Here is a 55628-nt window from a genome sequence, read left to right as displayed (position 1 = left end):
TCAAGCAGCCGGGCGACCAGGTCAACCTTGAGGTGGACGTACTCGCCAAGTACGTCGAGCGGCTGCTCGGCGCCGATGGCGCCCCGGCCGCGCCCGGAACCGGAGGGCCGCTGCGATGACCGCACTGACCTGGCTGAACACCGAGGCTTTCACCGTGCTCGGCCAGCACATCCTCTGGTCCGACATGATCGGCAACACCATCGGACTGATCGCGCTCGCCCTCGGCTGGCGCCGCTCGGTGCTGACCTGGCCCGCGCAGTTCCTGTCCGGAGTGATCCTCGTCGGCGCGTACTCCACCGCCCATCTCAGCGGCGGAGTCGGCAAACAGCTGCTGGTCATCGGGGTGGCCCTGTGGGGCTGGCGGGCCTGGACCCGGGGCAGGCAGCAGGCCCAGGACGGCAGTATCGCCGTGCGGTTCGCCAGCTGGCGCGAGCGCGGACTGCTCCTCGCGGGCGCCGCGGTCGGCACCGTCGCCGTCGCCGGACTCTTCCTGGCCGTCCCCTCCCTCTCCTGGAGCCCGTGGGCCGACGCGTACATATTCGTCGGCACCCTGGTCGCGATGGTCGCCCAGGCGCGCGGGCTCGTCGAATTCTGGTTCGCGTGGCTGCTCGTCGACCTCGTCGGCGTCCCCCTCGCCTTCCACAGCGGCCTGGCCTTCTCCGGCCTGGTCTACGTGGTCTACTTCGCGCTCGTCCTCTGGGGCCTGCGCGACTGGTGGCTCCGCTCACGTACGAGCGTCAAGCCCGCCCTGGAAGGAGCAGCAGCATGAGCGCCGAACCCCTCTGGTACTCGACCGACAGCGCCGAGGACCTCTCGCTCGACCCGGTGGAACAGGCCGTACGCGACATCGCCGCGGGCCGGCCCGTCGTGGTCGTCGACGACGAGGACCGCGAGAACGAGGGCGACCTGGTCATCGCGGCCGAGAAGGCCACCCCCGAGCTGGTCGCGTTCATGATGAGCGAGTGCCGGGGGCTGATCTGCGCCCCCATGGAGGGCGAGGAACTGGCCCGGCTCGACCTCCCCCAGATGGTCGAGAACAACACCGAGTCGATGCAGACGGCCTTCACGGTCTCCGTCGACGCGAGCACCGCGCACGGGGTCACCACCGGTATCTCCGCCGCCGACCGCGCGACCACCCTGCGGCTGCTCGCCGAGGGCCGGGCCGGCGCCGGGGACTTCGTACGCCCCGGGCATGTCTTCCCGCTGCGGGCCAGGCCCGGCGGGGTGCTCGTGCGCAACGGGCACACCGAGGCCGCCGTCGACCTGGCCCGGCTCGCCGGTCTGCGCCCGGCCGGCGCGATCGTCGAGATCGCGGGGGAGGACGGGGTGATGCTGCGGCTGCCCGAGCTGGTCCCGTTCGCACGCAAGCACGGCCTGACGATCATCTCCATCGAGGACCTGGCCGCCTACCGCCGCAGCTCCGAGCCCCGGGTCCGCCGCGAGGCGACCGTCCGCCTCCCCACCGCCCACGGCGAGTTCACAGCGTACGGCTACCGCTCCATCGCCGACGGAATCGAGCATGTCGCCCTGGTCCACGGGGAGATCGGGGACGGCGAAGACGTCCTGGTGCGGGTCCACTCCGAGTGCCTCACCGGTGACATCTTCCACTCGCTGCGCTGCGACTGCGGCCCCCAGCTGGACGCCTCCATGGAGCGCATCACCGCCGAGGGCCGCGGTGTCGTCGTCTATCTGCGCGGCCACGAGGGGCGCGGCATCGGACTGCTGTCCAAGCTGCGCGCCTACGAGCTCCAGGAGCGCGGCCGCGACACCCTGGACGCCAACCTGGAACTGGGGCTGCCCGCCGATGCCCGCGACTACGGCGCAGGGGCCCAGATCCTCACCGACCTCGGGGTGCGCAGCCTGCGGCTGATGACCAACAACCCCGAGAAGACCGCCGCCCTCGTCCGGTACGGCCTGGACGTCACCGGCCGGGAGGCCATGCCCGTCCAGGCTGACGAGCACAACATCCGGTATCTGCGCACCAAGCGGGACCGGATGGGACACGACCTGCCCTGGCTGGACACCACGTCCGCCTGCGGCAACCAGTAAGAAGCAAAGGGAGAGACAGACATGAGCGGCAAGGGCGCACCCGAACTCACCGTGAAGAACTGCGGCGACCTGCGCGTGGCCGTCATCGCGGCCCAGTGGCACGAGAAGGTCATGGACGGACTCGTCGACGGCGCGCTGCGCGCACTGGGCGAGCTGGGGATCGACGAACCGACTCTGCTGCGGGTCCCGGGCAGCTTCGAACTCCCGGTGGTCGCCAAGGTCCTGGCGGGCCGCGGTTACGATGCGATCGTCGCCCTCGGCGTGGTCATCAGGGGCGGCACTCCGCACTTCGACTATGTGTGCCAGGGCGTCACGGTCGGCCTCACCCAGGTCTCCGTCGAGACCGGCGTCCCGATCGGTTTCGGGGTGCTGACCTGCGACACCGAGGACCAGGCGCTGGACCGGGCGGGCCTCGAAGGCTCCCACGAGGACAAGGGGCACGAAGCGGTCACCGCGGCCGTCGCCACCGCGACCACACTGCGGACGGTCAGCGAACCCTGGCGCTGAGTGGAGACGGCGACCCCGTACTCTTAGCAGCATCATGGCGAACAAAACCTTCGAAGAGCTCTTCTCCGAGCTCCAGCTCAAGGCCGCCAACGGCGACCCCTCCACTTCCCGTACCGCCGAACTGGTGGGCAAGGGCGTGCATGCCATCGGCAAGAAGGTCGTCGAGGAGGCAGCCGAGGTCTGGATGGCAGCCGAGCACGAGGGCAAGGAGGCCGCCGCCGAGGAGATCTCGCAGCTGCTGTACCACGTCCAGGTGATGATGGTCGCCCGTGGGATCTCACTCGACGACGTCTACGCCCATCTCTGAGCCGCATTCCGGAGCCGGGGCGCCGAGCCGCGTCTCCGGGCCCCGTCCCTGACCCCTGCCGCACGCCCGCACTCTCTCCGTACACCCAGCACCCCGCCCCAGCCCCGCCACTCCGCACGAAGGAAGCCGACCTCATGCTGCGCATCGCCGTCCCCAACAAGGGTTCTCTCTCCGGGCCTGCGATGGCGATGCTCCATGAGGCCGGCTACCAGCAGCGCAAGGAGTCCAAGGAACTGGTCCTGGTCGACCCGGAGAACCAGGTCGAGTTCTTCTACCTCCGCCCCCGCGACATCGCGATCTACGTCAGTTCCGGCAAGCTCGACATCGGCATCACCGGCCGTGACCTGCTGCTCGACTCCGGCGCCGAGGCCGAGGAGATCCTCCGGCTCGGCTTCGCCCGCTCGACCTTCCGGTACGCCACCCGGCCGGGCACCGCGAAGGGCCCGGAGGACTTCGGCGGCATGACGATCGCCACCTCGTACGAGGGAATCGTCGCCAAGGCCCTCGCCGACCAGGGCGTCGACGCCTCCGTCGTCCACCTCGACGGCGCCGTCGAGACGGCCATCGAGCTGGGCGTCGCCCAGGTCATCGCGGACGTCGTCGAGACCGGCACCTCGCTGCGCAACGCCGGACTCGAAGTGATCGGCGAGCCGATCATGCAGTCCGAGGCCGTCGTCATCCGCCGGACCGGCGCCGCGACCGACGAGCCCAAGGTGCAGCAGTTCCTCCGCCGTCTCCAGGGCGTCCTGGTGGCCCGGAGCTACGTGATGATGGACTACGACTGCCGGGTCGAGCACCTGGAGCAGGCCGTGGCCCTCACCCCCGGCCTGGAGTCGCCGACCGTCTCCCCGCTGCACCATGAGGGATGGGTCGCCGTCCGCTCGATGGTCGCGGCGAAGGAGGCCCAGCGGATCATGGACGACCTCTACGCACTCGGCGCCCGCGCCATCCTCACCACGGCCATCCACGCCTGCCGTCTCTGACCGGCCTGCCGTCTCTGACCAGCACGAAGGACGCACGGAACATGACCGCCCCCGAACTCCCCGCCCTCCCGGTCACCTTCAGGCCGACCCGCACCCGGGTGGTGCTGCTGTCCGTGGGGACGGTCATGTTCGTCGTCCTCACCGTCGTCGCCCTGATGCTGGAGACCCTGACGCCCGGTGAACGCGTCTCCTTCATTCTCACCGCGGGGATCTTCTTCGGTGTGCTGGCGCTGCTCAGCCGCCCCAAGGTCGTCGCGGACCAGGACGGCGTCACCGTCGTCAATCTCACATCCAGGCGCCGGCTGGCCTGGCCGGAGATCCTGCACGTCAATCTGCGGCCCGGCGACGCCTGGGTCTTCCTCGACCTCAGCGACGGCACCAGCCTCCCCGCACTCGGCATCCAGCCCGGTATCGGCAAGGCCCAGGCCATCCGGGACGCCCGCGCCCTGCGCGCCCTGGCGGACTCACGGGGCCCGGCGGCCACCGAACGGAGTACACCCGGGGAGTAGCGGAGCCCGCCCATGCGGCGGGTGCGGCGACCGGGCCACTGACGCATCGGGCCGCTGTTTGATTATTCTGGGGCGGGGCGCCGGGTGCGCCCCGCCCCGCATTCTGTGACCTGGTGGTCCGCGGGGCACCCCCTGCGACATGAGGAGTGATTCCTTCCAGCAATGGACGGATCATCCGGTAGTACGTGCGCCGCCCCCCTCCTGGAGGCGGCGGCATGACCATTCCCCTTCTGCTCCTCGGAGCGGCCTTCCTTCTGATTCTCGCCAACGGATTCTTCGTCGCGGCCGAATTCGGCCTCGTCACCGTGGAGCGGCCGGACGCCGAACGCGCCGCCGCCGAAGGCGACCGCCGGGCCCGCACCGTCGTGCGCGCCCTGCGGGAACTCTCCTTCCAGCTCTCCGGCACCCAGCTCGGCATCACCATCACCTCGCTGGTGGTCGGCATGCTCGCCGAGCCCGCACTCGCGCAGCTGCTCGACGGGCCGCTGGGCGCCACCGGACTGCCCGAAGGGGCCGTGTCCGGCATCAGCGTGGTGCTCGGCATGATGCTCGCCGCCGCCGTGCAGATGGTCCTCGGCGAACTGGTCCCCAAGAACTGGGCGGTCTCCAGGCCGCTCCACGTGGCCCGGTTCGTCGCCGGCCCCCAGCATCTCTTCTCGACCGCGTTCCGGCCGGTGATCACGCTGCTGAACACCGTCGCCAACCGGCTGGTACGGGCGCTCGGCGTCGAGCCCGCCGACGAACTGGCCTCGGCCCGCACCCCCGGTGAACTCGTCTCGCTGGCCCGCCACTCGGCGCAGGCCGGCACGCTGGAGCAGGACACGGCGGACCTCTTCGTACGGACCCTCTCGCTGGCCGGACTCACCGCCCAGCACGTCATGACCCCCCGGGTGAAGGTCAGCGCGCTCCAGTCGTCGGCGACGGCGGCCGACGTACTGAACCTCACCCGCGCCACCGGCCTCTCCCGCTTCCCCGTCTACCGGGAGCGCATCGACGAGGTCGTCGGCATGGTCCATCTGAAGGACGCGCTGGCCGTGGCGGTCCAGGACCGGCACCGGACCTCGGTGGGACGGGTCGCGGTCGCCCCGCTCCTGGTCCCCGAGACCCTGCCCGTACAGCAGCTCCTGGAGCGGCTGCGCACCGAGCAGCCCATCGCCGTGGTGGTGGACGAGTACGGCGGCACCGCCGGTGTCGTCACCCTGGAGGACATCGTCGAGGAGCTGGTCGGGGAGGTCAGGGACGAGCACGACGGCGCCGACGCCGACCGCCCCGAGCTGTCCGCGGCCCCCGCCGAGGACGGCAACCCCGCCTGGGAGGCCGACGGCAGCTGCCGGGTCCTCACCTTGCGGCGGATAGGTCTTGAGGTCCCCGAAGGCCCGTACGAGACCGTCGCCGGACTCGTCGCCGATCTGCTGGGACGCATTCCCGCCCCGGGCGACCGGGCCGAACTGCCCGGCTGGCGGCTCTCGGTCCGCAGGGTCGAGCGCTACCGCGCCGAGCGGGTGCGTCTCGTGCGCACCGCCGATGTGCAGGCGCCGGTCATGGAGGGCGCGCGATGAGCCTCCTCCAACTGCTCTTCGCCGCCGCCCTGGTGCTCGCCAACGGCTTCTTCGTCGGCGCCGAGTTCGCGCTCGTCTCCGTACGCCGCAGCCAGGTCGAGCCGCTGGCCGCCGAGGGCTCCGCACGGGCCCGCAAGGTGCTGTACGGCCTGGAGAACCTGCCCCGGATGATGGCGGCCGCCCAGTTCGGCATCACCGTCTGTTCGCTGACCCTGGGCGCCGTCGCCGAGCCGACCGTGGCCCGGCTGCTCGAACCGGTCTTCCAGGCGGTCCGGCTGCCCGACGGGCTCGTCCACCCCCTGGGGTACGCGATCGCCCTGGCGCTCGTGGTCTCGCTGCACCTGGTCATCGGCGAGATGGTCCCGAAGAACCTCGCGATGGCCGCACCCGAGAGGACCGCGCTCTGGCTCAGCCCCGGACTCGTGGGCTTCGCCCGGCTCTGCCGCCCGGTGACCGTCGCACTCGGGGCCTGCGCCCGGCTGGTGCTGAAGCTCTTCGGTGTCGAGCCCAAGGACGAGGTCGAGGCGGTCTTCACCAGCGAGCAGCTCAACCGGCTCGTCGAGGACTCGGGCCAGGCCGGACTGCTCGACTCGGAGGCGCAGGAGCGCCTGGAGGACGCCCTGGAGCTCGGCAGCACACCGATCGCGGAGGTGCTGATCGCCCGCGCCGACCTGATCACGGTCGCCCCCTCGGTCACCCCCCTGGCCATCGAGGAGCTGACCGTGCGTACCGGCTACTCGCGCTTCCCGGTGTGCGCGGACAGCGGCGCCTTCATGGGCTATCTGCACGTCAAGGACGTGCTCGACCTGGAGGACCGGGAACGGGCCGTCCCCCAGCAGGTCTGGCGCCCGATGGCGACACTCCGCGCGGAGCTGCCGCTGGACGACGCGCTGACCGTGATGCGGCGCGCGGCCACCCACCTGGCCCAGGTGGCCGACGGATCGGGACGGATACTCGGACTGGTGGCGCTGGAGGACGTGCTGGAGAAGCTGGTCGGTGAGGTACGGGACCCGGCGCACCGGGAAGTCCCGGCGCCGCAGGTGACCCGGGTGTCGGAGCCGCGCACCGACCGCACCGAGCAGGCACTGGCGGGGTAGGTCCTGTCCGGCCGGTCGTCATGGGCCCGTGACGACCGGCCGGACACGGTCCGGCCGCATTGATGACGAGCGTTTCCGACGCGTGCGGAACGGCCGACGACCAGACCAGACGCCAGTCGAGAGGGCCGGACAACAGATGTTGGCCCCCCTCTGCGTGCTCGGACTTCCGCTCGGCCCGGGGGTGTTCACCGCGCGATGAGGGGAAGGCGAGGGACAGATCCTCATCGGCCCCGGACGGGACGGTGTGAGCGCGGGAGGCTCGTCATGAGTGGTGAAATCCTTCGGTCGTTCCCGGCGGGAGCCCCGCGTGGCGTATGGCCCGCGGAAGCCTATGCGGCCGAGCGGCGCGGTGAGGGGATTCCCGCCGAAGTGGTGATGGACCTGGAATCCGACTCGTTCCTCGTCATCGTGCCCGAGCAACCGCCGGTTGCCGCGGCCGCCTGAGGATGCCACAACCCGGCGGCCCCGGGGTCGCCACCGGCTCCGCCGCTTCACCCAGCCTTCACCGGGGAGCGAGAGGGAGTGAGCGGCGGCCTCCAGTCCCCCCGCCGGGTCCTCAGCTACGCCGCATAGCCTGTGCGACATGCTGATCTACCTACCGGCGGCGCTGCTCCTCCTGCTGTTCTGTGTCCGGGTGCTGGGGGACCGCCGCCGGATCGGCAACGCCGTTCTGCTCGGGCTCTCGCTCGTCCTCGCCTCCGCGGCGCTGCTGGTCGAGTTCTCCCGGGACCGCCCGGTCCTCGCGAAGGACGTCGCAGCAGCGCTGGTGGTCCTGCTCGCACTCGGCATCGTCACGCTCGCCTGCTGTCTGCTCGCCAACGGAGTGGTCATGGTGCGCAAGGAGGGGGCGAGCCCGGGGAATCTGCTGTCCCTGCTCTCCGGGACAGCGCTGCTGTGCGTGCTGGCCCTTCTGGCCACAGCGGCGGTCACGCAGCAGCGCACCCTGCTGGTCGTGGCGGCGACCGTTGCGGCCCTGGCCGGCTACACCGGCTTTCTGTTCCTCTGCTACCTCGGATACGCGTTTGTCTACGGGCGGCTGTACATCCCCCGCAAGGCCGACTACGTGGTGGTGCTCGGCTCGGGGCTGGCCGGTGGAGTGACGCCGCCGCCCTTGCTGACCAACCGGCTCGACCGGGGACGCAAGGTCTACGAACGGCTGGTGGCACGGGGACGAAGGCCCGTGCTGCTCGTCTCCGGCGGGCAGGGCCCCGACGAGAAGGTGCCCGAGTCGCACGCGATGGCCGACTACCTCGTCGGGTGCGGGATCCCAGCCGCCGCGATCGAGCGTGAGGACCGGTCGGCGAGCACCGACGAGAACCTCCGGTTCAGCGCGGAGATCATGGAGAAGGCACGCCCGGACTACCGGTGCACCATCGTCACCAGCAACTACCACGCCTTCCGCGCCGCTGTGTCGGCCCGCAGGGCAGGGGTGAGAGGGCATGTCGTGGGAGCGCCGACAGCCGCGTACTTCTGGCCCAGCGCGACGATCCGTGAGTTCGTCGCGCTGTTCGTCCTCTACCGGCGGACCAACCTCGCTGTGTGCCTGACCCTCCTGCTCGGCGGTTTCCTCTTGTGGTGGCTCAGGCCGCTCGCGTGACGCCCGAGCCGAATCCCTTTCCGAGCCGGCCGGCCGGAGACCGGTCGCGGGACGGTGTGGGGCCGACAGCTGAGGCGGTGCGCGTCGGCACCACGGCTGGGGCGGCAGTCGGCGGCAGTCCGTTTCCCGGAATCGCCTGGCGTCCCCGCTCCGGGACGGGGCCCGGTCAGAGCGGCGGCTCCTGCTGCCCGCGGCCGACCGGTCCCCGCCCCGAGAGCACCTCCCCGTACGCCTGCATCAGATCCGGCAGCCGCAGCGTCGACAGATCGTCCCGGCCCGGCGTGCTCGCGTAACCGGTCAGGCGCAGGTCCCGGTACGCGCAGCTCTTCTCGTACAGCGTGCGCAGGAACCGGCCGTTGCCCAGCTCGTCGATCCACCCCTGGTCCACCACATGACCGGCGATCGAGCGCAGCTCGTCCAGCGACTCCTCGTCCCACACGTCGCCGTTCTCGGTGGCCAGCACCTCGCCGATGGCGGTCAGCTCCAGCGGCCGGTAGCTCGGGAAGTCGACCCGGGAGGTGAAGCGTGAGGAGAGCCCCGGGTTGGTGGCGAGGAGGCGGTCCATGCCCTCGGGGTAGCCGGCCAGGATGACCACCAGGTGGTCGCGGTTGTCCTCGGCCCTCTTCAGCAGGACCTGGAGGGCCTCGTCGCCGTAGGCGTCGCCCTTGCTGTAGCCGGAGTTGGAGAGGCTGTACGCCTCGTCCACGAAGAGCACCCCGCCGAGCGCGGAGTCGATCAGCTCATTGGCCTTCACGGCCGTCTGGCCCAGGAACTCGCCCACCAGATCGGCGCGCTGAGCCTCGATCAGATGCTCACCGCCGAGCAGCCCGAGGGCGTAGAACACCCGGCCGAGGATGCGGGCCACCGTCGTCTTGCCGGTGCCCGAGGGGCCCGAGAAGACGAAGTGGCGCTTCGGCGGCTGCACCGGCAGCCCCTGAGCGGCCCGCAGCCGGGCCATGTTGAGCTGCGCCGACAGCGCTTTGACCTGACGCTTCACCGGTTCGAGGCCGACCATGCGCTCCAGCTCGTCCAGTGCGCACGCCAGCAGCTCGGGGTCGGCGGGCCCGGCCGGCAGATCCGGCGGGAACTGCTCTGCCGGGGCCCGGTCCCGGTCCCGTACGGCGCCGGACAGCGGGTCCGGGCCGCCGAGCGGATCGCCCGCGGGGCTCCCCGGGCCCCCGGGCCGCGGGTCCCGCCCCTCAACCGGGTCGCCCTCCACCAGGACGCCGTCGGCCTGACCGTCCACAGCGTCCTGCCCGGCCCCGGCCAGCGAGACCGCGGCGTAGTCCACCGCGTCGTCGAACCCGTCGCCCTCGGCGATCGCGGCGAGCCGGGCTGCGGTGTCCATGAACGCGGGATCCACCCGGTGCACCGCCCGGTACAGCGGCAGGGCCGCCGCGCTGCGCCCGGTCCCCTCGTGGGCGCGGGCGAGCCAGTAGCGCAGCTCCTTGCGCTGCGGCTGCTCGCTGCGGCAGCGCATCAGCGCGGCGGAGAGCAGCGGTTCGGCCTGCCCGTACATCTCCAGACGCACCCGTGCCATCCCGCCGAACAGGCCCGCCTCGATTCCCAGGACCGGATCGTCGACCAGCGAGGCGGTGTGACGCACCAGCCGCTCCCAGTCCTTGGCGAGGTAGGCGCGGCAGGCGTGCAGGAACCGCACCTGCGGATCGGTGTCGACCGGCGGCAGCCCGGCCAGCGCCCGGTCCAGCTCCGGCACATGCCGTCCGTCCAGCCAGTGCGAGGCGTGCGCCAGCAGCAGATCGCGCGGGCTCTCCAGGACCGGCTGCACCCACCAGCCCAGCCAGTACCAGGAGTTGAGGGTGCGGCGCAGCCGGGAGCGCTGTTCGCCGAACCGCTCCCGGTGCCGGAACATCCGCAGGAGGGCGGTGGTGGTGTCCACCCGCAGCGCATGCAGTCCGAGCCAGCCGTCCGCCATCCCCGGATCGAGCCGGACCGCGGCCCGGAACTCCTCCTCCGCCTGCGGATACGCCCCCATCGTGTAGGCGTCCACGCCCCGCAGCCAGGCGAGATCGGCCGGGGCGTGCGAGCCCTGCGTGCCGAAGTCCATCACGTCCCCCACAGACCGTGCCCCCGTACCGTGCCGCCGGGCCCGGCGCCCGGCGACCTGTGAACCGCTGTGCAGCGGACGGGAATTGACCGGCGCCGCCCGAAGGGCATCGTACCTGCGCAGAGGCCCCGTACCGAAGGGTGCCGGAGCACCTGCTGCCTGGGGGAGGGGATCGCTCACGGTGACCGAGGGTGAGCGATCAGAGAGGCTGGACGTCCGGTTGGGGAGGGTATGGGCAGAACGAAGCCCCCGATCACGGGGGAACAACCGGGGGCTTCGCGTCTGCGGCGACTTCGAAAAGCCGCACATTGAGAACGTAAGACCTGTACGGGCCCTGGGTCAAGCGGAGTTGAAGCACGGGAAGGGCGGTTTTCCGCCGGGTGCAGGTCCTGCGGAGAGGTCATGACTGTGTGTGACCGCATGGATCGCTCACGCGGTCACTGAAGGACCCGGGGACCACGCGTAACCCCCGTCGCACTCACGTACCAGCAGATCCGCGAATGGCCGGGAAGGGTCCCCGGCGAAGTGCCGGGTCTCCGCCGCTGTCCACCCGTCCCAGAAGTCCCGCAGCGCCGGCCCGTCGCGGTGGCGGCCCCGTTCCCAGGACGCGTCGGCGCCCCGGTCCATCCAGAGCAGCTGCGCCAGATACGGGCGCAGGGCGCGCCGGCCCGCGCCCACCCCTTCGACAATGACGACGTCAGTGGGTTCCAGGATCCGCTCGGGGCCGAAGCGGCGCAGCGTCCAGTCGTACGGCGTGTACCGGGCGGCCTCGCCGCGGGTGAACGGCGCGAGCACCTGCGCGCGCAGCCGCCCGGTCCAGGCGAACAGCTCCTGGTGGGTGGCGAGATCATCCAGATGGAGTACGGGGGCCGAGCCCAGGGCCGCGGCGAGCCTGGCCGAGAACGTGCTCTTCCCCGAGCCCGCGTGGCCGTCGACCGCGATCAGCCGAACGGGCCCGCAGGAGACGGGCCGTGCGTGGACGGCGGCGGCCATCCGGTCGAGGTCTTCCATGAGGACAGCCTAGGAGCAGTGGGCGGTGCCGCAGGTCACGCCAGTGGTAGAGACCAATATTGGTCGCAGGAGGGGGAGGTGAATCACTGGCAGAAACTCGCCGGGAGCCGGATAGTTGCCCCACTGCCGTGCAGCCGCCGCCCCATCCGCATCCGACCGGGGGTCCACCCACGTGACCAGTACCACTCCGCGCAGAACCGTCCTCGCTGCGGCGGTCGCCGCCGCCGCTGCCGCCGCGGGCGCCGCCGCACCGGCGGTCGCCGCCCCTTCCGCACCGAACGCCGCGCGGGCCGCCTCGCGCACCCCGCAGGCCCCAGGGGGGAGCCGTGTGACCCCGCTCGTGGACAACAGCGTCTGGGCCTCGTACTCCGACTGGCGCTCCGGCGCCGCCGACGGCACCACCGCTCTGCACGGCCGCCACTCCGGACTGGTCATCGGTGTTCCGGCGGGCCGCACCGACTACACCGATCCGCACACCGGGAAGAGCGCCACCTGGGAGTACGCGACGTGGACCTCCCGGGTGCACCGCTCACGCGTCCCGGCCACCGAGGCCGTCGCCTCCTGGAACGCGCACACCCCGGCGGGCACCTGGATCCAGGTCGAGCTGCGCGGCAGCTACAGCGACGGAACCGAGACGCCCTGGTACGTGATGGGCCGCTGGGCCTCCGGTGACACGGACATCCGGCGCACCTCCCTCGACGGCCAGGGCGACGGCAAGAGCTCCATCTCGACCGACACCTTCGCCATCGGCGACGCGGCGAGCGGACTGCGGCTGGTCTCCTACCGCCTCCGGCTGACGCTGTACCGCACCCCGGGCACCCGGCTGACGCCCACGGTCCGGCGGGTCGGGGCGATGGCATCGGACATCCCCGACCGGTTCACCGTCCCGCCGTCGGTGCCGGGGCTCTCCAGGGAGCTGACCGTCCCGCGCTTCTCGCAGGACATCCACGCGGGCCAGTACCCGCAGTACGACAACGGCGGCGAGGCGTGGTGCAGCCCCACCTCGTCCTCGATGATCATCAAGTACTGGGGCCGCGGACCCACCGCCGCCGAAATGGCCTGGATCGATCCGTCGTACGCGGACCCCGAGGTCTGCCAGGCGGCCCGCTACACCTACGACTTCCAGTACGAGGGATGCGGCAACTGGCCCTTCAACGCCGCCTACGCGGCGACGTACGAGTCCATGAGCGCCGTGGTCACCCGGCTGGGTTCGCTCACCGACCTGGAGACCCTGATCAGGGTGGGCATCCCGGTCATCACCTCGCAGTCCTTCCTCAAGGACGAGCTGACCGGCGCCGGTTACGGCACATCGGGCCATCTGATGACGGTCATCGGCTTCACGGCCGACGGCGACGTGATCGCCAACGACCCGGCGTCGCCGGACGACAAGGCGGTCCGCCATGTGTACCGGCGCGCCGAGTGGGAGAACATCTGGCTCCGCACCAAGCGGTACAACGCGTCCGGCGCCGTCGTCTCCGGCACGGGCGGGGTCTGTTACGTCTACTGGCCGACCGACCCGGCACCGGACCAGCGCCGGGCGCTGGAGTCACTCGGGCTGCTGTGAGCAGGCGCGGCGCGACGGCTGCCTCGACCGCCTGACGGCACGGTCTCACTGCCCCGGGGGAGGAGAGGGACCAACAGGGCTCACCCATCAGGGCGTTGCCGGTCAGTCGGTTCCGCCGCGCGGGTGCAGCCTGACGGTGAGGGAGTCGAGCCCGAAGTTGATGATGGAGCGGTTGGGTACCGGCGGTCGCAGCACCTCGACCCGTTCGACGGCCTCCGTGAGCGCTCCGAAGAGCGAGGCCAGCTCCACCCGGGCCAAGGGTGCCCCGATGCAGTAGTGCGGCCCCCAGCCGAAGGCCACATGCCGGTTGGGGGTGCGGTCGAGCCGCAGCCGGTCGGGGTCCTCGAACTCCGTCTCGTCCCTGTTGGCCGCCGGCGTCCAGACCACCACGCGGTCTCCTGCCCGGATGCGCTGTCCGGCGAGTTCGGTGTCCACCCTGGCCGTGCGCAGCACGTGCAGGCCCACCGAGGTCCAGCGCAGCAGTTCCTCGACGCCGGGCTCCGGGTCGTATCCGTCCTCCCGCATCGCCTGCCAGGCGTGCGGATGCCGGGTCAGCGCGAGCATGGCCATGGTGGCGGTGTGACGTACGGTCTGTACGCCTCCGACCAGGATGTTGTCGCAGTTGAGCAGTGCCTCGTCCAGGGGCATCCGACGGCCGTTCACCGTGTGGGTGACCAGTGTGCTGATGATGTCGTCCCTGGGGTCGCTCTGGCGGCGCAGGCCCAGTGAGAAAAGGTAGGGCAGCAACTGCTGGTGTGCCTCGGCCCGTTCCTCCGGAGTTCTGCCGAGGAAGGCCCTGTCGCACATGTGCACCACGTGGTCCCGGTCCTCGTCCGGGACCCCGAGCAGATCACACATGACGGTCAGCGGAACCGCCGTGCTGATGTCCCTGACGAAGTCGGTCTCCTCCGCCTCCAACGCGGTGCGCACCACCTGGCGGGTCAGGCCGGCCACGCGTTCGGTGAGTTCGGCCGCCTTCCGCTTGGAGAAGAAGGGCAGCACCAGTCCCCGCAGTTCGCGGTGGCGCGGGGGATCGGTGAGGGCCATCATCTTCCCCGCACCGGCGGGCGCCCGGTCGGTGCCGGTGCCCAGCAGCGACCCGCGCTCCGAGCTGAACCGGTTCGCGTCGCCCAGTACCTCACCGGCCAACGCGTAGGACAGCGCGCACCACAGCGGACCCTCCGACTCCGTCTCCAGTCGCCACAGCGGCGCCCGGAGGCGCAGCTCGCGGAGGACGGAGTGGCTGTCCTCGCGGGACCAGAAGGCAGGATCGGTGAGGTCGGGCAGCGCGGTCGTCGTGGTTGCCGTGTTCATGCTGCTCCTAGGGCTGCTGGCATCGGTTGAGGGGAAGGACGTCGGCCCGTGGCCGGCGAGCCGCTCACTGGTAAAGGGGCATCAGCAGGAGGTCCTGGACGATCGCTGCCACCTGCTGCACGGCCGTCTCGCCGGACTGGAGCACGAGGTGACCGGCCGGCAGCACGTCGAGCCCGCGGCCGTCGCCGGTGGAGCAGCGTTTCCACTCCTCCATCTCGGCTGCGGAGACCGCCTCGTCGTCGGCCCCGAGGATGGCCTTGACGGGGCAGGCCAGCGGCCCGAGACCCGGGTCCCGGTAGGTGCGGGCGAGGCCCATGTCCGCCCGCAGCACCCCCTGCACCATCTCCCGCAGCGCCGGATGGGTGACCACCGCGCCGGCGCGCTCGTCGTTGCGGAGCATGAAGTCGGCCAGTTCCCGGACGTCGGCCTCGCCCCCGGCTCCGGGGGGTTCCCGCCAGGTGTGCGGGGGTGCGAATCCGATGACGAAGCAGGCGGCAGGGGACAGGTGAGCGGCCAGCTTCCTGGCCACCTCGTAGCCGACCAGCGCGCCGATGCTCTGGCCGAGTACGGCGTACGGCCGGTCGAGGTGGGGCAGCGCCGCCTCGCTGATCGCGCCGACCAGTGCGTCGAAGCTCTCCGGGTGGCGGTCCCGGGCACGCCCGCCGCGCGCGGGCATGCGCACCCCCCACAGCTCGATCTCCTCGGGCAGGAGCCGTCCGAGCGAGGTGAAGGCGGTGGCATCACCACCGGCGTGCGGGAAACAGAACAGCCGGACGGCGGCGTGCGGGCGGGGAGACGGCAGCCAGAACCAGTCCCCCTCGATTCGGGGGGCCGTTCGGGAAGCGGACATGACGCCTCGCTCTCGTGTGGTGAGGTCCGTCGCGTGGTGAGGGGGGAACGGTCAGCCGACCGGGGAGGCGGTGAGCCAGGAGGTGTCCTCGGTGACCCACTCCTTGCGGCGCAGCCCGGCCGCGTTGAGATAGGTGTCCAGCGTGTTGTCGTCGAGGAACTGGACGATCTGCAGGTGCGTCCAGCGCCGGCCCTGCCAGCGGTACTCCATCAGCGCGCGCAGCAGATCGGGAGTGAGCTGCTCCACCCGGAGGAGGGTGGCGGTGATGTCGTCCCATACCCGGGGCTCGCCGACACCGGTGAACCACTCGGGCAGGGCCCGTTCGATCAGTACGCTTCCGCCGGGGCGCACATGGCGCCTGGCCGTCGCCATCATCTCGTAGCGCACCTCCGCGTCCGTGAGGTTGACCAGGCAGGAGCCGAGCACCACGGAGTCAAAGGTCCGTCCGAGGTCCAGTCCCGGTATCTCGGCGTGGACGGTTTCCGCTCCCTCGACCTTGGCCAGCATCTCGGCGCTGTGGTCGACCGCTACGACCTGGTGTCCCAGGGCGACGAGCGGGTGGGTGAGCCGTCCGGTGCCTGCCCCGAGTTCCAGTACAGAGGCCCGGCGGGGCAGCGCGCCGTCCACCACCTGTGGCGTTCGGCCGGCGCGCAGGATCGAGTAGAGCTCGACCGGGTCTCCCTCGGGGCTGAAAGCTCCGGGTCCTGTGCCCTTCTGACGCGACATGTTCACTCCTTGGTCGGGGGTTTCGGAGGTCGTCAAGTGGTGTGTTCCGTCTGCCTGTTGCGGGGTGCGCGGTCGTCCGGCCCACTGTCGGCCGGAGACGACGGTGTCCCTGCGTCCGGGGCCCGGTCCGACGGCCGGTCATGGGTGACCAGCAGAGCGATGCCGGCTCCCAGCAGGACGACGCAGCAGAACAGCAGCAGAACGCGGTACGGAACGGACCCGATCAGTACGGCACCGAGCAGGACCGAGGCTGCCTGGGGCCCGAGCATGGACAGGTCGGCCGCGGTGGAGACGCGGCCGATCAGCGGTCCCGGAGTGTGCCGTTGCCAGGCGGTGCTGTAGCCGACGGCGAGCCAGGGGACTCCGACGCCGAACAGGACGAAAGCGCCGAGGACGACCGCCAGGCCGGTCCGGGTCATGCCGAGCGCCCCGAAGGCCATGACCGCCAGCCCGATTCCGGCCGTCCGGTGCTCACCGAGCCGTCGGATCAGCAGGGCCGCGGTGAGCCCGCCCACGATGCTGCCGCCCCCCTGGACGCTGGTCAGCACGGAGAAGAAGGACGGGGCGCGGTGCAGGCTGTCCTGCACCACCGCGAAGTCGGTGCTGTCGAAGAAGCCGAGCACGCAGAAGGCTGCGGAGATGGCCGCCGTCATGACCGCGAGCGGCGTGTGGGACCAGAGGTGCCGGAGCCCTGCACCGAGGCGGCGCAGGGACAGCTCCTCCCTGCGCGTCCCCTCGGCGGTCTCCCGCGTCCTCGGCAGGAGACGGAAGACCACCAGGGCCAGGACGTACAGGCCGGCGACCAGGCCGGCGAGAACCGGGCCGCCGGTGACCGCGTAGACGCCGACTCCGACCAGCGGGCTCACCACCCGCAGCGCGTCGCCGGCGGACCTGAGGTACGCGTTGGCGGCGGCCAGGTCCTGCGGAGGGATCAGGGTCTTGATGAGACCCGCCTGGGCCGCGCGGACGAAGATGGCGGCGACTCCGTAACCGGCGGCGACGACATACACCAGCCACATCCGGTGCGCCGAGTGCACCAGCAGGAGAAGCGTGACCAGGGCCGTTGTCGAGCCGCACGCCACCATCAGCACCGACCGCCGGTGGAAGCGGTCGACGACATGGCCGATGAACGGGCCGCAGACCACGGGCAGCGTCACGAAGAAGAACACCAGCCCGGCGGCGGTGTTGCTCCCGGTCAGATCCTTGGCCCACACACCGAGAGAGAGGAAGAGCGCGTTCCCGGCAAAGCTGGTCAGCACCTGGCCGAGAAAGAGCAGCCGGAAGGCCGTGTTGCGGAACATCAGCTACTCCTCCCCTCCTGTGGCGCGGTGGACGGATCAGACGGGTCGGGGCGTGGCGGGACGAGGCCCTTCCCATACGTTCTCGACGTGGTCGAGGCAGCGGTCCCGGTCGCCCCGGAAGCCGATCTCGCGCCAGCCTCCGGGCACCGCTCTGTGGGCGGACCACACCGAGTACTGGCCGGCGTCGTTGACCACCACGGTGCACTGCTCCGGTGGTTGTGGATCGTTCATGGGTGCCTCTCTCCGCCCCGCCACGTGGTGACGGAGCCATCCGGTAGTTCGGCCATCTGCTGGATCGCCGCGAAGAAGTCGGTGACGTAGCCGTGCAGCTGCCGGTCGGCGAGCGTGCTGTCCGCGCTGTCCACGATCAGCATCGACCGGTCGGAGGACGGGTCCTGTACGAAGGTCACGTTCAGCGCGAAGTGGTTGGGCTCCCGGCGCACCGTCGGCTCCACGCCGAGCCGTTGGTCCACGATGCTGGTCTGCGCGGACGAGAGGGTCCCCAGGGCGTGGAAGCGGTTGAAGGTGAAGCTGCAGTCCAGGGTGGGATCGGTCAGGTACCGGGCGATGTCGCCGTACGGAACCCTGCGGTGCGGCGTGATCTCGCTCTCCTGCCGGTGCGCCTCCCGCACCAGGGAGCTCCAGGTCGCCCCGCCGAGCAGGAAGCGCAGCGGGACGGTGTTCAGGAAGACGCCGAGGGCTTCCGTACCGGCCCCGTCCTCCAGCCTGCCGTTGACGGTCAGCCCGGTCACCACCTCATGGCCCCGGGCCAGCCGGGAGATCGCCGCCACATGTGCGGCCAGCGCGACGCTCTTCGGACCGACCCCGTGGGCCGCGGCGAACGCCGGAACCTGGGCGGCCAGCGCGGCCGGGAGGGTGCACTCCAATACGCCCGCGTCGGCCCCGCGTCCCTCGTCGTGCCGCATGGTGCCCAGCCGGGTGGGCCGCACCCCGGACACGCGCCGTTCCCAGAACTCCCGGGACGCCTGGGATTCTTTGGCCGCTGCCTCCAGGGCGACGTACTCCCGGAAGAGGGAGGAGGGCGCCGGCGCGGGAGGGCTCGTCGGCTCGTCGCGCAGCGCCGCGTGCCGCTGAAGCAGTTCGGCGAAGAGCGAGGTGAAGCTCCAGCCGTCCAGGATCGCATGGTGCTCGACCAGGGTGAGCTGGTACAGGTCCTCGGCCAGGCGCTGCACGAAGACCCGCAGCAGGGGCGCGACGGCGAGGTCGAAGGGGACCGCCCACTCCCGCAGCGCCAAGTCCGTGACCCGGTCCAGTTGCTCGGACTCCTCCAGGGCACGCAGGTCTTCCACGACGAGGTCCACCGGTACGTCATGGTGGACCAGCTGCATCGGCCGGCTGAAGGAGACCACATCGAAGCCGGTGCGCAGGACGGGGTGCCGTTGCACTGCCTCGCGGAGGGCGGAGGCGAAGGCCTTCTCGTCGAAGTCGCCGGACATCCGGTAGCTGTTGACGTTCTGGTACGGCCGTCGCCCCGGGTCGGCCTCCATGTGGTAGACCATGGCGAGCTGCATGGAGGTCATGGGGTAGGCGTCGTCCAGGCCGTCGGGAAGGTAGGCGCGGTCGCCCGGGGCGACCAGCGCGAACGGAGTGCGGTCGCCGATGTCGGCGCTCTCCTCCGCGCGTCGCAGCCGGGACGCCAGTTCGGCCAGTACGGGAGTGGTGAAGAACGCCTCCAGATCCAGCTCGTACCCGCGGTTGCGGAGTGCCCCGGCCACCTGGACGCTGCGGATGGAATCGCCGCCGAGCGCGAAGAAGTTGTCGTCCCTGCCGACGTCCTCCAGACCGAGTACTTCCTGCCAGGCCCCGGCGAGCATCCGCTCCGCATCGGTTTCTGGCGCGGAACGCTCGGTTTCACGCTCGGCCCGGGGGCCGGGCAGCGCCCGCACGTCCACTTTGCCGTTGGAGGTGAGAGGCAGTTCGTCCAGCGACATGATGATGGACGGGATCAGATGCCCGGAGAGCCGGCCGCCCAGGAAGGCGCGGACCTCCGCCGAGCCGGCCTCTCCCACCACATAGGCGACCAGATGCGGCGGAGTGTCCGGGTCCTGGTGTGCGACCACCACGCAGTCCTGGACCCCCGGGTGGGCGAGGAGTGCGTGGCGGATCTCCCCGGGCTCGATCCGGAACCCGCGGATCTTCACCTGGTCGTCGACGCGGCCGTGGTATTCCAGGGTGCCGTCCTCCCGCCACCGCGCCAGGTCGCCGGAGCGATACCACAACGACGCGTCGTGGGGTACGGGCCCGGGAATGAACCGCCGGGCAGTCAGCGTGGGATTGCCGAGGTACCCCTTGGCCACACCGGCCCCGCCGACCACCATCTCCCCGACCACACCGATGGGTACCGGCACGCCGTCCGGACCGAGCACCGCGACCGAGAGGTGCGGCAGCGGGCGGCCGATGATGCTGCGGTCGAAGGAGTCCGGCGAGTCGATCTCGTGTGCGGTCACGTGCACGGTGGTCTCGGTGATTCCGTACATGTTGCACAGCCGGGCGCCCGGCGCCTTGGCCCGCTCGAACCACTGGTCGACGTGGTGGGGCTGCAACGCTTCGCCGCCCAGCACGACCCACCGCAGGTCCGCCGCCGGGGCGGGGAGTGCGGCCAGGGCGGAGGTGAGCTGCGCCAGCGCCGACGGGGTCTGGCTGAGGACGGTGACCCCCTCCCGTACCAGCAGTTCCGCGAACCGGCCGGGCGCTCTGGCGACCGCCTGCTCCACCACGACCAGCCGGCCTCCGTACAGCAGGGCTCCCCACGTCTCCCACACGGAGAAGTCGAAGGCATAGGAGTGGAACGCCGTCCACACGTCGTGCGGGCCGAGGCCGAACCTCTCGGCCACCGCGTCGAAGAGGGCGGTCACATTGCTGTGTGCCACCTCCACCCCCTTCGGACGCCCGGTGGAGCCGGACGTGAAGATCACGTACGCGGAGTCCTCGCCGGATCCGGCGAGAGCCAGGTTCCCTTCCGGCCACGTCCCGGACGCCACTGCGCCCGCCACCTCCTCGTCACGCAGCACCAGCCGGACCCGCGCGTCCCCCAGGACCAGCTCCTGCCGCGGGGCCGGGTCGGCGGGGTTGACGGGGACGTAGGCCGCTCCGGCCTTGAGCACGGCGAGGATCGCCACCACCTGCGCCGGGCCGCGCTCCAGCGACAGCCCGACCCGGTCTCCGCGTTCGACGCCGCGCGACGCGAGGTAGTGGGCCAGCCGGTTGGCGCGCCCGTTCAACTCCGCGTAGGTGAGCTGCTCCCGGCCGTGGCTGACCGCGGTGCTCCCGGGGTGTTCCGCGGTCACGCGCTCGAACACCTCGTGCAGCCGGGCGCCGTGCGGAACCCGGGGCGCGGGCAACGGCCGCACCACCGCGCGGTCCTCTTCCGTGAGCAGGTCGACGACGCCGACACCGGCGTCGGGGTCGGCCATGACCGACTCCAGCAGCCGGACGTAGCGCCGCGCCATGCGCACCACGGTCGACTCGTCGAAGAGGTCGGTGCTGTACTCGACCTCGATCCGGGCCCCGGCGTCCTCGTCGCAGACCGACCAGATCAGATCGAACTTGGCGGTCCCGGTGTCGGCGGACAGCGGGCTGCCGACCGCCCCGGCGAGACGCGGACGGTCCGCGCCCCTGTTGGTGTGACAGCCGAAGACCACCTGCACCAGAGGGGAGTGGCCGGCCGGCCGGTCGGTGAGAACCCGCTCCACCACGGCTTCGAACGGCACGTCCTGGTGCTCGAAGTCCTCCAGTGCGCCGTCGCAGACGCGATCGAGGAGTTGCCGGAAGGACGGCTGCGCCCCGACGTCGATCCGCAGTGCCAGCATGTTCACGAAATAGCCCAGCAGGCCTTCCAGCTCCAGCCGGTCGCGGCCGGCCACCGGGGTACCCAGCACCAGGTCGTCCTGGCCGGTGTGCCGGTGCAGGAGGGCGGCGAAGGCGGCCAGAAGCACCATGAAGCCGGTGGCGCCCTCCTGCCGGCCCAGCTCGCCCGCCCGGTCCAGCAGACCGCTGGGCAGGGGCACGGTGGCCGTGGCGCCGCGGAAGGACTGGGTCGCGGGACGGCGGCGGTCGGCGGGCAGCGCCAGGGACGTCGGGGCGCCGGCCAACCGCCCTTCCCAGTACTTCAGTTCGCGTTCGCAGCCCGCTCCGGTCATCCACTCCCGCTGCCAGCGGGCGTAGTCGGCGAAGTTCACCGGCAGCGGTTCCAGGACCGGCGGCCGGCCCTGTCGCGCCGAGTCGTACAGCTCGGCCAGCTCCTGCTCGAAGACGGCGGTGGACAACTCGTCCCAGACGATGTGGTGGAAGACCACCGCCAGGTCCCACTGGTCCTGGCCCGTCTTGAGCAGGCAGCCCCGCAGCAGCGGCCCCTTCTCCAGGTCGAAGGGGCGGCGTACCAGTTCACGCAGGAGCCGCGCCGACCGCGACTCGGGGTCCGGCCCGTCGGTGAGGTCCCGCACGGTGAAGGGCACGTCGCCGTCCGGCCGGATCACCTGGCGCGGCTCTCCGAGGGCTGCCGAGAACACTGTGCGCAGGGACTCGTGCCGCTGGACCACACCGCGCAGGGCGCGTTCCACGAGAACCGGGTCGAGCGCGCCGCGCAGCCGCTGGATCCAGGGCAGGTTGTAGGTGGCCGTCCCCGGTGCCAGCCGGTCGAGGAACCACAGGGACCGCTGACCGGCCGACAGCGGCGCCGTCGTCCCGCCGGCACGGATGATGGGCTGCCAGGACTCGCTCATCTCACCTCGCCTCGCTGTCGAGTTCGGTCACCGCGCGTACCCATTCGGCGTCGCCCAGCGGGGGCAGCGCCGCCACCGCGGAGGCCCGTCGCTCCATCTGGTCGGTGGAGTCGGCGTTCGCTCGCACGGACCGGGCCAGCTGGGCCACGGTCCGGGACTTGAACATGGTGCGCAGGGGGACGTCGGTGTGCAGCGCCACGGCGATCCTGGCCCGTACGCGCAGGGTGTTGAGCGAGTGCGCCCCCGAGGTGAACAGGTCCTGGTCCCGGTGGAGTCCGGGCAGGGCGAGCACCATGCACCAGATGCGGTTCAGTACGAGTTCCACCGGTTCACTCCCGTCCGGGCCGTCGGTCCCGGGCAGGGGTGTGCCGGAGGACAGCGGGTCCCCGGCGTCCCCTGCCCGCAGGGCGGACCGGTCCACTTTGCCGTTGCCGGTGAGCGGGACTTCGGACAGCCGGCGGAAGTGCGTGGGCACCATGTGGTCCGGCAGCACCGATGTGGCCAGGTCCCGCAGCTCCGCTCCATCGACCTCGCTTCCGGGCGCCGTCACCACGTACGCCTGCAGCCGGTGGTCCTGGCCGTCGGGTACGAGGACGGCCACTGCCGCGGTCACCGCCGGGTGGGCTTCCAGCACGGTCTCGATCTCACCCGGCTCGACGCGCTGGCCGCGGACCTTGATCTGGTCGTCCAGCCGGCCCAGGTACTCCAGCTCCCCGTCCTCGCGCCACAGTGCGGCATCGCCGGTGCGGTAGAGACGGCTTCCGTCGTCGCTGAACGGGTCGGGCACGAACCGGTCCGCTGTGAGCCGTGGCTGGTTGAGGTAGCCGATCGCCACGGCGACGCCGCCGATGTGCAGTTCTCCCCGGGTGCCGGCCGGCACCGGTGCACCGGCGGGGTCGAGCACGTACAGCCGTACGCCGCTGATCGGGCGCCCGATCGGAGTGGTCCGGGCCGTCGGCGGCAGTGTCCGGCACTGCCAGGAACTGACGTCGACCGCGGCCTCGGTGGGTCCGTAGAGGTTGTGCAGTTCCCCGGGCATCCGGGTGAGGAAGTCGTTGACCAGACGCGGGGGCAGTTCCTCCCCGCTGCAGATGGTCCGGCGCAGCGAGAGGCACTTCTCGACGCCTTCCTGGGCGAGGAACACGCGAAGCATCGAGGGCACGAAGTGCACGGTCGTCACTTGCTCGGCGACGATCAGCTCCCGCAGATGCTCGGGGTCCCGGTGACCGCCGGGTCGGACGAGGACCAGTCGAGCACCGGTCATCAGCGGCCAGAAGAACTCCCACACCGACACGTCGAAACCGAAGGGCGTCTTCTGCAGCACCACGTCGTCCCCGTCGAGGGGGTACTGCCGCTGCATCCAGGTCAGCCGGTTGTGGATGGCGCGGTGAGAGGTGGAGACGGCCTTGGGACGCCCGGTGGAGCCGGAGGTGAAGATCACGTATGCGGGATCCGCGGGGCCGGCGAGCGGAGCCGGCGGCCGGTCGGACTCCTCGGCCCACTGACCGGGGTCGTCGAGATCCAGCACGGTGACTTTCCCCACGGGCAGCAGGGGGACGAATCGGCGCTGGGCGAGGACCACCGGGGCGGCCGTGTCACCGACCATGTGTTCCAGCCGCTCGCTCGGGTGCTCCGGGTCGAGCGGGAGGTAGGCCCCGCCCGACGCGATCACCGCGAGCAGCGCAACGACCAGGTCGAGGCCGCGCTCCGCCAGGACGCCCACCACGACCCCCGGCCCGACTCCCAGCGCGCGCAGCCGGTGGGCGAGGCGGTTGGCCGAGGCGACCAGCTCGGCGTGGCCCAGGTGGGCCCCGTCGATGGTCACGGCGGGCCGCTCCGGGTCGCCGTCGGGGCGGGAGCGGGTCAGGTCGTACAGGGTCTCCGCGATGTCCGGCGGGGCGTCCCCGATATGGCGGGCGGTGGATTCCCGCGCGGCGCCGACGGTGAGGGCGGGGGCGTTCGGTCCGTGCTCGGACGATGGGGCATCCATGGCCGTTCCCTTCGGTACCGTCTCGGACGCGGTGCGCGCTGTCCCCGGTCGATAGGTGCAGGTCACGCTGTCCGGTTCGTTCACCGCGTCGTGCAGCAGGGCCTTCCACCCCTCGACCAGCCCACTCACGGTCTCCTCGTCGAAGAGCCCGGTGTTGTACTCGACCACCCCGTGGAGGCGCTGCCCGTCGTCGGTGACCTGCCAGCCGACGTCGAACTTCGCGGTCCCCGTGGGGAGCAGCGCACGACGGGCGGTGAGCGGTCCGGCCCGCCAGCCGTCACCGGTGTGCCGGTGCATCTCGAAGGCGGCTTGGACCAGGGGGGCGTACGAGGTGGGGCGCCGGCCCAGTACCCGGTCCACCACGGCCTCGAACGGCACGTCCTGGTGGCCGAAGTCGGCCAGCACGGCGGTGCGAACCCTGCGCAGCAGCTCCCGGAAGGTGGGCTCACCGGAGAGGTCGACGCGCAGGGGGAGCAGGTTGACGAAATTCCCGATCAGCCCGTCGAACTCGGGCTTGCTCCGGCCGGACACCGGCGTTCCGAGCACCATGTCCTCCTGGCCGGTGTACCTCAGCAGCGTGGCCGCGCAGGACGTGAGCAGTACGAGGAAGGGGGTGGCGTTCTCCTGCCGGGCCAGGGCGCGGACCCGGGAACCGACGGTCGCCGGCAGCGAGAACCCGACAGTGGCGCCGTCGTAGGCGGGCTGCTCCGGGCGGGGGCGGTCGGTGGGCAGACGGAGCAGAGTCGGTGCGCCGGCCAGACGGCGGGCCCAGTGGTCGAGTCCGTCGCGGTGGCTCGCGCCGGCTGCCCTTCGTGCCTGCCAGGCGACGAAGTCGTCGTATGTGGCGGTCAGCGGCGTAAGCGCGGGATCTCGCCGTTCCAGGGCCGCGCTGTACGCCTCGGTGAGTTCGCGTTCGAAGACGGCGAGGGAGAGCTCGTCCCAGACCAGGTGGTGGAAGACCACGAGCAGTACGGCCCGTTCCTCACCGGTCCGTACCAGTACCGCTCGCAGCAGCGGGCCGTGCTCCAGGTCGAACGGGGCGCGGGCGGCGGCGTGCAAGCAGGCGCGGACGGCTTCGTCCTGGTCGGCCGGGGTGTCCCGGGAGCCGGTCCCGGCCGGTGCGGGGAGCGCGGCCGTGGACGCTTCCACGAGGCGCAGGCCGGGGACGAGGTCCGGGCGTATCACGCGCTGTGGCCGGCCGAGGTTCTCGACGAAGACGGAGCGCAGTACGTCGTGCCTGCTCACGACGGTGCGCAGGGCTCCTTCGAGGGCGGCGTGGTCGACCGGGCCACTGAGCCGGAACTCCCAGGGCACGTGATATGTGGCGGTGCCGGGCGCCCAGCGCTCCAGAAACCACAACGAGCGCTGGCCGGCCGAGAGGCCGTCGTCCACCGGCTCGTCGGAGGCGGTGTGGTGAGCACCGTCGTGGCCCGGCCGCGGCGGCTCCGCACCGGACTCCGCCGCGGCCTCAGCCGTGATGTCGTCGAGGACGGCTGCCAGTTCGGCCAGGGTGCCGGCAGAGAAGACGGTCTGGGCGGACAGGGTGGGACCGTACTCGGCGAGGAGTTCGGCGGCCAGTTGCAGAGCGACCAGCGAGTCGCCCCCCAGGGCGAAGAAGTTGTCGTCCTTGCCGACCCGCGGCACGTCCAGCATCCTGCACCAGATCCCGGCCAGGGATGTCTCAGTGGCGGACAGTTCCGCGGCCGGCGGCTCGTCCTCCGAGCCGGCGGTGTCCGGGCCGGATTCGCCGGGGTCGGGCAGGGCGGCCCGGTCCAGTTTTCCTTCGGCGGTGAGCGGCAGGGCGGGCAGCAGTACGACGGTGGGCACCATGTGCGGTGGGAGAGCGTGGCTCGCGTGGGCCACCAGTTCGGCGGCGGAGACGTCGGGGGCCACGGTGTAGGCGACCAGGGCGGTCTGATCACGGGACGTGGGCCGTCCCAGTACGGCGCAGTGGCGGACCGCGGGGTGGCGCTCCAGGACCAGGCGCACTTCCGCCGGCTCCACCCGGAACCCTCTGATCTTGACCTGGTCGTCGGCGCGGCCGACGAATACGAGGTTTCCGTCCTCCGCCTCCCGTACCAGGTCGCCGGTGCGGTACATCAGGGCGCCCGGGGAGTCCGCGTACGGATCAGGCACGAAGCGCTCGGCGGTCGTCGCCGGACGGGCCAGGTAGCCCTGTGCCAGGGGGGCGCCGCCGATGTACAGCTCGCCGACGCATCCGCCGGGGACCGGAACCAACCGCTCGTCCAGCACGTGCAGTCGGCGTACACCACAGGCGGTTCCCAGAGGGACCTCCCCGTGCTTCGTCATGCCGGGCGGGATACGGAAAAGGGTCGAGGTGATGACGGTCTCGGTGGGGCCGTAGGCGTTGAGCAACGGCACGCCGGGGAGGAGGTGCTGCCAGTTGGCCACGGCGGCGGCGGACATGCGTTCGCTGCCCGAGATCATCAGTCTCAGTCCCCGGCAGGCCGCGACCTGACGGTCATTCATGGACAGGGCGAACGCGTTCCAGTAACCGCCCGGCAGGTTGGCGACCGTCACCGCGTGGCGTTCGACTAGCTCGGCCAATTCGCCGAAGGACAGCAGACCGGGCCCGCGCGCCACCACCGAGGCACCGACTGACAACGCTGTCAGGGCCTGTTCCAGTGCGACGTCCACATGGGGGGCGGCGAACCACAGGACCCGGTCGTCCGGCTCCATCTCCAGGCGCCCGGCCATGTCGTCCAGGTGGGCCGCCAGGGCCGCGCGAGAGACGCACACGCCTTTGGGGCGCCCGGTGGTGCCCGAGGTGTACAGCACGTACGCGGTGTTGGCGTCGGTGAGAGCGGTGCCGGCCGGCGGCGGGTCGGCGCGGCCGACCAGAACGGGTTCGGCGTCCGGGTGGGGCCCGTCGCGCAGTTCCACCCGGGCACCGCTGTCCGTCAGGACCTCCTGGCGCCGGTCGGCCGGTGCCGTCGTGTCCAGTGGCAGGTAGACGCCGCCCACGCTCAGGACGGCGTACAGGGCCACCAGGGTGTCGGCGCGTGTGCTCAGGGAGACGGCGACGACGGTCTCCGGGCCGACACCTCGCGCCAGCAGGCGTTCCGCCAGGCGGGCACGGCGGGCTTCGAGTTCGGCGTAGGTGACCGGGGAACGCCCGTCGCACCGTAAGGCCACCGCTTGGGGCGGCCACGCGGTGAGGGACATGGTTAATCGTGCGGACATCTCGAATTTTCCCTACCGATCCAGGGAGAGGGGGCACGTCCGTTACCCCTCTCTCAGCCGTATGCACACAACGGCCACGGGACAGGGCATGCGCTGTTCAACTCGGAAGGGCGTAATCAGGGTGAGGTGCTCATGCGTGGCGTGATGGCGATGAGGGTCAGTGGGCCCGGCCGGACGGCGTCCTCCGCAGTTCTGGCGAACCGCCCTTGCCGGGGGTGATCACCTCGGGCGCCGTCCCCTTTATGGGCTGTGCCGAATCATCGGCACAGCAGTAACTCTCGTCACTTTGGCTTGCTCAAATCACTCTGCACGGGCTGGCGATCCTATGCAATAGGCTAATTTGTCAGGTGGCCGGATACAGATTGTTTGCCCGGCACTCAAAAAGTCTGGCCTGCGACGCAGTGACGAGGGAACGTCGCACCTCCGCCCGGCGATGTCTCAATGACAGTGCGCGTAGTGGTGCCGTGGCCACTTTCCTCCCAGCGGGACTGTCAGAGGTAGTTTCGTACCGTTATTTCCTGCCTGGATGCGGCTTTGACGGGATCATGCCGGAGCGCGCCGGGAGATGGTGTTTCTCGCCGGTGGGGCGGCGGGCCATGAGGTCGGTCTTGGGTGGGTGGATCACGGCTTCGGAGCGGCGTGCTCGGCGAAGCGTTTGCGGTAGCCGCCGTCGACCCGGACCTTGCGCAGGCCGGGACGGTCGGCGCTCCGGTACGGGTACGTGTGCCGGCGCTGCCCGGCGCGGTGGCGCGCAGAGCGGAACCGATGTCCTGGAGCATGCGGGAAACCGCGGCGGAAACGCCTGAGACTACGCCCGGGGTGTGCCGTCCCAGCGCCATGTGGTGAGAGTGGGGTGTCCGGGTAGTTCGGCGCGTCCGGTGGCCCACAGAAGGGTGGGCCAGGGATCCGTGGACGACGGTGCGTCCGGAAACAGCCGGGCGAGCACCCGGGAGGACAGACCGGCAGGCGGGCTCCATACGAGACCGAGCCCTTGTGCCAGGTCGTACGTGTGCACCAGGGTCTCCACGATGCCCATCGCGGCAAAGCCCTCGGGGTCCGAGACGCCGAAGACGTGGTGAGCGCGGACCTGCGGAGGCGTCGTGCGCACCATGGCGACCAGCAGCGCGCCGCTCGCTTCCAGGACCTGCAGCAGACCGGCGGGCCCCGCCTCGCGGTTCGCGTGAATGGCGTTGGCCGGGCCGCCGGGACGTCGGCTCTCCCATACGAAGGGCACCTCACCATCCAAGGGCGGTGTTCTGGGGCCCAGTTGCGCAGCGTAGGCGAAGAGATCGTCACTGAGGTGCTCGACGGTTTCCCAGCAGTCCCATTCCAGCGGACCGGCCGTGCCTTCCCACGCGGCCGGGGGCGCCTTGCGAAGCACCGCCACAGCGAGTTGCACGGCAAGGTCGAGGTCGTCCGCGGTGACGGGGGGCCGGGAGAGGGCAACATCGGCTGATCGGGACATGGCAGGACCGTACCGCGACCGGAGGAAGCCACTCCTTTCAGGGCTGAACAGGTCCGCCCTGGCCGGCCGGCCACTCGCCCAGGAACCCTCACGCCATTGCACCGGCTCTGCCGCTTTCCGGCCGGCGGCCTGCACCAGCTGTTTCACCGACTCCGGCTTGTACGGGTACTTCACAACCGGCGGGCGACCTTCTCCGGATCCGCCTTCACGGATCCCGGCGCCCAGGGGCTGTCCCGTAATCCCTGGCGGGCGCAGACAGTCGCCGGCCGACCGCCGCCGAGGCACGACCGGAGGCCATGTGCAGGAGATTCCCGCCCGGCAGTTGGCGGCCTTGCCCGCAGTAGCGGTGTACTGCCGCGACACACCCCGCCGAGGCACTGCCGTCCTCGACCGAAGAAGCCTCCGGTGGCCGGACGCCTCTGGGCGGTGCAGGACGAGATGGCACGGACCCGTCAGCCGGTAGTGCACGGACTCGTCAGCCGGTAGTGGGGGCCTGCTCGCGCCCGGCGATGCGCGGGGCTGCGTCACCTGAACGGGCGTATCGCGTGAATTGGGCCCGAGGCCGCTTCGTCCCTGGGGACGGCGCTGCGCCGGACAAGGAGACGCCGATGGCCCCACGCATCTCTCCGAGTGTCGGGGAGAACGGGGCGGTTGCGCCGAAAGGCGTCCTGGCGAGTGCGGATCTACCGTCTTCCCCATGTGGCCCTGTCCGGCAGGACCGGTGCCAGGGACAGGGGCACAGGGAGACCGGAGGGGGGACAGGCGTGACAGGCCCAATCTCAGCACCGGAAGGCGCAACCACCATGGCGGGACCGATTCTCATCACCGGCGCGGGCAGCGGGTTCGGCAAGGAGGTCGCGCTGCGGCTCGCGGCGGCCGGGCACCAGGTGATCGCGGGCGTAGAGATCATCGCGCAGGTCACCACGGTTCGAGCCGAGGCGCGGGCTCGGGGCGTCGGCCTGCGTGTCGAGAAGCTCGACGTCACCGACCCCGGCGACCGCGAGAACGCCTGGACGTGGGAGGCCGAGGTTCTCCTCAACAACGCCGGTGTGTCCGAGGGCGGTGCCACTGCCGACATTCCCGAGGAGCGGCTGCGCCGCCAGTTCGAGGTGAACGTCTTCGGCCCCGTCCTGCTCACCCAGGGCATCGCCCGCCGGATGGCGGCCCGCCGCAGGGGACGCATCGTCTTCATGTCCTCGGTCGCCGGTCTCACCGTCGATCCGTTCACCGGTGCCTATGCGGGCTCCAAGCACGCGGTGGAGGCGTTCGCCGACGCTCTCGACCAGGAACTCGCCGAATTCGGTGTCACGGTCGCCACGATCAACCCCGGGCCCTTCCTGACCGGCTTCAACGACACGATGTTCGAGACGTGGAAGCAATGGCGTGACGACCCCGCCGGTCGTCTCCACGACTATGCCGAACTGGCCTTCCCCCACGAGCAGTACGATCCCGAACCGGTCTACGAGCGCACGGTACGGGTCCTGCTCGGTGAGGACCGGCGCTACCGCAACCTGCTGCCCGAAGAGATGGAGCCACAGGCCCGCCAACAGGTCGAAGCCCTGTGGGACCGGCAGCTCAACGACGGCAGCCGCCCCGCCCTCGTGCAGAAGGCGTACGACATCGGCCCGGGCACACCGGTCCAGGACTGAATCCCGCAACAGCCCCCGATGATCAGGTGACCGGCCCGGATCAACCGGATCGGTCGGCGGGCCGGGGGTCGCCTCCGGGAGTGCCGGGGTTGCCATCGAGTCCACTCGAAGGTGTTGGCTGGGGGAAGGAACACCGCGACGAGCAGATCGTACGGATGACACGTTTCCTTGAGGAGCACACCATGACGCAGAAGATCTGGTTCATCACCGGTGCCTCACGCGGCTTCGGCAGGGAGTGGGCCATCGCCGCCCTGGAACGCGGCGATTCGGTGGCCGCGACCGCGCGGGACCTCTCCACGCTGGGTGACCTCCGCGAGAAGTACGGAGAACGGCTGTTGCCCCTGCGTCTCGACGTGACGGACCGCGACGCGGACTTCGCCGCCGTGCAGCAGGCGCACGAGCGGTTCGGGCGCCTCGATGTCGTGGTCAACAACGCCGGTTACGGTCACTTCGGCCTGGTCGAGGAACTCACCGAGGCCGAGGCACGGGCGCAACTGGAGACCAACCTGTTCGGAGCTCTGTGGATCACGCAGGCGGCGCTGCCGTTCCTGCGTGAGCAGGGCAGCGGTCACATTCTCCAGGTCTCGTCCATCGGAGGGATCAGCGCCTTCCCGCTGGTCGGGATCTACCACGCGTCGAAGTGGGCGCTCGAAGGCATGAGCCAGGCGCTGGCCCAGGAAGTGGCGCCGTTCGGCATCAAGGTCACGCTGATCGAGCCGGGCGGGTTCGCCACCGACTGGGCAGGGTCCTCGTCGAGTACGTCCGAGCCGCTGCCCGCGTACGCCGACCTCCACAAGGAGGTGCAGGAGCAGCGCCGCAAGCGCGTCGGCACGCCGGGTGATCCGGCCGCGTCCGCCGCGGCTGTCCTGAAGATCGTGGACGCCGACGAGCCGCCGCTGCGCTGCTTCTTCGGTTCGGCGCCGCTGGGTCTGGCCAGGGCCGACTACGAGCAGCGTCTCGCGGTGTGGGAGAAGTGGCAGCCCGTGGCGGAGCTGGCGCAGGGCTGAACCGGGGCGGGGACCCGGGGCGCGGAGCGGGCAGCCGTACGCGGAGGCAAGCCCGTACGCGTAGACCCGTACGCGGAAGCGAACCCGTCGCGTAGCCGTATGCCGAAGCAAGCCCGTACGCGAAGAGGGGGGCCGACCGGAGTGGATCCGGTCGGCCCCCTCTCGTGGTGGGACTGCCAAGCTCAGATGCTGATCACGATCTTTCCCCGTGTGTGTCCGCGCTCGACGTAGGCGTGCGCTTCCGCGATCTGTTCGAGCGGGTACGTCCGTTCGACGCGTGGTGTGTAGCGGCCCTGCCGGCCGAGTTCGCCCGCTTCGGCGAGGAGCGTGGAGTCGTTCTCCGCGTTGGCCAGACGCACACCCAGGCGCTGCGCGTTGGCGTGGTCGGCGACCGTCGACACCCGAGCGGGGTCGCCCACGAGCGCGACGAGGTCGGCCAGGGACCCGGAGGCCGCGGTGTCGAGCGCGATGTCGACACCGTCCGGGGCCAGGGTGGCGAGACGTTCGGCAAAGCCGGCGCCGTAGGTGGTGGGGACGGCTCCGAGCGAGGTGAGGAACGTGTGGTTGCGCTCGCCGGCCGTTCCGATCACGGTGGCTCCCTGAGCGACCGCGATCTCGACCGCGGCACTGCCCACACCACCTGCGGCGCCCTCGATGAGAAGGGTGCGCCCCCGCAGCGGACCGAGCGCCTTCAGCCCGCCCATCGCGGTCACGGACGCCAGACCGGCGCCGGCGGCCTCCTTGTCGGTCCATGTGGTGGGCGCCGGGGCCCAGGCCGAGAGCACGGCCAGTTCCGCCGTCGCGCCGGTGACGCCGCCCAGCCCGAAGACACGGTCACCGATGCTCACCCCCTGCACGCCCTCACCGGTCTCGTCGACCACGCCGACGGCATCACGTCCGGGAATCGCGGGCAGATCCACGGGCAGCACCTCCCGCACCGCTCCGGAACGCACCTTCCAGTCAACGGGGTTGACGCCGGCCGCCGCGACGCGGACACGGATCTCGCCAGGCCCGGGATGCGGGTCCGGTGCCTGCTCCACCACGAGAGTCTCCACACCGCCGTACTCGTGATAACGGACTGCGCGCATGATGTTCTGCCTTTCCACGTGGCCTGGACCGGCCGTTCGTGAGATCAGTGGGGTGCGTGTTCGGCGAGTCGCCGACGCCTCCTACGCTAGAACCTGACGTCGGCGTCAGGTGCAAGTCGGGCCGGCCGTTCGAAACGACCGGCCGCTCGAAACGAGGAGGAGGACCGGTGCGCATCGGTGAGGTGGCCGACAAGGCCGGAGTGAGCGTCCGGGCGCTGCGCTACTACGAGGAACAGGACCTGCTCCAGGCTGACCGCAGCCCCGGCGGTCAGCGGCATTACCCCGACACGGCCGTCGGCCGGGTCCGGCTGATCCAACAGCTGTATGCCGCGGGCCTGTCGAGCAGAGTGGTCCGCCAGGTGCTGCCGTGCGTGGACGCGGGTGTGGCGGCCCCGGCGCTCCTGGACCGGCTGACGGCCGAGCGTGTCCGTATCGACCAGCAGATCACCGACCTGCTCGCTGTACGCGACCGGCTCGACGACGTGATCGCCCTCACGCGCGACCCGGATGCCGACTGCTCCCATCTGCACTGAAGACGACTGCCACGACGGCGGCACCTTCCTCACCGGCTGGTCTCTCCCACCGGCGTTCTGACTGCTCACACCTCCAGCTGTGAGGCCCGGGGGTGGTGAGGGCGGAGTTCGCGGAAGAACACGGTGATGTCGTCGGCGAGCAGGGCGGGTTCCTCGTGGGCGGCGAAGTGGCCGCCGCGGGGCATGCGGGTGTAGCGCGTGAGGTGGTAGGTGCGTTCGGCCCAGCTCCGCGGGGGGTGTGCGAGGTCTGCGGGGAACAGGGCGAGGGCGGTGGGGACGTCCACCCGCCGTACGCGCCGGGTCAGTTGGTGTGCGTACTCGTAGTACGGGCGGAAGGACGTGGAGATCGTGCCGGTGAACCAGTAGAGGGATGCCTGGGTGAGGAGGAAGTCGTCACTGAAGCGGGTGGACAGGTCGCCTTCGCAGTCGCTCCACGCGCGGTACTTCTCCATGATCCAGGAAAGCAGTCCGGCGGGTGAGTCGTTCAGGGCGGGGGCGAGGGTGAGGGGGCGGGTGTTCTGCTGGTGCAGATAGCCGCCCTCCTCCGCCTGCCAGGCAGCGGCGGAGGCGAGGTGGGTCTCCTCCTCGGAAGTGAGTGAGGCCGGTTCGTGGCCGGCCGGGGCCGCGGCGGCGAGCAGGTGGATGCCGACCACGGCCTCGGGGTGTGCCTCGGCGAGCCGTGAGGTGATGCCGGCGCCCAGGTCCCCGCCGTGTGCCGCGTAGTGCCTGAAGCCGAGGTGGTCGTGCATCAGCCGGTGCCAGAGGCCGTGGGTCTGCTCTGCTTCGGTGAGGGCGGGCCGCTGAGGGGAGAAGCCGAAGCCGGGGAGTGAGGGGACGATGACGGTGAAGGCGTCCCGGGCGTCGCCGCCATGGCGGGAGGGGGAGGCCAGTCGTTCTGCGAGGCCCGTGAGTTCGAGGACGGTGCTCGGCCAGCCATGGGTGAGCACGATCGGCAGGGCGTCCGGGTGTTCGGCGTCGTAACGGAGGTAGTGCACCGGTGTGCCGTCGATGTCGGCGAAGAGGGAGGGCAGGGCGTTGACGGCGGCTTCATGGGTCCGCCACGCGTAGTCGGTGGCCCAGTACCTGACGAGGCGTCGCAGTTCGGCGGCGTCGGTGCCCGCCGCCCAGCCGTCGACCGGCCAGGGCTCGGGCCACCGGGTGGCGCGCAGCCGGGCGCGGAGGTCGTCCAGGTCGGCGTCACTGACCTCGATGACAGGTGTGGTGGTCAACAAGGTGTGCTCCTTGGTGTGTCGGTGGTGTGTCGGTAGGCGTCACCCGGGCGACCAGCAGGGCCACCACGCCGCTGTGCGGGCTCACCGGAACGCCCAGGGCCGTCATCGGCGCGCCGGGGCAGGCACCCGTGGCGGTGCCGAAGCTGAACCCTGCGAAGAGGCGGGGCATCAGGGCCCGGCCGAGCCGTCGTTCGAGGGCCGCCGCGTGCACGCTCACCGCGACGTCCCGGAAACCCGTGGCGGCGCCCAGCGCGAAGAGACCGGCGCCACCAGACCGCCGACCGCGAGGAGCAGCAGGAAGCCCACCGACGCGGCGTCCAGGCCCATGCGCTCCCGGATCTGCGGCAGGCGGGAGACCCACGTCGCCCCGGCCAGGCCCAGGAGGGCGAAGACCAGGTACGTCGACCGTACGGCGCGTGCCGTCCCGCGGGTGCACTCGCTTCCGGTGGAGCTGTTCACAGACCCGATCCGGTGGCCGGGCCGAGTACCTGCACGATGGCTGCACGGGTCTCCGCACGCGGTTTCCGCTCCGTGGAGAGCAGCGCGTGCATGATCATTCCTTCCAGCAGGGCGTCGAGGCGGGCAGCGGTCTCCGCCCCGGTGAAGCGGGCCAGTACCGACTGGCTTGACCTGGTCCACTCCTGGGTCAGTGCGCGCAGGGCCGGATCGCGCAACGCGGCCAGGTGCAGTTCGAACCCGAGGACCGCGCTGCGGTGCCGGGACGGACCTCCCTGGACCAGTCCCGCCAGGGCGTCCACCAGCTCCTCGTGCGAGGCCACCCCGGCGAAGAGCGCCTCGTACGCGGCGGTCTGCTGCTCGACGTACCTGCCGAATGCCTGCGCGCACAGTTCAGTCAGGCTCGCGAAGTGATAGGTGACGGAACCGAGCGGTACGTCGGCGTGGGCGGCGACCTTGCGGTGTGTGATCCCGGCGGCCCCGTCCTCGACGAGCACCTCCAGAGCGGCATCGAGCACGCGCTCCCTGCGCCGCGGATCGTGTCGGCGTGCGCGTCGCCCCTCGCCGCCCGCTGTTTGCAGCCTTCCGGGCACTTCCTTCTCAGCCATAAGAACAAAAGTACACTACGTAAGGAACGGATGTTCTTATCCTGGTGTCGGCGGGCCGCAGCCGGCCCGCCCTCCCCGGCCGGGTCGCGTCAAGGCTGGGAGACCCGGCTCTCCGCGGGTCTCGCCCGGATCAGGCCGCCGTGAAGCCGCCGTCCGCGGCGAGTACGGCGCCCGTGACGAAGGCGGACCGCGGCGAGGCAAGGAAGCACAGGACTTCCGCGATCTCGCGGGGCTGCGCCACCCTGCCGAGGGGATGGGCGTCCGCGAAGGACGCCAGATAGGCGCGGCTGTCGGGGCGGAAGGTGTCGAGGAAGTCGGTTTCGACGACACCCGCGGCGACGAGATTGGCGCGGATGCCCACCGGGCCGCCCTCCAGCGCCAGCACCTTGGTCAGCTGGGCCAGAGCGCCCTTCGACGCGCTGTAGACGGCCCCCTCGCTCAGGCCGACGGTGGACGCGTAGGAACCGGTGCTGACGATGGCTCCGCCCCCGCGCTCCTCCATGGCACGGAAGGCTTCGCGGGCGAAGAAGAAAGCGCCGCGCGCGTTGACGTCCATCACGCGGTCCCAGTCCTCGGCGGTGGTGTGCGTGACGGGCTTGTTGAGGGTGCGTCCGGCGTTGTTGACCAGGATGTCCAGTCCGCCGAAGGCGTCGACGGCGGACGCTACCGCGCGGGTGGCGGTCTCCTCCGCTGTGACATCGCCGGTCACGGTCACGACTCCGGGGAACTCCGTTGCCAGTGAGTCCAGTTCGGGCCGTATGTCGAGGGCGACGACGTGTGCGCCGCGGGCGTGGAGAAGTGCCACGGCCTCCTTGCCGACGCCGCGCGCGGCACCGGTGACGAGAGCCGTCATTCCGTTGAACTCGGCGGGTTCGGTGGACGGGGTCATAGATGTCATACGGGTGATTACCTCGTGGGGTGAAGGACGGATGTCCGTGCGCGGTGGCGCATGGCTTCGGGGCGGAGCGACGCGCCGGGTCGTCAGTGGTTCCGGCCGTCGGTCCGGTGCCGGATGAGAAGAGTGCCGCCCAGGCCGGCGAGTACGGCGGCGACGATGACACCGGTACCAGCGCCGTAGCCCGCCAGCGGGTCACCTCGGTCCGACCGCTGTCCGGCTTCGACGACTGCGGTGACGAGAGCGAGGACGACAGCACCGCCGATCTGCATGAACATGTTGAGCAGGGCTCCCGCCAGCCCCTGGTCCCGGTCGGGCACACCGGCCACCGCGCCCATGTTCAGCGTGGGAAAGGCCGCCGCGGTGCCGATCCCGTTGACGACCATGACGGGCAGGACCACGGTGAGGAAGGAACTGCCGGGCCCGATCCGGAAGAACAGCGCGTAGGACAGCGCGAGGAGCAGCATCCCGGCGGCGATCGTCCTGTGCACACCGAACCGGGCGGCGAGCCGTCCCGCGAAGGGCGCCAGCGCGCCGTTGGCGAGGCCGAGCGGCACGAAGGCACCGGCGGTCTGCAGCGGTGTCCAGTCCAGCACGTTCTGCAGATAGAGCGTGGCGAGGAACGCGAACGACGTGTAGGCGCCCCACATGGCGAAGATCGTCAGGCTGGTACCGGCGGTCGCGCGCCGGGTGAGAAAGGACAGCGGGACCAAGGGCCTGCGCGAGCGGGACTCGACCCGGAGGAACAGGCCGAGCAGGCCGGCCGCGACGGCGAAGAGGACGAGGGTACGGGCGGACAGCCAGCCGTGCGAAGGCGCCTGGGTGAGGGCGTAGACCAAGAGCACCAGTGCTCCGGTGGCTGTCAGCGCGCCAGGGACATCGATCTTCTCGCGGGCGCCGCCCCGGGGATCCGCCGGGAGCAGGCGACCCCCTGCGAGCAGTGCTGCCACGGCGATGGGTACGGGGAGCGCGAAGACCAGCCGCCACGAGAGTTCGGTCAGTACTCCGCCGAGAACGAGCCCCCCGACGAAGCCGCAGGCGCCGGCGGTGGCGTACCAGCCGAGTGCCCGGCCACGCCGCGGGCCCTCCGGCCAGCCGGTGGTGATCAGGGACAGGGCCGCCGGGGCCAGGAAGCCCGCGGCGATACCCTTCACCAGCCGCGCCGCGATCAGCAGGCCACCGGTCGGAGCAAGTGCGCCCAGCACGCTCACCACGCCGAAGACGGCGACCGCGGTCAGGAAGGCACGCCGTCGGCCGAACAGATCGGCGACCCGGCCGCCCAGCAGGAGAAACCCGCCGTAGCCGAGGGCGTAGGCGGACACGACCCACTGCAGGGAACCCGGTGACATGCCGAGGTCACGCTGGATGGCGGGCAGGGCCACGCCCACGTCGGACAAGTCGATGGCGTCCATGAAATGAGCCGCGCACAGCACCAGCAGGGCCGGAGTGCCGGGCGACGGGGAAACCTCCGCACCGGCCCCTGTCCCGTCGGTGACGGTGGTGATCTCGTCGGTCTGTCTCACTGCTCTGCCTTCCTCCGGTGACCGTCGAGCGGGGCCGGCCGCGTACCACGGCGGACTCCGCATCCATGGGCGTACGGGACGACGACGCCGCCTCGCTCCCTCAAGAGGGCTCCTCCGCCCGGTCCTCGCGGTAGAGCACGAGGTGTTCGTGGTGGAGCACGCCGTCCCGGATGTCCCCCGTGGCGGTGAAGCCGGTGTCGTCGACGTAATCGAGGTGGTCACCGCTCACCGTGTACCGGCCCGTGTACGCGCTGCGCCGATCCCCGCGGGCTTCGTCGTAGCGCCCGTCGGGCAGCAGCTCCTGGCGGATGTGACGGTCCGCGGTCACCCACATGCCGACCACGTCGGCGTTCCCGGGAGTGCGGTCGCCCCGCGCATCGCCTGTCATCAGGATTCCCTTCCTCGGTGCGGCACGGATGTCATGCCCGACCGAGTCTGCGCAGGTCAGCAAGGGGGGAACCAGGGTGCTCTCCGCCTGGGTGCGGCACACCCAGGAAGGACGGACAGCCACGCCCTAGCCTGGAGCCATGGACGACAACCACCTCGGGGAGCTGCTGCGCGCCCGCCGTGCCCGCCTGCGGCCCCAGGACGTCAACATGGCGAGTCACGGCGTGCGCAGGGTCGCCGGACTGCGCCGCGAGGAGGTCGCCGTGCTGGCCGGTGTCAACGCCGACTACTACACCCGGCTGGAGCAGGGGCGTGAGCGCCACCCCTCACCGCAGGTGCTGGACGCGCTCAGCCGTGCGCTCCTGCTCGACACGGACGCCCGCGACCACCTGCACCGCCTGGCCGGGGTGTCGCCGGACGTCCGGGGCTCGCTCCATGCCACCGAGCGGGTCAGTCCCGCGCTGCGTCAGCTGATGGACGGCTACCCGCACACCCCGGCGTTCGTCATGAGCCGCACCCTCGACCTTCTGGCTGCCAACGCCCTTGCTGACGCGCTCTACGCCCCCTTCACCCCCGCCGACAACCTGGCCCGCATGACCTTCCTCGACGCGGCCGGACGACAGTTCTACCGGGACTGGGACCGGGCCGCGCAGGCCGCCGCCGCCAACCTGCGCCAGGCGAGCGGCTTCGACCCCGAGCACCCGCGTCTGCGCCACCTCGTCGACACACTGACCGAGCACAGCGCCGAATTCCGGCGGTTGTGGGCGCAGCACACCGTGCGCGGCAAGACCCAGGACGCCAAGCAACTCCTCCACCCGGACGTCGGCCCTCTCTCCCTGACCTACCAGTCCTTCGACGTCCGCGACGCCCCGGGCCAGCAACTCGTCATCTACCACGCAGAACCGGGCAGCCCCTCCGCCCAAGCCCTGGCCCTCCTCGGCTCCCTGCACGCCGGCGGGAGGCGCGCTCCGTCCACTTCCGCCGGGCAGTGAGTCCCGCAGCCGCCCCCGCCCCACAGCCGCCGTAGTACGGACTGCTCCGGGCGGGGGCTGGGGTGCGGGAGAGCAGCAGTGGCCAGCCGGTTTTCCTGACGTGTTGGCCCTGCCCCTCCTGGGACGCAGGGCCCGACCGCCGTCCCGGGGCACCCGATCGCTGATCGCCCGCACGGTATCCAGCCAGGCCCGATGGCTTTATGCCATTCGTCTTCAACTCGCCTCCAGCGTCACCGGAACCCGGCTACACAAGGAGGAGGGGTGGCACTGCTGCCCGTACGGATGGCGGTCGTTTCGGGGGTCTGGGCGTTGCTGACGATCAATGTGGCCGTGCTGCTCGTGGTGATTGTCTTGCTCCGGCTGCGCCGGCGTACCGAGTCCCGGAGCCGACTGGACGAGAAATTCACCGTGGTCATCGTTCTGGCGCTGGGCGTGCTCATCGCCCCGACCCGGGTGGGACAGGGAATCCTCGGATTCCTGGGGCAGCTCGCAGATGGCGTCACGCAGTCCGGGCACTGAAGTCGACGCAGATCCGGGATGGATCCGGCACCGGCAGAAGCCGAAGCCCTGCGCCGATGACGTCGTAGGCCGCCCGACCGGGTGCACAGTTTGGGGGAGCGGGGGAGTGATGGCCTCACGACGGCGTCGGAGACTGAAGAGGCGGACGCGCAGGAAGCTCCAGGGCTGGGGCGCGGTGGCATTGCTTCTGGCCGTTGTCTGGGTGGCCGGACACTGGACGGTGATGTGGCCCGTCCTGGTGACCGTGCTTGCCGCGGTCGTGGTGGGTGCGGCTGGCTGGATGCTGGTGCGCGCGCACCGCCTGGCGGTGGGCCGGGACCGGGAGTGGTGGGCGCTGGAGGAGGCGCGGACACGGGAGTTGTCGATGGCTGAGGTCGACTCCCTGTCGTGGCAGGACTTCGAGACCTACGTCGCCGGTCTGTGTCGGCGGGACGGCTGCACGAAGGTCGTGGTCAGCGGCAAGAGCGGTGATCTGGGTGCGGATGTCATCGGCTATCTCGCCGACGGCCGCAAGCTCGTCATCCAGTGCAAGAAGTACGCTCCCGCGCGGGGGGTGGGTTCGCAGGACATGCAGAGGTTCGTCGGCACTGCCCGCCCCGAACACGGCGCGGACGTCGCACTGTTCGTCACGACCGGCCGCACATTCACCTCGGCGGCACTCGGCCTGGCCCTGCGCCAGGATGTGGTGGCCATACACCGTGACCTGCTGGGCTCCTGGGTCAATGGCGCACACCTGGAATCCCTGATCCCGTTGAACGGAAGCGGCGGCGGCAACCGGCGGCGCCCGCCTTCCTGACGCCCGGTGGCCCGCTGGGACACCGACGAAACCGCTACTGAGCCCGCGCTCCCGGGACGGACGTACGGTACGGCAGGCGTCCGATCCCGTTCGGCGTGGCGCTGAGCGTGCACAAGGAGGGGGCCGCCTCCGGTCTGCGACGATGACGCCATGCTGCAGGTCTGTCTCAACGGCGCCCGAAGCCGCGCCGCATGCGCCTGTCTTCCCGTGACGCACCAGGAGCTGGCAGAGGCGGCCCGCGAGGCTGTCGCTGCCGGTGCTCACGACGTTCACCTGCACCCCAAGGACCGCGACGGTCAGGACACGCTGGAAGCCGCCGCCGTCGCGGCCGCTGTCACCGCGGTACGGACCACCGTTCCGGGCATCCCCGTCGGAGTCACCACCGGTGCCTGGGCCACCCCGGACCCCCGCGCTCGCGCTGCACAAGTCCGGTCCTGGACCGTGCTCCCCGACCACGCCTCCGTCAACTGGCACGAGGACGGGGCCGCCGATGTCGCCGCCGCGCTGCTGGACCGGGGGATCGGTATCGAAGCCGGTATTTTTTCCGGTACCCCAGCGGCACGGCGTTTCCTCAGCTGGCCAGAATCGCATCGAGTCCTGCGCATCCTGGCCGAGATCCGTCATACGGCCCCGCAGGCCGCACTCCACGCCGCGGCATCCCTGCTGGACCAGCTGAGTTCCGCTGCCGCGCCGATCCTCCTCCACGGCGAGGACGCCGCCGCGTGGCCCGTCCTCCAGCTCGCCGCCTCCCGCCGCCTGGACACCCGGATCGGTCTGGAAGACGTACTCCACCTCCCTGACGGCACCCCCGCCCGGAGCAACGCCGACCTCGTTCGCGCAGCACGTGAGACCATCCGGCGCACCGCAGGGCGCGCCTGTTGATCTGATGAGCGTGGCCTGCGGGACGGGGTGCGGACACCGGTCGGCGAACGCGACCCCGAGGGACTGATGCGCGGCGTCCCACGCTGCGTGCGGACGGGCGCATGACACATCACTGAACGGCTTCACAGCCGCCCTGTCCGTCCGACCCGGTCTCCCTGAGTGTCTCCGGTGAGACGCGTGCGTCCAGGCGCGCATGGGTCCGGTACCGAGCGGCCACCGAGCGGATACCCAGTGCCCCGGCGGGTCTCAGTCGCTGAGGGCGGCCGGCTCGGGTCCGGCGTCGTGTGCGTCGAGTGCGTCGAGTACGGCGTCCCCGTGTGTCCTGGCCCACTCGGTCAGCATGTGGATCGGATCGATCAGCGTCGCCCCGAGCGGGGTGAGTGCGTACTCGACGCGGGGCGGTACCTCGGCGTAGGCGTGGCGGCGGACGAGTCCGTGCGCCTCAAGCCGTCGGAGCGTCTGGGTGAGCACCTTGCGGGAGATGCCGCCGATCAGCCTGATCAGCTCGCCGTGGCGCACCGGGCCCTCGCTGAGGCCGTAGAGCACGACCGCGGTCCACTTGTCGGCGATGAGATCGAGGGCCAGACGCGCCGGACAGTCGGCGAGAAAGGGATCACCGGGACCGAAACCGCTCATGGCGCCCAAGGTACCTGCTGGTTCCTGTCGGAAACCTAGCCTGGGTTCTCTCCCCCTGTCACAGCCTGTCCCAGCTAGGAGAGTCATGCGAGTCATCACCCAGCAGGCGCTCGGCGGTCCCGAGGTGCTCACCGTCGTGGACGCGCCCGAGCCCCAGCCCCTTCCCACCGAGGTTCTCGTCCGCGTCAAGGCGATCGGGCTGAACCCGCTGGAGGCGCTCCTGCGCGCCGGCGAGTTCCCTCCGCTGCTCGGCCGGCCTCCGTTCGTCCTCGGCTGGGACATCAGCGGCGTGGTCGAGGAGGGGTCGCTGACCTATCGGTTCAGGCCCGGTGACGAGGTGTTCGGGATGCCGCTGTTTCCGCGGGCGGCCGGTGCGTACGCCGAGATCGTGTCGGCGCCTGCGTTGCACCTGGCCCGCAAACCGGCGTCCCTCTCGCACGTCGAGGCGGCGGCGCTGCCGGTGGTCGGGCTGACGGCGTGGCAGGGTCTCGTCGACCTCGGGGGTGTGACCGAGGGCGACCGCGTGCTGGTCCACGGCGGTGGTGGCGGGGTCGGCCATGTCGCGATCCAGATCGCGAAGGCGCTCGGCGCGTACGTGATCGCGACCGCGGGCGGGAGCAAGCGGAGGTTCGCCGAGGGGTGCGGCGCCGACGAGGTGATCGACTACACGGCGGTCGACTTCACCCGGGTGGTCCGCGACATCGACGTCGTGCTCGACACGATCGGCGGCGACACCGTCGAGCGGTCGCTCGAAGTCCTCCGCCCGGGAGGCCATCTGGTGACGGCGGTCGCCGAGGGGGACCAGGAGCTCGTCGCCAGGTACGAGGCGGCCGGTATGCGCTTCAGCGGCATCGCGGTCGACCCCGATCCGGTCGCTCTGAAGGGCCTCGTCGCACTGGTCGAGCAGGGCAGGCTCCGGGTCCATGTCCAGGAGACGTTCCCCTTCGAGCGCGTCGCCGACGCCCACCGGCTGCTCGACGGCGGTCACCTCCGGGGCAAGCTCGTCCTCACCGTCGCGTAGGACCTCGCGCCCCGACCCCGGTCGTACGCTGTCCTCCGCCCGCCCGGCCGGTCATCCCGCGCCGGGCAGCCTCACCTGGAGGGTGCCGTCGTCCTCGACGCGCGTGCGGAAGGAGGGCTGCGGGGCGGTGGCCGGGCCCTTCACGTTCCAGCCGTCCGACAGCCGGAAGGTGCTTCCGTGCCAGGGGCACTCCACACATCCGTCGGCGATCTTCCCTTCGGAGAGCGGGCCCGAGAGATGGCTGCACCGGTCCGCCAGAACGTGGATCTCTGTGGCACTCTGACGCACCACCAGAAGAGCCACCTCACCCAGCTGTCTGCGCACGGCCTCACCGACGGGGTAACCGTCCACCGCGCCCAGGCTCTGCCAGGCGGGTTCGAGGAGATGGGGCACCGCTTCGGTCTTGTTGGCTCCGGCTGCCTGCCGGTAGGCGAGATGACCGCCGAGCATCCCTCCGATACCCGCGGCGCTGAGCGCCGTGAACCCGAGGGCCCGGCCCCAGCCCCGCCGGCCGCGCCCCCGGGCCACCCAGGAACCGGCGTACAGACCGACCGCCGCGGCGTTCGAAGCGGCGTGCACCAGGCCGACGCGCATCTGCTGCTCGTGCTGCTCGGCCCAGTCGACCCAGCCCGCCCACGCGGCAGGCGCCGCCGCGACCACGCCGACGCCCACCAGGAGACGGGCGCTGCGGCCCGCGCCGGGTACGAGGTCCAGTACCGCGGCGGACAGCCAGGCGCCCATCGGGACCTGGACGAGGAGCGGGTGGAGGGGATGACCGAGCTGACGGCCGTGCAGGACGTCTCGGGCCGGTCCGAGCGGCAGGGCACGCACCAGGCGCTGCACCGGGCTGACCACCACGTCCAGCCGCTCCGCCCCGCCCAGGGCGTCGAGGGACTTCAGCAACGCCTCGGCCGGGCTGCCGCCGGCCGCCCCTGTACGGCTCCTGCTCCGGGCGACCGGCGCGAACTTCGCGAAAACTCCTGAAAGCAACGGCATGGTACGCGAGTTACCGCAGCCACCAGCTCCCAAACGGTCCGACGGCGCGTGCCACTCCACTGGCCCCTGGCGAGGTATGACCACGGGCTTCGTGTCGGCATCGATGACACAGCTCCGGGTGTGACGGCCCAGTTCGGGGGCGTGTTGGAGCGGAGATTCCGGGGAACGTGTGGTGACGCCTTCGGCTCACATGAGTCCGAAGCGGAACACCCTGGGAGTTACCGATGACGCACGACAAGAAAACGCACGACAAGAGGAACAGCGACGACACCGCCGCGGACGAACTTCTCCACGAATTCGAGGAGGCGGAGACCCGGGGAGCTGGTGGTGGACAGGGCGAAGAGGGCGACAAGGACAGCGAGGCCGCTGACGCCCTCTCCACCAGCGAGGAGGAGCAGGAATCGGTGCAGAAGGACCACGACTGAGGCCGTGGATGAGGTCACGACTGATGCAGTGGGCCGCTTGCCCCCCCCGCCGGACTGACGCAGCCCCGGGTGCACGGCTTCGGGCCTCGTTCGGCCGTGCCGCGGCCCGAGGGCCGGGCCCTCTCGGCTCTGTCCAGCCTGCTGCCCCCGGATATGCAATTGTTGTATTTCATACCGTTCTGTGAATCCGGCGGTGACTCGTAGGGGAGGCCGCCGGTGTCATGACCCTCGTCCTTCTCCCGTCCGGCGCAGCAGGAGGTCCTGATGAACGCGTCCAAAATGGTCTACAAGCCTCTTGGGATGGCCCTCGGAGCAGTCAGTGGGGTGCTTGCCGGCGCGGTATTCAAGCAGGTCTGGAAAGTCGTCAGTCATGACGAGGACGCTCCCGAGGCCAAAGACCCGGAGCGCGGCTGGCGGGAGGTCCTGCTCGCGGCCGCGCTGCAGGGCGCGATCTTCGCGGGCGTCAAAGCGGCCGTCGACCGGGGCGGGGCCAGCGCCATGAGTCGGCTGACCGGTACCTGGCCCGACTGAACGCACCCGGGTGGTCGACCAGGGCCAGCCCGTGTCACCTTCCTCGCTGTCGGGCGACACGGGCTCGCCGGGCTCCTGGCGCAGGCGGGGCTCAGGCGTCGGCGGGGAAGCGCTCCCAGACGCGGTGGGTCTTCAGTAGCCGGGTGATCTGCTCCAGCGTGCCGGCACCGTCGCCGCCGGTCACCAGGCCGGGCGCGTCCAGAGGAATACCGGCGGCTTCCAGGACCCTCTCGGCGCCGTTCCAGCCACCGATGGCCTTGCCGTGCCGGAACGCCTCCGTCAGCATCAGCAGCACCCGGGGGTCGGTCGCGGTGTTCGCCTGTACCGCTCCCTGACCGGCCTTCGCGTCCGGTGTGCCGTGGGCATCGCTGCCCGTTCCGGGTACGCCCGCCAGCAGAATGGCGTCGTACTCGACCGAGCGGGCGGTGGCATAGGTGCGCTGGACGGCGATGGGGTCACCGTCCGCGTCGAGCATGCCGCCGGCGGGAGCGATGACCAGCGGCACCATGTCGGCGTCCAGGACGGCCCGGCGTACCGTACGGACGGCGGTGAGGTCGCTGTTGTCATCGGCCACGATGCCGATGATGCGGCCGTCCAGCGGCCATGAGCCGCCCAGTTGGGACAGGGCAGGGCTCGTGTCCGGGTCCGAGAGCGGCTCGGTGGGTTCGGGGGCGGGAAGCCCCAGGCCGGTGGCGACCCGTTGGCACAGTTCGGGGTCGATGTTCGCGAGGACCTTCAGCGCGCGTTCCTGGATGGCCTGCTCGTAGCACTTGCCCAGCTCGAAGGTGTAGGCGCCGATGATGTGCTCGCGCTCCACCGGCGTCATGCTGAGCCAGAACAGCCGGGGCTGGCTGAAGTGGTCGGAGAACGACGCCGGTGCCTCGCGTACCTTCTTCCCCGCCGGTACGCCGACCGGGACCTCGATGTAGGCGCCGTTGTCGGCGCCGGCCAGGAAGGGGCACCCGCCGTCCAGCGAGTTCGGCCGGTACGGTGCCACGCCGCTGTGCACGGCTGTCTGGTGCATACCGTCACGCAGCATGTCGTTCACGGGCGCGTGGGTGCGGTTGATGGGGATCTGCGCGAAGTTGGGGCCGCCGAGCCTGCTGATCTGGGTGTCCAGATAGGAGAAGAGACGGCCGGTCAGCAGGGGGTCGTCGGTGATGTCGATGCCCGGGACCAGATGGCCGGGGTGGAAGGCGACCTGCTCCGTCTCGGCGAAGTAGTTCGACGGGTTGGCGTTGAGGGTGAGCAGACCGACCGGCTGTACCGGCGCCAGCTCCTCCGGGACGATGTTGGTCGGATCCAGCAGGTCGATGCCCTCGAACGTCTGCTCAGGAGTGTCGGGGAAGGTCTGGATACCGAGCTCCCACTCCGGGAACGCACCGGCCTCGATGGCGTCGGCCAGGTCGCGGCGGTGGAAGTCCGGGTCCATGCCGTTGATGATCTGGGCCTCTTCCCAGACCAGCGAGTGCACACCGAGCCTGGGCTTCCAGTGGAACTTGACCAGGGTGGTCGCACCCTCCGCGTTGACCAGCCGGAAGGTGTGGATGCCGAAGCCCTCCATCATGCGGAAGGAGCGGGGGATGCCCCGGTCGGACATGTTCCAGAGGGTGTGGTGCGTCGCCTCGGTGTGCAGGGTGACGAAGTCCCAGAAGGTGTCGTGCGCGCTCTGCGCCTGCGGGATCTCCCGGTCGGGCTGGGGCTTTCCGGCGTGGATGACATCGGGGAACTTGATGGCGTCCTGGATGAAGAACACCGGGATGTTGTTGCCGACCAGGTCGAACGTGCCTTCCTCGGTGTAGAACTTCGTCGCGAAGCCGCGGGTGTCGCGCACCGTGTCCGACGAGCCCCGCGACCCGAGCACGGTCGAGAAGCGTACGAAGACGGGGGTCTCGACGTTCTTGGCGAGGAACGCGGCCTTGGTCACCTTCGCGGCGGTGCCGTACGCCTGGAAGACACCGTGCGCCGCGGCGCCGCGTGCGTGTACGACGCGTTCGGGGATGCGCTCGTGGTCGAAGTGGGTGATCTTCTCCCGGAGGTGGTGGTCCTGCAGCAGTACGGGCCCGCGCTCACCCGCCTTGAGGGAGTGGTCCGAGTCGTACAGACGGGCGCCCTGGGCGGTGGTCAGATAGGCACCCGCCTGGGCGACGGCCTTCTGGTCGGCACCGCTGGCCTGCCCGGTGGGGGTCACCGTCTCCGGGCCGCTCTGATCGGCCTTGGGCGGCAGCGGCGCTGCGGGCTCGGTGGGCTCGTCCACGGGCGGGGATTCGGGGCCTGGCTTGCCCGGGATTTCCCCGGCGGGGCCGGGGCCACCGCGCAGTGCATCGGTAACCCGTTCAGCGGCGGCTTTCGCCGGGTTCTTGTCCTTCATCGTTCTCTCTCCAACCGTTGGGTGGGGGTGGGGGGCAGTACCGCAGCTGTGACCTTCGCCCCCGTTGTTGAAACGCCTCCGAGCAGGGCACTTGCCGGGGTGGGGGTCCTCTTCGCGCGGGCATTCGCGTAACTGCGGGGCCGCAGGTGCCCGCCGGTCATCCCTCCGTGCCTCCCGCTGATTCACACTCGTGCGCCACCCGTTCACCCCGTGCGCCACTCGTTCGGCGTGGGAGGAATCCCGGGGGTCGGGCAGCCGCCGACGGTCCCGGTTGGCTCACCGGTCTCGCGCCCGACCGTGTTTCCGCGTGGAGTGGAGAAGAGCTTCGCCGTGGACAGAAGGGCCACCGCGCAGGGCGTTGCCCGCCGGACGGCGGGCAGGCGCTCGGAGAAGCCCCGCACAGCCGAGAGGAGCACGTGATGCCCGCAGGATCGAACCGTAAGCGTGAGCGGCAGTACGAGCACGTCAAGGAGGGCGCCGAGAAGCGGGGAACCCCGGAGGGCCGGGCGAAGGAGATCGCCGCGCGCACCGTCAACAAGGAGCGGGCGCGGTCGGGGGAGGCCAAGACCTCCAGCAAGGTCTCCACCAAGGACCCGAAGTCCGCCTCGCAGCGCGGCGGCGAGCGCTCGCACAGCGGCCCTCAGGGCCCCACCAAGGACCAGCTGTACGAAGAGGCCAAGAAGAAGAACGTCGAAGGCCGGTCCACCATGAACAAACAGGAGCTCCGCAGAGCAGTCGGCCGCTGAGTCCGCCGAGCCGACGACCCTGTGGGTCAGTTGCCCCCGCGGGAAGGGGTATCTGACCCATCGGCATGAGTTACATAGGCACGTGATATAAATGACTCATGGGGCAGACGACGAACGGCACGGAGCAGGACGTGGTGGCGGAGGCTTTCGACGGGGTCATGCGCCTGGTGATCCGTCATCTGACCGACCACGGAGGCCTGACGTTCACCACGATCATGTTCCTGGGCAGGCTCGACCGGGACGGCCCGGCGCGTCTGACGTCGCTGGGAGCGGCGGAGGGCATCAGCCAGCCCTCGATGAGTCAGCTGGTGCAGCGCCTGGAGCGGCAGGGACTGGTGGACCGGATCAAGGACCCCGAGGACGGGAGAGTCTCACTGATCGGCATCAGTGAGGCCGGTCGCACGCTGTTGGCCGGCCGTCTCCGTGATCGCCACGACCGCCTGGCCGATCTGCTGACCACACTCTCACCTGAGGACGACGCGGCACTGAGGTCGGCGATGCGTGCCGCCGGACCGATCGTACGGAAGCTGATCGACGCCGCCCCCCGGCCGGGGACTTCGACCACCACATCCTGACAACTCCCCCGGGGAGCAGGGACTGCCACGCGTCTGCCCGTCGCCACGCTGTCCGTTCCGGAGGGAGACACCATGACCACGCCATCCGATACCTCCACTGTTCCGGCCCACCCACGACCCCCGGCGGCCGAGCACCCGTCCGACTGTGACGTGGTGATCGCCGGAGGAGGCCCCACAGGGCTGATGCTCGCCGGTGAACTGCGGGTCGGCGGCGCCTCGGTGACCGTACTCGAACGACTGACGGACTTCGCCACGACCCTCAAGGCGGGGACCCTGAACAGGCCCAGTGTCGAAGCCCTCTACCGGCGTGGCCTGCTGCCTGCCTTACGACGGGCACAGGAGGAGACGGAGTGGTCGGTCTCCTTCATGTCCGCCCGGCGTCCGGACGGTACGAGTGCGCTGCCCAGGTTCGCGGGACATTTCGCGGCGATCCCGCTCGGCGACGAGATGCTGGATACGTCCGATCCCGATCTGTCCGGCCTCCACCCGCCGGACCTGGTCGACCTGGTCCACCAGAAGCAGGTCGAGGTGCTCCTGGCCGAGCACGCCGCAGGGCTCGGCGTGGACATACGCCGAGGAACGGAGGTGACCGGATTCGAGGAGGACGCCGACGGGGTGACGGTCTCGACCGGCGGCGACCCGATCCGGTGCAAGTGGCTCGTCGGCTGTGACGGCGGCCGGAGCACCGTGCGCAAGCTCGCCGGGTTCGACTTCCCCGGCACCGACCCGGAGATCACCGCCTATCATGCCGTCGCCGACATGGCAGGCATACAGGATCTGGACGTCGGCTGGCACGCCACCGCCACCGGTGTCTACGTCAACGACCCGCCGCGCAGACGCATCACCACCGTCGCGTTCGGCGGCGCACCGGCCGACCGCGACGCCCCCGCGACCGCTGCGGAACTGCAGGCATCGATCCGCCAGGTGACCGGCGCCGACGTCACGGTCACCGGGATCACCAGCCTGACCCGGTTCACCGACAACGCCCGGCAGGCCACGACATACCAGCAGGGGCGGGTGCTGCTGGCCGGCGACGCGGCCCACGTGCACTCCCCGTTCGGCGGGCAGGGACTCAATCTCGGCCTGGGCGACGCGATGAACCTCGGCTGGAAACTGGCCGCCACCGTACGCGGGACGGCGCCGGACGGGCTGCTGGAGACCTACACCGCCGAGCGGCACCCCCTCGGCGCATGGGTGCTGGCCTGGACGCGTGCCCAGATCGCCCTGATGCGCCCGGACCCCTACGCGCGGGCGCTGCGCGAGGTGGTGGGCGACCTGGCGCGGACCGTCGAAGGCGCCACATACTTCGCGAAGAAGATCTCCGGCCTCTGGCAGCGGTACGACATCCCCGGCGGCCATCGGCTGGTCGGCGCCAGCGCCCCCGACTACGAGTTGGCCGACGGATCCCGGCTCGCCGACCACGTGCACGACGGCCGGGCCCTCCTGCTCGACCCGTCCGGCACACTGCGGGACGCGGCCGCCGGGTACCGCGACCGCATGCGGACCATCACAACGGAGCTGCTGAACGACGACGCGCCCGCAGCCCTCTTCGTACGGCCCGACGGCTACGTCGCCTGGGCCGGCGAACCGGACCGGGACGCGTTGGGCAACGTACTGGAGACCTGGCTCGGCATGCCCCTGACCACGGCACAGGAGGTCGAGTAGCGCACCAGGTTCAGTGACCCGCCTCGACGACGCTGCGGTCAGTGCACCTGGACCCAGCTGCGGAGCGTGTCACAGGTGTACTGGACCTCCTCCATGAGCCGGGCAGCCTCGATGACGAGCACCCCGTACGGACGGGTGGGGTCGGCGAGCGGCAGGGCCTGGGCCTCGGCTTCCTCGGCGACCTCCAGACGCCGTTCCTGCGCGTCTCCGGCCAGACGGGCCAAGCGGTCCGCCTGCTGGGGCAGGGTGGTCTCGTCCAGGGTGCTCAGCGCGAGCGCCGCCTCCGAGACCGCTTCCAGGAAGGCCGCGTACCGGTCCAGGAAGTGGCGGTAGCGGTAGTCGTTCTCCTCCTCGCGCCACTGGTCGAGGCTGCGTGTCAGGGATGCCAGTTGGTACAGGGTCCTTTCCAGGGCGTCGAGTACCAACTCGTACCCCTGGAAGGTGAGATGGGTGCGGTGGCGCCTCAGGAGCCTCCGGGGGTTGTAGTGGACGCTCTCCTTGGCGGTGCGCAGACCGGACCGGGCCTGGGCGATCAGACTGCTCGTCCCGGCCGAGCGCTCGCGCCAGCGCGTGGTGGTTTCGGCATCCAGGCTGCCGTCGCGCAGGGCGGGGTGTATGTCGGCGGTCAGGTCATGGAGGGTGCGGGCGAGCACACGGATGCTGTACTCGGCGCTGCGGTAGCGCATCGGCGGGGCGATGGTGATGTTGACCGCGGTGCCGATGGCGCAGCCGATGAGGACCAGCAGGACGATCTGTCCCAGCTGCGCGATCCGGTCCGTGTTGCCGGTGGCGCTGCTGTACGTGGCGAACGCGAAGAACGCGGCGGTGGCCACCTGCGGCCCCTGGGAACCCAGCACGCGTGACCGGCTGATGGACAGCGCGATCACCGCCACCAGCACGAAGGTCAGCAGGTCCGGGCCCGCGAGGAAACCGAGTGCGGCCTGCACGGCCACTCCCGCCGCGACGGCGCCGACGTAACGCAGCGACTGCACCACGGACTGATAGACGGTGACGTACATGATCATCACCGCGGAGAACGGTGCGAACGCCGGGGAATGGGCGTCCAGCCCGTAGAAGGAGACCGTCCAGGCCAGCGTGGCGGCCAGGGTGCTCTTGCCGATCAGCAGCAGCGTACGGCGTTCGGAACCCGAGTCCCGGAAGGCCCGCGCCCACCACCGCCCGGTCCGCCCCGGCCACTGCCCGGCGCGCGCGAACCACCCGGACAGGCCCCGCGCGGGCGATTCAGCGTTCCCCATCCGAGCCCACTCTCTTCCGGTTACCGAGGGAAAGACCAGGACACCGGGTAACCCCCGGCCCCGACCGTAAACACTCTGTTCCAGCCCGGCCCGCAGCCTCGGCTCACGGCTGCTGGGAGCCGTGAAACCACCACGGAAGAATCCGAATGGATCATTCGTCCGGGGGCACTCCGTCCCAAGAGACAGAGCACACCGCGAAGCCGCGAGCTGTCCGCCGCGGGGTTCCCGTACGGTCCCCCGCTCCGCCGGTCGGCGCTTCCTGGTCGCGCTCCGGGGCCGGCCGGGATGGACTGGGGGAGTCCGGGAACGGCAGGAGGCCGACACCCCGCCCGGCCCGCGGACCCTCGCGGAGCACAGGGAGCACATACAGGAAAGGCTCATCATGACTGACAAGCCGCTCAATGGTCACCGCGTTCTCGCGCTCGTCACCAATTACGGTGTCGAGCAGGACGAACTGCTCGTCCCCTACAGGCGGTTGCGGGAGGACGGCGCGGACGTCACGGTCGCCGCCGCCTCGACGGACCCCATCCAGACCCTGGTGGGGGACAAGGACCCCGGCGAGACCGTACAGCCCACTGCCACTTTCGACACGGTGGATCCGCTCGCCCACCAACTGCTACTGATCCCCGGCGGCACCATCAACGCCGACAACCTCCGGCTGGATGACAAGGCCATCAGCATCGTCAAGGCGTTCGTGGACTCAGGGCGCCCGGTCGCCGCGATCTGCCACGGCCCCTGGGCCCTGGTGGAGGCAGGAGTGCTGCGGGACAAGACGCTCACTTCCTACCCCTCGGTGCGGACCGACATCCGTAACGCCGGAGCCAAGTCCTGGGTGGACGAACCGGTGGTGAGCGACTCCGAGGGCGGCTACACCCTGGTGACATCCCGGACGCCGAAGGACCTCGACGACTTCCTCGGCGCGGTCGGGAAGGCCCTCGTCGGGCCCTGAGCCGGACGTCCGGACCCACGCGTCGGTGCGCCTACCGCTCGGGAACCCACGGCGTGGTGCTACCACCCGATCTCGTCGGCGCGGCAGATGCGGGCGTTCATGTTGCGCTCCATCATCCGCAGCGCGGCATCGGCCAGGTCTTCGTGGATGTGTGCGACGGCGTCCTGCGGGACGGTGACCTCCAGGTGCCGGATGTGGGCGTCGAGGGCAGAGTAGAGCACGCACTGCTCGGTGACCTGTCCGCAGAGGATCACCTGCTCGATGCCGAGCTGGCTGAGCAGGTAGGAGAGTGGCGTCTCGTAGAAGATCGAGTGCCGCGCCTTCACCACGAACAGCGAGGTGTCGTCCGGCCGGATGGGCTCCACCAGATCCGCGTGCGGGGCCGACAGCGCGGTGTCGACGATCTCGCCGTGGTGCGAGCGCCACTCCCCGAAGTTGTCGTTGACGTAGATCACCGGGATGCCGTCGGCGCGGGCCCGTTCCAGGAGCCGGGCGATCACCGGTACGGCCTCCGCGACCGATGGCAGGAGGAGGCTCGCGTCGGGGTGCTCGTAGGTGTTGATCATGTCGATGACGATGAGCGCGCTCCTGCTCATCCGCCATCACGTTCCTCTCGTACGCAGGTCGTACGCAGCTCATGCGCGCTGCCCCGGTCAGCCGGACGCGGTCTTCGGCCAGCCAGCCGGTCAGCCGCTCAGCCGGTCTGGCAGTGCGGGCACCACACCGTGCTCCGGCCCGAGACGCGGCCCCTGCGCAGTCTCTCGCCACAGCGCGGGCAGGTGGCGGCGCGCTCGTCACGGTGCCCGGTCAGCCAGCTCTTCCTCGGTGGCACGCGGCCGGCGCTCACGGCCGAGCGGACCGTGCGCCTCATGTCCGTGTACAGACGCCCACGTTCCCTCTCGGTCAGCTTTCCCGCCTTGCGGGCCGGGTCCACATGGGCACGCCACAAGATCTCGTCCGCGAGCAGATTGCCGAGGCCCGCCAGATTGGACTGGTCGATGAGGGCCGATTTCACGCCGCCTCTGCGCCGGGCAAGCAGCTGCTCGAACTCCTCGCGGTCGATCTCCGCCGCATCGGGCCCCTGACCGGCCAGCAGGCGGTCCACGTCCTGTGTCCCGGCCAGCCACATTCCTTTGAGCTTGCGCTGGTCGCGGTAGCGGAGCTGATGGTCGTCGTCGAGGGTGAAGACGACGCGGTCATGGGGGTGCGGGCTGTCGTCGGGGCGGCAGCAGACGAACAGGCCCGTCATCCCGAAGTGCACCAGAAGCATGGGGCCGTCGGTACGGGCCAGCAGCCATTTCCCGTGACGCTCGGACATTTCGAAGCGGTGCCCCTCCAGCTCGCCGCTGAACCGGGCGGCGCTCATCCCGTGCAGGACGCCGGTGTCCCGTACCTCGACCCGCTGGATGGTCCGGCCGCCCGCGCACGAGTCCAGGACCTTCCGGAAGGCTTCGACATCGGGCAACTCGGGCATCTGTCGCTCCTCTCGGCGTGGCACCGCCGCCCCCAGCGGTCGCACCGTGCCCCTCCAGCTTTCTGGCGAAGACTGGTCAACGACGGTCACCGATCCGTTAGCGGCCGGTCATCCCCGGGCAGACGGGGGGCGAGGCCGGCACTCCAGCACCGTGGATGCCTCCTCCGTACGGAGAAACGCGCCTTTCGAACATAACAAGCGGCCTTCTCGTACGCACTCCTCGGGCCGATCGCGCTCAGGTCCCGCCGGGATGCGGGGCGCGGCGCAGGGGAGTGGGATGGATGACGACGTTGAGGAGGACATGATGGCTGTCGCCACCTACAGTCTGGTAGCTCTGGACTGCCCCGACCCCGAGACGCTGGCCCGCTTCTACGCGGATGTACTCGGGGGGAGGGTCGAGCGGTACGCGGAGAACTGGTACGACCTTTACGTCCCCGGCGGCGCGCGGATCGCTTTCCAGCGGGCCCCCGGATACCGGCCGCCCGACTGGCCGCAGGCGGGTGACAATTCCCAGCAGGCACACCTGGATTTCGAAGTCGACGACATCGAGCTGGCGCAGGAGCAGGTGCTCGCCCTGGGGGCCACCCCGTTGGATCTGGACGACGCGGACGGTGAGCGCGGGTTCCGGGTCTACGCCGACCCGGTCGGGCATCCCTTCTGCCTCTGCCGACGCTAGGCGGCGGGCGTACGGGACAGGACGGGGCCGATCGCGCCGTCCGAAGCGTAATCGGGCCGTCACCGTCAGGCGAACGCGTCCTGCTCCGGATGCGAGTCCGGTGCAGAAGGGTGAACGATGGAGTGAGGGGTACTGCCGCGTTTTCCCGGCTCGGGCGATGCTCCGGTTCAGCAGCCGACGCACCGCCCGTGAGAGACCGCGGATGCGCGACGTGACGCAAGGAAGTGGGTTCCGATGTCGGACAGATCAGCCGCGGACGTCCACGAAGAGCCGCAGGAGGAGCGCGGGGCGAAGGGGTCTCGCGACACAGGTTCGGACCAACCCTCCGGCGGACCGGTCGACAGGCCGGCCGGCACGGCGGACAAGAAGGCCGACACCTCTGTGCAGCCTCAGAAGTCCTCCCATCCGGACGCGCCCAACCTGCAGTCCGGCGGCGGCTGAGAGGCCCCCGCCGGGGCTTGCGGAGCTGCGGGCCAGCAGAGAGGAGTGACCTGCCGTGACAAGAAAACCGAGCCGCCCCGACGACATGGACACCACGGGCAAGTCCGTACCGCCCTATACCGGGCGCCGGAAGTCGGCCGACACCGAGGCCGAGCCGGGTTCCTCCAGAGGCGGCGCGAAGACCGGCGGCGCGACGGGACCGGTGTCCGACGAGGACATGAAGGCCGCCGAGCCCCACCGTACGAGAGGCGGTGCGACCGGATCGCCCGCCGACGAGAAGCCGGCCGACCGGGCGTCCCGGCGCGCGTCCGGCGAGAAGCCGGAGGACCACGGCACCGGGCCGTCCCACCACCGCGGTACTCCGAGAGCCGAGGACCAGCCCTGACCGGTGGACCCGGACAGGGCGAGGGCAGGCCCGCACCGAAGCGTTTGAACGCTTCGCACGCGGGCCTGCCC

52 protein-coding genes (1 of these 52 running past the window's edge) are annotated in these 55628 nt (G+C 70.7%); 29 read left to right on the top strand and 23 right to left on the bottom strand.

The window, feature by feature from the left end; all coding sequences use genetic code 11:
- The 11 genes from ACWGKJ_RS31525 to ACWGKJ_RS31475 form a co-directional block, all read left to right on the top strand.
- Window positions 1–119, top strand: the 3' end of a protein-coding gene (locus ACWGKJ_RS31525) for a riboflavin synthase (protein WP_385024006.1). 511 nt of this gene lie to the left of the window's left edge; 119 of the gene's 630 nt are visible here — the last part of the coding sequence; the start codon falls outside the window, past its left edge; its stop codon occupies window positions 117–119.
- Entirely contained in the window at window positions 116–769 is a 654-nt protein-coding gene (locus tag ACWGKJ_RS31520) for a nicotinamide mononucleotide transporter family protein (protein WP_385024004.1), read from the top strand. Before ACWGKJ_RS31525 ends, ACWGKJ_RS31520 begins: the two co-directional genes overlap by 4 nt.
- Window positions 766–2049 (top strand): bifunctional 3,4-dihydroxy-2-butanone-4-phosphate synthase/GTP cyclohydrolase II, encoded by a 1284-nt coding sequence (locus ACWGKJ_RS31515; protein ID WP_385024002.1) that lies wholly within the window; start codon window positions 766–768, stop codon window positions 2047–2049. Before ACWGKJ_RS31520 ends, ACWGKJ_RS31515 begins: the two co-directional genes overlap by 4 nt.
- 21 nt (window positions 2050–2070) lie before the next feature.
- A complete protein-coding gene (gene ribH, locus ACWGKJ_RS31510; RefSeq protein ID WP_385024000.1) occupies window positions 2071–2556 on the top strand; it encodes a 6,7-dimethyl-8-ribityllumazine synthase in 486 nt (161 codons plus the stop codon).
- Between the two features lie 34 nt (window positions 2557–2590).
- A complete protein-coding gene (locus ACWGKJ_RS31505; RefSeq protein WP_164266345.1) occupies window positions 2591–2863 on the top strand; it encodes a phosphoribosyl-ATP diphosphatase in 273 nt (90 codons plus the stop codon).
- Window positions 2864–2997: 134 nt separating this feature from the next.
- A complete protein-coding gene (gene hisG, locus ACWGKJ_RS31500) occupies window positions 2998–3846 on the top strand; it encodes an ATP phosphoribosyltransferase (RefSeq protein WP_385023997.1) in 849 nt (282 codons plus the stop codon).
- Window positions 3847–3887: 41 nt separating this feature from the next.
- Entirely contained in the window at window positions 3888–4355 is a 468-nt protein-coding gene (locus ACWGKJ_RS31495) for a PH domain-containing protein (RefSeq protein WP_385023995.1), read from the top strand.
- A 215-nt stretch (window positions 4356–4570) separates the two neighbouring features.
- Window positions 4571–5914, top strand: a complete 1344-nt coding sequence (locus ACWGKJ_RS31490) for a hemolysin family protein (RefSeq protein ID WP_385023993.1) — start codon at window positions 4571–4573, stop codon at window positions 5912–5914.
- Entirely contained in the window at window positions 5911–7011 is a 1101-nt protein-coding gene (locus ACWGKJ_RS31485) for a hemolysin family protein (RefSeq protein WP_385023991.1), read from the top strand. Before ACWGKJ_RS31490 ends, ACWGKJ_RS31485 begins: the two co-directional genes overlap by 4 nt.
- A 264-nt stretch (window positions 7012–7275) precedes the next feature.
- Window positions 7276–7455: a hypothetical protein gene (locus ACWGKJ_RS31480; protein ID WP_385023989.1), complete on the top strand. Its 180-nt coding sequence runs from the start codon at window positions 7276–7278 to the stop codon at window positions 7453–7455.
- Window positions 7456–7594: 139 nt separating this feature from the next.
- On the top strand, window positions 7595–8608 hold the full coding sequence (locus tag ACWGKJ_RS31475) for a YdcF family protein (protein WP_385023987.1): 1014 nt from the start codon (window positions 7595–7597) through the stop codon (window positions 8606–8608).
- Between the two features lie 166 nt (window positions 8609–8774).
- On the opposite strand, the gene ACWGKJ_RS31470 is transcribed toward ACWGKJ_RS31475, so the two are convergent.
- Window positions 8775–10676 (bottom strand): AAA family ATPase, encoded by a 1902-nt coding sequence (locus ACWGKJ_RS31470; protein ID WP_385023985.1) that lies wholly within the window; start codon window positions 10674–10676, stop codon window positions 8775–8777.
- Between the two features lie 429 nt (window positions 10677–11105).
- The gene (locus ACWGKJ_RS31465) at window positions 11106–11687 is read right to left on the bottom strand and encodes a uridine kinase family protein (protein ID WP_385023983.1); all 582 of its coding nucleotides are present in this window, start codon (window positions 11685–11687) and stop codon (window positions 11106–11108) included.
- Between the two features lie 172 nt (window positions 11688–11859).
- Between ACWGKJ_RS31465 and ACWGKJ_RS31460 the strand changes: the two genes are divergently transcribed.
- Window positions 11860–13251 (top strand): peptidase C39 family protein, encoded by a 1392-nt coding sequence (locus ACWGKJ_RS31460; protein WP_385023981.1) that lies wholly within the window; start codon window positions 11860–11862, stop codon window positions 13249–13251.
- A 102-nt stretch (window positions 13252–13353) separates the two neighbouring features.
- Here ACWGKJ_RS31460 and ACWGKJ_RS31455 read toward each other — a convergent pair whose 3' ends face one another.
- From ACWGKJ_RS31455 to ACWGKJ_RS31420, 8 genes are all read right to left on the bottom strand, one after another.
- Window positions 13354–14565, bottom strand: coding sequence for a cytochrome P450 (locus tag ACWGKJ_RS31455; protein ID WP_385023979.1), 1212 nt, complete (start codon window positions 14563–14565; stop codon window positions 13354–13356).
- Between the two features lie 64 nt (window positions 14566–14629).
- Complete coding sequence (locus ACWGKJ_RS31450) at window positions 14630–15415, bottom strand: thioesterase II family protein (RefSeq protein WP_385023977.1); 786 nt, start codon at window positions 15413–15415, stop codon at window positions 14630–14632.
- A 51-nt stretch (window positions 15416–15466) separates the two neighbouring features.
- Window positions 15467–16141: a class I SAM-dependent methyltransferase gene (locus ACWGKJ_RS31445; RefSeq protein WP_385023975.1), complete on the bottom strand. Its 675-nt coding sequence runs from the start codon at window positions 16139–16141 to the stop codon at window positions 15467–15469.
- A 32-nt stretch (window positions 16142–16173) separates the two neighbouring features.
- Complete coding sequence (locus ACWGKJ_RS31440) at window positions 16174–17442, bottom strand: MFS transporter (protein ID WP_385023973.1); 1269 nt, start codon at window positions 17440–17442, stop codon at window positions 16174–16176.
- 36 nt (window positions 17443–17478) lie between these two features.
- A complete protein-coding gene (locus ACWGKJ_RS31435; protein ID WP_385023971.1) occupies window positions 17479–17673 on the bottom strand; it encodes an MbtH family protein in 195 nt (64 codons plus the stop codon).
- Window positions 17670–22184 (bottom strand): amino acid adenylation domain-containing protein, encoded by a 4515-nt coding sequence (locus ACWGKJ_RS31430; protein ID WP_385023969.1) that lies wholly within the window; start codon window positions 22182–22184, stop codon window positions 17670–17672. The genes ACWGKJ_RS31435 and ACWGKJ_RS31430 overlap by 4 nt, the downstream gene beginning before the upstream one ends.
- Window position 22185: 1 nt before the next feature.
- Window positions 22186–27378 carry an amino acid adenylation domain-containing protein gene (locus ACWGKJ_RS31425; RefSeq protein WP_385023967.1) on the bottom strand — a complete coding sequence of 1731 codons (5193 nt, stop codon included), beginning with the start codon at window positions 27376–27378 and terminating at the stop codon, window positions 22186–22188.
- Between the two features lie 808 nt (window positions 27379–28186).
- A complete protein-coding gene (locus ACWGKJ_RS31420) occupies window positions 28187–28843 on the bottom strand; it encodes a maleylpyruvate isomerase N-terminal domain-containing protein (protein WP_385023965.1) in 657 nt (218 codons plus the stop codon).
- 803 nt (window positions 28844–29646) lie between these two features.
- Here ACWGKJ_RS31420 and ACWGKJ_RS31415 point away from each other — a divergent pair.
- Both ACWGKJ_RS31415 and ACWGKJ_RS31410 read left to right on the top strand, forming a co-directional pair.
- Complete coding sequence (locus ACWGKJ_RS31415; protein ID WP_385023963.1) at window positions 29647–30492, top strand: SDR family oxidoreductase; 846 nt, start codon at window positions 29647–29649, stop codon at window positions 30490–30492.
- 182 nt (window positions 30493–30674) lie between these two features.
- The gene (locus ACWGKJ_RS31410) at window positions 30675–31499 is read left to right on the top strand and encodes an SDR family oxidoreductase (protein WP_385023961.1); all 825 of its coding nucleotides are present in this window, start codon (window positions 30675–30677) and stop codon (window positions 31497–31499) included.
- 182 nt (window positions 31500–31681) lie between these two features.
- Here the strand turns inward: ACWGKJ_RS31410 and ACWGKJ_RS31405 are convergent, their stop codons facing one another.
- Complete coding sequence (locus ACWGKJ_RS31405; RefSeq protein WP_385023959.1) at window positions 31682–32587, bottom strand: NADP-dependent oxidoreductase; 906 nt, start codon at window positions 32585–32587, stop codon at window positions 31682–31684.
- Window positions 32588–32754: 167 nt separating this feature from the next.
- On the opposite strand from ACWGKJ_RS31405, the gene ACWGKJ_RS31400 reads away from it, so the two are divergent.
- A complete protein-coding gene (locus ACWGKJ_RS31400) occupies window positions 32755–33120 on the top strand; it encodes a MerR family transcriptional regulator (RefSeq protein WP_385023957.1) in 366 nt (121 codons plus the stop codon).
- Window positions 33121–33185: 65 nt separating this feature from the next.
- Here the strand turns inward: ACWGKJ_RS31400 and ACWGKJ_RS31395 are convergent, their stop codons facing one another.
- The 6 genes from ACWGKJ_RS31395 to ACWGKJ_RS31370 all read right to left on the bottom strand — a co-directional run bounded on the left by ACWGKJ_RS31395 (window position 33186) and on the right by ACWGKJ_RS31370 (window position 38222).
- Window positions 33186–34349, bottom strand: coding sequence for an epoxide hydrolase family protein (locus ACWGKJ_RS31395; RefSeq protein ID WP_385023955.1), 1164 nt, complete (start codon window positions 34347–34349; stop codon window positions 33186–33188).
- A 216-nt stretch (window positions 34350–34565) separates the two neighbouring features.
- Entirely contained in the window at window positions 34566–34811 is a 246-nt protein-coding gene (locus ACWGKJ_RS31390; protein WP_385023953.1) for a hypothetical protein, read from the bottom strand.
- A complete protein-coding gene (locus tag ACWGKJ_RS31385; protein WP_385023951.1) occupies window positions 34808–35416 on the bottom strand; it encodes a TetR/AcrR family transcriptional regulator in 609 nt (202 codons plus the stop codon). The genes ACWGKJ_RS31390 and ACWGKJ_RS31385 overlap by 4 nt, the downstream gene beginning before the upstream one ends.
- A 130-nt stretch (window positions 35417–35546) precedes the next feature.
- A complete protein-coding gene (locus ACWGKJ_RS31380) occupies window positions 35547–36314 on the bottom strand; it encodes an SDR family NAD(P)-dependent oxidoreductase (protein WP_385023949.1) in 768 nt (255 codons plus the stop codon).
- An 83-nt stretch (window positions 36315–36397) separates the two neighbouring features.
- Window positions 36398–37834 (bottom strand): MFS transporter, encoded by a 1437-nt coding sequence (locus ACWGKJ_RS31375; protein WP_385023947.1) that lies wholly within the window; start codon window positions 37832–37834, stop codon window positions 36398–36400.
- Between the two features lie 100 nt (window positions 37835–37934).
- Entirely contained in the window at window positions 37935–38222 is a 288-nt protein-coding gene (locus ACWGKJ_RS31370; protein WP_385023945.1) for an Atu4866 domain-containing protein, read from the bottom strand.
- A 139-nt stretch (window positions 38223–38361) separates the two neighbouring features.
- Here ACWGKJ_RS31370 and ACWGKJ_RS31365 point away from each other — a divergent pair, with 139 nt between their 5' ends.
- From ACWGKJ_RS31365 to ACWGKJ_RS31350, 4 genes are all read left to right on the top strand, one after another.
- Window positions 38362–39213, top strand: coding sequence for a helix-turn-helix transcriptional regulator (locus ACWGKJ_RS31365; RefSeq protein ID WP_385023943.1), 852 nt, complete (start codon window positions 38362–38364; stop codon window positions 39211–39213).
- Window positions 39214–39522: 309 nt separating this feature from the next.
- A complete protein-coding gene (locus ACWGKJ_RS31360) occupies window positions 39523–39732 on the top strand; it encodes a hypothetical protein (RefSeq protein WP_385024022.1) in 210 nt (69 codons plus the stop codon).
- Between the two features lie 175 nt (window positions 39733–39907).
- A complete protein-coding gene (locus ACWGKJ_RS31355) occupies window positions 39908–40528 on the top strand; it encodes a restriction endonuclease (RefSeq protein ID WP_453315881.1) in 621 nt (206 codons plus the stop codon).
- 150 nt (window positions 40529–40678) lie between these two features.
- On the top strand, window positions 40679–41410 hold the full coding sequence (locus tag ACWGKJ_RS31350) for a 3-keto-5-aminohexanoate cleavage protein (RefSeq protein ID WP_385023939.1): 732 nt from the start codon (window positions 40679–40681) through the stop codon (window positions 41408–41410).
- 246 nt (window positions 41411–41656) lie between these two features.
- Here the strand turns inward: ACWGKJ_RS31350 and ACWGKJ_RS31345 are convergent, their stop codons facing one another.
- Window positions 41657–42046, bottom strand: a complete 390-nt coding sequence (locus tag ACWGKJ_RS31345) for a winged helix-turn-helix transcriptional regulator (protein ID WP_385023937.1) — start codon at window positions 42044–42046, stop codon at window positions 41657–41659.
- An 85-nt stretch (window positions 42047–42131) separates the two neighbouring features.
- Between ACWGKJ_RS31345 and ACWGKJ_RS31340 the strand changes: the two genes are divergently transcribed.
- The gene (locus ACWGKJ_RS31340; RefSeq protein ID WP_385023935.1) at window positions 42132–43067 is read left to right on the top strand and encodes an NADP-dependent oxidoreductase; all 936 of its coding nucleotides are present in this window, start codon (window positions 42132–42134) and stop codon (window positions 43065–43067) included.
- Window positions 43068–43118: 51 nt separating this feature from the next.
- Here the strand turns inward: ACWGKJ_RS31340 and ACWGKJ_RS31335 are convergent, their stop codons facing one another.
- Window positions 43119–43970: a Rieske 2Fe-2S domain-containing protein gene (locus ACWGKJ_RS31335; RefSeq protein WP_385024020.1), complete on the bottom strand. Its 852-nt coding sequence runs from the start codon at window positions 43968–43970 to the stop codon at window positions 43119–43121.
- A gap of 317 nt (window positions 43971–44287) precedes the next feature.
- Between ACWGKJ_RS31335 and ACWGKJ_RS31330 the strand changes: the two genes are divergently transcribed.
- Window positions 44288–44488: a hypothetical protein gene (locus ACWGKJ_RS31330; RefSeq protein ID WP_385023933.1), complete on the top strand. Its 201-nt coding sequence runs from the start codon at window positions 44288–44290 to the stop codon at window positions 44486–44488.
- A gap of 264 nt (window positions 44489–44752) precedes the next feature.
- Window positions 44753–45019 (top strand): DUF4235 domain-containing protein, encoded by a 267-nt coding sequence (locus ACWGKJ_RS31325; protein WP_385023931.1) that lies wholly within the window; start codon window positions 44753–44755, stop codon window positions 45017–45019.
- A 91-nt stretch (window positions 45020–45110) separates the two neighbouring features.
- On the opposite strand, the gene ACWGKJ_RS31320 is transcribed toward ACWGKJ_RS31325, so the two are convergent.
- On the bottom strand, window positions 45111–47390 hold the full coding sequence (locus tag ACWGKJ_RS31320) for a catalase (RefSeq protein WP_385023929.1): 2280 nt from the start codon (window positions 47388–47390) through the stop codon (window positions 45111–45113).
- Window positions 47391–47809: 419 nt separating this feature from the next.
- On the opposite strand from ACWGKJ_RS31320, the gene ACWGKJ_RS31315 reads away from it, so the two are divergent.
- From ACWGKJ_RS31315 to ACWGKJ_RS31305, 3 genes are all read left to right on the top strand, one after another.
- A complete protein-coding gene (locus ACWGKJ_RS31315; protein ID WP_385023927.1) occupies window positions 47810–48136 on the top strand; it encodes a plasmid stabilization protein in 327 nt (108 codons plus the stop codon).
- 98 nt (window positions 48137–48234) lie between these two features.
- On the top strand, window positions 48235–48711 hold the full coding sequence (locus ACWGKJ_RS31310; protein WP_385023925.1) for a MarR family winged helix-turn-helix transcriptional regulator: 477 nt from the start codon (window positions 48235–48237) through the stop codon (window positions 48709–48711).
- Window positions 48712–48783: 72 nt separating this feature from the next.
- Window positions 48784–50376: an FAD-dependent oxidoreductase gene (locus ACWGKJ_RS31305; RefSeq protein ID WP_385023923.1), complete on the top strand. Its 1593-nt coding sequence runs from the start codon at window positions 48784–48786 to the stop codon at window positions 50374–50376.
- A gap of 38 nt (window positions 50377–50414) precedes the next feature.
- Here the strand turns inward: ACWGKJ_RS31305 and ACWGKJ_RS31300 are convergent, their stop codons facing one another.
- The gene (locus ACWGKJ_RS31300) at window positions 50415–51632 is read right to left on the bottom strand and encodes an aromatic acid exporter family protein (protein WP_385023921.1); all 1218 of its coding nucleotides are present in this window, start codon (window positions 51630–51632) and stop codon (window positions 50415–50417) included.
- A 382-nt stretch (window positions 51633–52014) separates the two neighbouring features.
- Between ACWGKJ_RS31300 and ACWGKJ_RS31295 the strand changes: the two genes are divergently transcribed.
- Window positions 52015–52581: a type 1 glutamine amidotransferase domain-containing protein gene (locus tag ACWGKJ_RS31295; protein WP_385023919.1), complete on the top strand. Its 567-nt coding sequence runs from the start codon at window positions 52015–52017 to the stop codon at window positions 52579–52581.
- Window positions 52582–52640: 59 nt separating this feature from the next.
- Here the strand turns inward: ACWGKJ_RS31295 and ACWGKJ_RS31290 are convergent, their stop codons facing one another.
- A complete protein-coding gene (locus ACWGKJ_RS31290) occupies window positions 52641–53177 on the bottom strand; it encodes an isochorismatase family cysteine hydrolase (RefSeq protein WP_385023917.1) in 537 nt (178 codons plus the stop codon).
- A gap of 98 nt (window positions 53178–53275) precedes the next feature.
- Window positions 53276–54055 carry an Fpg/Nei family DNA glycosylase gene (locus tag ACWGKJ_RS31285; protein WP_385023915.1) on the bottom strand — a complete coding sequence of 260 codons (780 nt, stop codon included), beginning with the start codon at window positions 54053–54055 and terminating at the stop codon, window positions 53276–53278.
- Window positions 54056–54359: 304 nt separating this feature from the next.
- On the opposite strand from ACWGKJ_RS31285, the gene ACWGKJ_RS31280 reads away from it, so the two are divergent.
- The 3 genes from ACWGKJ_RS31280 to ACWGKJ_RS31270 all read left to right on the top strand — a co-directional run bounded on the left by ACWGKJ_RS31280 (window position 54360) and on the right by ACWGKJ_RS31270 (window position 55557).
- Complete coding sequence (locus ACWGKJ_RS31280) at window positions 54360–54731, top strand: VOC family protein (RefSeq protein WP_385024018.1); 372 nt, start codon at window positions 54360–54362, stop codon at window positions 54729–54731.
- Window positions 54732–54965: 234 nt separating this feature from the next.
- Window positions 54966–55172 (top strand): hypothetical protein, encoded by a 207-nt coding sequence (locus ACWGKJ_RS31275; RefSeq protein WP_385023913.1) that lies wholly within the window; start codon window positions 54966–54968, stop codon window positions 55170–55172.
- Window positions 55173–55227: 55 nt separating this feature from the next.
- A complete protein-coding gene (locus ACWGKJ_RS31270; RefSeq protein ID WP_385023911.1) occupies window positions 55228–55557 on the top strand; it encodes a hypothetical protein in 330 nt (109 codons plus the stop codon).
- Window positions 55558–55628 lie beyond the last annotated feature (71 nt).

The organism is Streptomyces sp. NPDC054757 (genome assembly GCF_053612185.1).
The sequence above is the reverse complement of the archived record's forward strand: the minus strand, read 5'-3'. Positions and strand labels throughout refer to the sequence as shown.

Excerpts from the sequence above, each read along its gene's own strand:
- ACWGKJ_RS31520 (WP_385024004.1), top strand. The coding sequence starts at position 116 with ATGACCGCACTGACCTGGCTGAACACCGAGGCTTTCACCGTGCTCGGC.
- ACWGKJ_RS31280 (WP_385024018.1), top strand. The coding sequence starts at position 54,360 with ATGGCTGTCGCCACCTACAGTCTGGTAGCTCTGGACTGCCCCGACCCC.
- ACWGKJ_RS31285 (WP_385023915.1), bottom strand. The coding sequence starts at position 54,055 with ATGCCCGAGTTGCCCGATGTCGAAGCCTTCCGGAAGGTCCTGGACTCG.
- ACWGKJ_RS31420 (WP_385023965.1), bottom strand. The coding sequence starts at position 28,843 with ATGTCCCGATCAGCCGATGTTGCCCTCTCCCGGCCCCCCGTCACCGCG.
- ACWGKJ_RS31385 (WP_385023951.1), bottom strand. The coding sequence starts at position 35,416 with ATGGCTGAGAAGGAAGTGCCCGGAAGGCTGCAAACAGCGGGCGGCGAG.
- ACWGKJ_RS31435 (WP_385023971.1), bottom strand. The coding sequence starts at position 17,673 with ATGAACGATCCACAACCACCGGAGCAGTGCACCGTGGTGGTCAACGAC.
- ACWGKJ_RS31410 (WP_385023961.1), top strand. The coding sequence starts at position 30,675 with ATGACGCAGAAGATCTGGTTCATCACCGGTGCCTCACGCGGCTTCGGC.
- ribH (WP_385024000.1), top strand. The coding sequence starts at position 2,071 with ATGAGCGGCAAGGGCGCACCCGAACTCACCGTGAAGAACTGCGGCGAC.
- ACWGKJ_RS31290 (WP_385023917.1), bottom strand. The coding sequence starts at position 53,177 with ATGAGCAGGAGCGCGCTCATCGTCATCGACATGATCAACACCTACGAG.
- ACWGKJ_RS31315 (WP_385023927.1), top strand. The coding sequence starts at position 47,810 with ATGCCCGCAGGATCGAACCGTAAGCGTGAGCGGCAGTACGAGCACGTC.
- ACWGKJ_RS31485 (WP_385023991.1), top strand. The coding sequence starts at position 5,911 with ATGAGCCTCCTCCAACTGCTCTTCGCCGCCGCCCTGGTGCTCGCCAAC.
- ACWGKJ_RS31295 (WP_385023919.1), top strand. The coding sequence starts at position 52,015 with ATGACTGACAAGCCGCTCAATGGTCACCGCGTTCTCGCGCTCGTCACC.
- ACWGKJ_RS31475 (WP_385023987.1), top strand. The coding sequence starts at position 7,595 with ATGCTGATCTACCTACCGGCGGCGCTGCTCCTCCTGCTGTTCTGTGTC.
- ACWGKJ_RS31310 (WP_385023925.1), top strand. The coding sequence starts at position 48,235 with ATGGGGCAGACGACGAACGGCACGGAGCAGGACGTGGTGGCGGAGGCT.
- ACWGKJ_RS31365 (WP_385023943.1), top strand. The coding sequence starts at position 38,362 with ATGGACGACAACCACCTCGGGGAGCTGCTGCGCGCCCGCCGTGCCCGC.
- ACWGKJ_RS31450 (WP_385023977.1), bottom strand. The coding sequence starts at position 15,415 with ATGTCCGCTTCCCGAACGGCCCCCCGAATCGAGGGGGACTGGTTCTGG.
- ACWGKJ_RS31405 (WP_385023959.1), bottom strand. The coding sequence starts at position 32,587 with ATGCGCGCAGTCCGTTATCACGAGTACGGCGGTGTGGAGACTCTCGTG.
- ACWGKJ_RS31345 (WP_385023937.1), bottom strand. The coding sequence starts at position 42,046 with ATGAGCGGTTTCGGTCCCGGTGATCCCTTTCTCGCCGACTGTCCGGCG.
- ACWGKJ_RS31340 (WP_385023935.1), top strand. The coding sequence starts at position 42,132 with ATGCGAGTCATCACCCAGCAGGCGCTCGGCGGTCCCGAGGTGCTCACC.
- ACWGKJ_RS31380 (WP_385023949.1), bottom strand. The coding sequence starts at position 36,314 with ATGACATCTATGACCCCGTCCACCGAACCCGCCGAGTTCAACGGAATG.
- ACWGKJ_RS31440 (WP_385023973.1), bottom strand. The coding sequence starts at position 17,442 with ATGTTCCGCAACACGGCCTTCCGGCTGCTCTTTCTCGGCCAGGTGCTG.
- ACWGKJ_RS31305 (WP_385023923.1), top strand. The coding sequence starts at position 48,784 with ATGACCACGCCATCCGATACCTCCACTGTTCCGGCCCACCCACGACCC.
- ACWGKJ_RS31515 (WP_385024002.1), top strand. The coding sequence starts at position 766 with ATGAGCGCCGAACCCCTCTGGTACTCGACCGACAGCGCCGAGGACCTC.
- ACWGKJ_RS31330 (WP_385023933.1), top strand. The coding sequence starts at position 44,288 with ATGACGCACGACAAGAAAACGCACGACAAGAGGAACAGCGACGACACC.
- ACWGKJ_RS31325 (WP_385023931.1), top strand. The coding sequence starts at position 44,753 with ATGAACGCGTCCAAAATGGTCTACAAGCCTCTTGGGATGGCCCTCGGA.
- ACWGKJ_RS31480 (WP_385023989.1), top strand. The coding sequence starts at position 7,276 with ATGAGTGGTGAAATCCTTCGGTCGTTCCCGGCGGGAGCCCCGCGTGGC.
- ACWGKJ_RS31275 (WP_385023913.1), top strand. The coding sequence starts at position 54,966 with ATGTCGGACAGATCAGCCGCGGACGTCCACGAAGAGCCGCAGGAGGAG.
- ACWGKJ_RS31495 (WP_385023995.1), top strand. The coding sequence starts at position 3,888 with ATGACCGCCCCCGAACTCCCCGCCCTCCCGGTCACCTTCAGGCCGACC.
- ACWGKJ_RS31455 (WP_385023979.1), bottom strand. The coding sequence starts at position 14,565 with ATGAACACGGCAACCACGACGACCGCGCTGCCCGACCTCACCGATCCT.
- ACWGKJ_RS31465 (WP_385023983.1), bottom strand. The coding sequence starts at position 11,687 with ATGGAAGACCTCGACCGGATGGCCGCCGCCGTCCACGCACGGCCCGTC.
- ACWGKJ_RS31350 (WP_385023939.1), top strand. The coding sequence starts at position 40,679 with ATGCTGCAGGTCTGTCTCAACGGCGCCCGAAGCCGCGCCGCATGCGCC.
- ACWGKJ_RS31425 (WP_385023967.1), bottom strand. The coding sequence starts at position 27,378 with ATGTCCGCACGATTAACCATGTCCCTCACCGCGTGGCCGCCCCAAGCG.
- hisG (WP_385023997.1), top strand. The coding sequence starts at position 2,998 with ATGCTGCGCATCGCCGTCCCCAACAAGGGTTCTCTCTCCGGGCCTGCG.
- ACWGKJ_RS31490 (WP_385023993.1), top strand. The coding sequence starts at position 4,571 with ATGACCATTCCCCTTCTGCTCCTCGGAGCGGCCTTCCTTCTGATTCTC.
- ACWGKJ_RS31320 (WP_385023929.1), bottom strand. The coding sequence starts at position 47,390 with ATGAAGGACAAGAACCCGGCGAAAGCCGCCGCTGAACGGGTTACCGAT.
- ACWGKJ_RS31470 (WP_385023985.1), bottom strand. The coding sequence starts at position 10,676 with ATGGACTTCGGCACGCAGGGCTCGCACGCCCCGGCCGATCTCGCCTGG.
- ACWGKJ_RS31445 (WP_385023975.1), bottom strand. The coding sequence starts at position 16,141 with ATGTCGCGTCAGAAGGGCACAGGACCCGGAGCTTTCAGCCCCGAGGGA.
- ACWGKJ_RS31505 (WP_164266345.1), top strand. The coding sequence starts at position 2,591 with ATGGCGAACAAAACCTTCGAAGAGCTCTTCTCCGAGCTCCAGCTCAAG.
- ACWGKJ_RS31300 (WP_385023921.1), bottom strand. The coding sequence starts at position 51,632 with ATGGGGAACGCTGAATCGCCCGCGCGGGGCCTGTCCGGGTGGTTCGCG.
- ACWGKJ_RS31430 (WP_385023969.1), bottom strand. The coding sequence starts at position 22,184 with ATGAGCGAGTCCTGGCAGCCCATCATCCGTGCCGGCGGGACGACGGCG.
- ACWGKJ_RS31415 (WP_385023963.1), top strand. The coding sequence starts at position 29,647 with ATGGCGGGACCGATTCTCATCACCGGCGCGGGCAGCGGGTTCGGCAAG.
- ACWGKJ_RS31370 (WP_385023945.1), bottom strand. The coding sequence starts at position 38,222 with ATGACAGGCGATGCGCGGGGCGACCGCACTCCCGGGAACGCCGACGTG.